Annotated in this window: 44 protein-coding genes and 1 pseudogene (1 of these 45 running past the window's edge); 24 read left to right on the top strand and 21 right to left on the bottom strand. The window is 66.9% G+C overall.

The annotated features are described in order from the left end of the window. The 4 genes in view from AC3A3X_RS14715 to AC3A3X_RS14700 are tightly spaced (at most 5 nt apart) and all read left to right on the top strand, a layout consistent with a single transcriptional unit that may run on beyond the window. Positions 1–472 carry the 3' portion of a DUF58 domain-containing protein gene (locus AC3A3X_RS14715; protein ID WP_487583771.1) on the top strand. 446 nt of this gene lie to the left of the window's left edge, so only the last 472 of its 918 coding nucleotides appear in the window; its start codon lies beyond the left edge, outside the window; the stop codon is at positions 470–472. Further along, complete coding sequence (locus AC3A3X_RS14710; protein WP_487583770.1) at positions 469–1698, top strand: BatA domain-containing protein; 1230 nt, start codon at positions 469–471, stop codon at positions 1696–1698. The genes AC3A3X_RS14715 and AC3A3X_RS14710 overlap by 4 nt, the downstream gene beginning before the upstream one ends. A 5-nt stretch (positions 1699–1703) precedes the next feature. Further along, on the top strand, positions 1704–3848 hold the full coding sequence (locus tag AC3A3X_RS14705; RefSeq protein WP_487583785.1) for a hypothetical protein: 2145 nt from the start codon (positions 1704–1706) through the stop codon (positions 3846–3848). Further along, a complete protein-coding gene (locus AC3A3X_RS14700; RefSeq protein ID WP_487583769.1) occupies positions 3845–5686 on the top strand; it encodes a hypothetical protein in 1842 nt (613 codons plus the stop codon). Before AC3A3X_RS14705 ends, AC3A3X_RS14700 begins: the two co-directional genes overlap by 4 nt. Positions 5687–5777: 91 nt before the next feature. On the opposite strand, the gene AC3A3X_RS14695 is transcribed toward AC3A3X_RS14700, so the two are convergent. Further along, on the bottom strand, positions 5778–6125 hold the full coding sequence (locus tag AC3A3X_RS14695; RefSeq protein ID WP_487583768.1) for a GFA family protein: 348 nt from the start codon (positions 6123–6125) through the stop codon (positions 5778–5780). A 194-nt stretch (positions 6126–6319) separates the two neighbouring features. Between AC3A3X_RS14695 and AC3A3X_RS14690 the strand changes: the two genes are divergently transcribed. Beyond that, the gene (locus AC3A3X_RS14690) at positions 6320–6613 is read left to right on the top strand and encodes a HigA family addiction module antitoxin (RefSeq protein ID WP_487583767.1); all 294 of its coding nucleotides are present in this window, start codon (positions 6320–6322) and stop codon (positions 6611–6613) included. A gap of 13 nt (positions 6614–6626) precedes the next feature. Here AC3A3X_RS14690 and AC3A3X_RS14685 read toward each other — a convergent pair whose 3' ends face one another. Genes AC3A3X_RS14685 through AC3A3X_RS14675 form a run of 3 tightly spaced genes read right to left on the bottom strand, consistent with a single transcriptional unit; the run spans position 6627 to position 9018 of the window. Further along, positions 6627–7115 carry a nuclear transport factor 2 family protein gene (locus AC3A3X_RS14685; protein WP_487583766.1) on the bottom strand — a complete coding sequence of 163 codons (489 nt, stop codon included), beginning with the start codon at positions 7113–7115 and terminating at the stop codon, positions 6627–6629. After that, on the bottom strand, positions 7112–7870 hold the full coding sequence (locus tag AC3A3X_RS14680; protein ID WP_487583765.1) for an alpha/beta fold hydrolase: 759 nt from the start codon (positions 7868–7870) through the stop codon (positions 7112–7114). The genes AC3A3X_RS14685 and AC3A3X_RS14680 overlap by 4 nt, the downstream gene beginning before the upstream one ends. Next, a complete protein-coding gene (locus tag AC3A3X_RS14675; RefSeq protein WP_487583764.1) occupies positions 7867–9018 on the bottom strand; it encodes a saccharopine dehydrogenase family protein in 1152 nt (383 codons plus the stop codon). The genes AC3A3X_RS14680 and AC3A3X_RS14675 overlap by 4 nt, the downstream gene beginning before the upstream one ends. 276 nt (positions 9019–9294) lie before the next feature. On the opposite strand from AC3A3X_RS14675, the gene AC3A3X_RS14670 reads away from it, so the two are divergent. From AC3A3X_RS14670 to AC3A3X_RS14660, 3 genes are read left to right on the top strand one after another with little or no spacing between them, the layout of a single operon-like run. Next, positions 9295–11400, top strand: a complete 2106-nt coding sequence (locus AC3A3X_RS14670) for a CHAT domain-containing protein (RefSeq protein ID WP_487583763.1) — start codon at positions 9295–9297, stop codon at positions 11398–11400. 1 nt (position 11401) lies between these two features. After that, complete coding sequence (locus AC3A3X_RS14665; protein WP_487583762.1) at positions 11402–13078, top strand: ShlB/FhaC/HecB family hemolysin secretion/activation protein; 1677 nt, start codon at positions 11402–11404, stop codon at positions 13076–13078. Positions 13079–13092: 14 nt separating this feature from the next. Further along, the gene (locus AC3A3X_RS14660; RefSeq protein WP_487583761.1) at positions 13093–16890 is read left to right on the top strand and encodes an MBG domain-containing protein; all 3798 of its coding nucleotides are present in this window, start codon (positions 13093–13095) and stop codon (positions 16888–16890) included. A gap of 63 nt (positions 16891–16953) precedes the next feature. On the opposite strand, the gene AC3A3X_RS14655 is transcribed toward AC3A3X_RS14660, so the two are convergent. Then, positions 16954–18072, bottom strand: coding sequence for a sensor histidine kinase (locus AC3A3X_RS14655; protein ID WP_487583760.1), 1119 nt, complete (start codon positions 18070–18072; stop codon positions 16954–16956). A gap of 327 nt (positions 18073–18399) precedes the next feature. On the opposite strand from AC3A3X_RS14655, the gene AC3A3X_RS14650 reads away from it, so the two are divergent. Then, positions 18400–18972, top strand: coding sequence for an OmpA family protein (locus AC3A3X_RS14650; RefSeq protein ID WP_487583759.1), 573 nt, complete (start codon positions 18400–18402; stop codon positions 18970–18972). A gap of 14 nt (positions 18973–18986) precedes the next feature. Further along, complete coding sequence (locus tag AC3A3X_RS14645; RefSeq protein ID WP_487583758.1) at positions 18987–19376, top strand: DUF4280 domain-containing protein; 390 nt, start codon at positions 18987–18989, stop codon at positions 19374–19376. Positions 19377–19593: 217 nt separating this feature from the next. On the opposite strand, the gene AC3A3X_RS14640 is transcribed toward AC3A3X_RS14645, so the two are convergent. The 4 genes from AC3A3X_RS14640 to AC3A3X_RS14625 are packed head-to-tail and all read right to left on the bottom strand — an operon-like array spanning position 19594 to position 24369. Beyond that, on the bottom strand, positions 19594–21159 hold the full coding sequence (locus AC3A3X_RS14640) for a hypothetical protein (protein ID WP_487583757.1): 1566 nt from the start codon (positions 21157–21159) through the stop codon (positions 19594–19596). A gap of 2 nt (positions 21160–21161) precedes the next feature. After that, positions 21162–21518, bottom strand: coding sequence for a hypothetical protein (locus AC3A3X_RS14635; RefSeq protein WP_487583756.1), 357 nt, complete (start codon positions 21516–21518; stop codon positions 21162–21164). 11 nt (positions 21519–21529) lie between these two features. Next, complete coding sequence (locus AC3A3X_RS14630; protein ID WP_487583755.1) at positions 21530–22174, bottom strand: DUF4123 domain-containing protein; 645 nt, start codon at positions 22172–22174, stop codon at positions 21530–21532. Then, positions 22171–24369: a type VI secretion system Vgr family protein gene (locus AC3A3X_RS14625; protein ID WP_487583754.1), complete on the bottom strand. Its 2199-nt coding sequence runs from the start codon at positions 24367–24369 to the stop codon at positions 22171–22173. The genes AC3A3X_RS14630 and AC3A3X_RS14625 overlap by 4 nt, the downstream gene beginning before the upstream one ends. 297 nt (positions 24370–24666) lie before the next feature. On the opposite strand from AC3A3X_RS14625, the gene AC3A3X_RS14620 reads away from it, so the two are divergent. Both AC3A3X_RS14620 and AC3A3X_RS14615 read left to right on the top strand, forming a co-directional pair. After that, positions 24667–25485: a type IV toxin-antitoxin system AbiEi family antitoxin domain-containing protein gene (locus AC3A3X_RS14620; protein ID WP_487583753.1), complete on the top strand. Its 819-nt coding sequence runs from the start codon at positions 24667–24669 to the stop codon at positions 25483–25485. Beyond that, entirely contained in the window at positions 25482–26351 is an 870-nt protein-coding gene (locus tag AC3A3X_RS14615; RefSeq protein WP_487583752.1) for a nucleotidyl transferase AbiEii/AbiGii toxin family protein, read from the top strand. Before AC3A3X_RS14620 ends, AC3A3X_RS14615 begins: the two co-directional genes overlap by 4 nt. Positions 26352–26403: 52 nt before the next feature. Here the strand turns inward: AC3A3X_RS14615 and tssH are convergent, their stop codons facing one another. From tssH to AC3A3X_RS14590, 5 genes are all read right to left on the bottom strand, one after another. Further along, positions 26404–29052, bottom strand: a complete 2649-nt coding sequence (gene tssH, locus AC3A3X_RS14610) for a type VI secretion system ATPase TssH (RefSeq protein WP_487583751.1) — start codon at positions 29050–29052, stop codon at positions 26404–26406. Then, positions 29043–30206: a type VI secretion system baseplate subunit TssG gene (tssG, locus tag AC3A3X_RS14605; protein WP_487583750.1), complete on the bottom strand. Its 1164-nt coding sequence runs from the start codon at positions 30204–30206 to the stop codon at positions 29043–29045. The genes tssH and tssG overlap by 10 nt, the downstream gene beginning before the upstream one ends. A gap of 2 nt (positions 30207–30208) precedes the next feature. Beyond that, positions 30209–32044, bottom strand: coding sequence for a type VI secretion system baseplate subunit TssF (gene tssF, locus AC3A3X_RS14600; RefSeq protein ID WP_487583749.1), 1836 nt, complete (start codon positions 32042–32044; stop codon positions 30209–30211). 432 nt (positions 32045–32476) lie between these two features. Further along, complete coding sequence (locus AC3A3X_RS14595) at positions 32477–34267, bottom strand: MltA domain-containing protein (protein WP_487583748.1); 1791 nt, start codon at positions 34265–34267, stop codon at positions 32477–32479. 125 nt (positions 34268–34392) lie between these two features. After that, the gene (locus AC3A3X_RS14590; RefSeq protein ID WP_487583747.1) at positions 34393–35046 is read right to left on the bottom strand and encodes a LuxR C-terminal-related transcriptional regulator; all 654 of its coding nucleotides are present in this window, start codon (positions 35044–35046) and stop codon (positions 34393–34395) included. Positions 35047–35405: 359 nt separating this feature from the next. On the opposite strand from AC3A3X_RS14590, the gene AC3A3X_RS14585 reads away from it, so the two are divergent. From AC3A3X_RS14585 to AC3A3X_RS14535, 11 genes are all read left to right on the top strand, one after another. Further along, entirely contained in the window at positions 35406–36320 is a 915-nt protein-coding gene (locus AC3A3X_RS14585; protein ID WP_487583746.1) for a TraB/GumN family protein, read from the top strand. A gap of 61 nt (positions 36321–36381) precedes the next feature. After that, the gene (tssK, locus tag AC3A3X_RS14580) at positions 36382–37803 is read left to right on the top strand and encodes a type VI secretion system baseplate subunit TssK (RefSeq protein WP_487583745.1); all 1422 of its coding nucleotides are present in this window, start codon (positions 36382–36384) and stop codon (positions 37801–37803) included. 6 nt (positions 37804–37809) lie between these two features. After that, positions 37810–39165: a DotU family type IV/VI secretion system protein gene (locus AC3A3X_RS14575; RefSeq protein ID WP_487583744.1), complete on the top strand. Its 1356-nt coding sequence runs from the start codon at positions 37810–37812 to the stop codon at positions 39163–39165. Then, entirely contained in the window at positions 39162–42788 is a 3627-nt protein-coding gene (locus tag AC3A3X_RS14570) for a type VI secretion protein IcmF/TssM N-terminal domain-containing protein (protein WP_487583743.1), read from the top strand. The genes AC3A3X_RS14575 and AC3A3X_RS14570 overlap by 4 nt, the downstream gene beginning before the upstream one ends. A gap of 9 nt (positions 42789–42797) precedes the next feature. After that, positions 42798–43880: a type VI secretion system protein TssA gene (gene tssA, locus AC3A3X_RS14565; protein ID WP_487583742.1), complete on the top strand. Its 1083-nt coding sequence runs from the start codon at positions 42798–42800 to the stop codon at positions 43878–43880. Positions 43881–44039: 159 nt separating this feature from the next. After that, positions 44040–44549, top strand: a complete 510-nt coding sequence (gene tssB, locus AC3A3X_RS14560) for a type VI secretion system contractile sheath small subunit (RefSeq protein ID WP_487583741.1) — start codon at positions 44040–44042, stop codon at positions 44547–44549. A gap of 46 nt (positions 44550–44595) precedes the next feature. Further along, positions 44596–46080 carry a type VI secretion system contractile sheath large subunit gene (gene tssC / locus AC3A3X_RS14555; RefSeq protein WP_487583740.1) on the top strand — a complete coding sequence of 495 codons (1485 nt, stop codon included), beginning with the start codon at positions 44596–44598 and terminating at the stop codon, positions 46078–46080. Positions 46081–46119: 39 nt separating this feature from the next. Next, positions 46120–46605 carry an Hcp family type VI secretion system effector gene (locus AC3A3X_RS14550; RefSeq protein WP_487583739.1) on the top strand — a complete coding sequence of 162 codons (486 nt, stop codon included), beginning with the start codon at positions 46120–46122 and terminating at the stop codon, positions 46603–46605. 159 nt (positions 46606–46764) lie between these two features. Next, a complete protein-coding gene (gene tssE, locus AC3A3X_RS14545; RefSeq protein ID WP_487583738.1) occupies positions 46765–47214 on the top strand; it encodes a type VI secretion system baseplate subunit TssE in 450 nt (149 codons plus the stop codon). 47 nt (positions 47215–47261) lie between these two features. Next, positions 47262–47861, top strand: coding sequence for a DUF922 domain-containing protein (locus AC3A3X_RS14540; protein WP_487583737.1), 600 nt, complete (start codon positions 47262–47264; stop codon positions 47859–47861). A gap of 79 nt (positions 47862–47940) precedes the next feature. After that, positions 47941–48378, top strand: coding sequence for a peptidoglycan-binding domain-containing protein (locus tag AC3A3X_RS14535; protein WP_487583736.1), 438 nt, complete (start codon positions 47941–47943; stop codon positions 48376–48378). A 14-nt stretch (positions 48379–48392) separates the two neighbouring features. Here the strand turns inward: AC3A3X_RS14535 and AC3A3X_RS14530 are convergent, their stop codons facing one another. The 6 genes from AC3A3X_RS14530 to AC3A3X_RS14505 form a co-directional block, all read right to left on the bottom strand. After that, the gene (locus AC3A3X_RS14530; protein ID WP_487583735.1) at positions 48393–49142 is read right to left on the bottom strand and encodes a YkgJ family cysteine cluster protein; all 750 of its coding nucleotides are present in this window, start codon (positions 49140–49142) and stop codon (positions 48393–48395) included. Between the two features lie 7 nt (positions 49143–49149). Beyond that, positions 49150–50742: a methyltransferase regulatory domain-containing protein gene (locus AC3A3X_RS14525; protein WP_487583734.1), complete on the bottom strand. Its 1593-nt coding sequence runs from the start codon at positions 50740–50742 to the stop codon at positions 49150–49152. A 13-nt stretch (positions 50743–50755) separates the two neighbouring features. Next, positions 50756–52660, bottom strand: a complete 1905-nt coding sequence (locus tag AC3A3X_RS14520) for an ATP-binding response regulator (protein WP_487583733.1) — start codon at positions 52658–52660, stop codon at positions 50756–50758. A 266-nt stretch (positions 52661–52926) separates the two neighbouring features. Then, positions 52927–53454: a hypothetical protein gene (locus AC3A3X_RS14515; protein WP_487583732.1), complete on the bottom strand. Its 528-nt coding sequence runs from the start codon at positions 53452–53454 to the stop codon at positions 52927–52929. 95 nt (positions 53455–53549) lie between these two features. Further along, positions 53550–54227 carry a DUF6348 family protein gene (locus tag AC3A3X_RS14510; protein ID WP_487583731.1) on the bottom strand — a complete coding sequence of 226 codons (678 nt, stop codon included), beginning with the start codon at positions 54225–54227 and terminating at the stop codon, positions 53550–53552. 969 nt (positions 54228–55196) lie between these two features. Beyond that, entirely contained in the window at positions 55197–55607 is a 411-nt protein-coding gene (locus AC3A3X_RS14505; protein WP_487583730.1) for a hypothetical protein, read from the bottom strand. A gap of 649 nt (positions 55608–56256) precedes the next feature. On the opposite strand from AC3A3X_RS14505, the pseudogene AC3A3X_RS14500 reads away from it, so the two are divergent. After that, positions 56257–57212: pseudogene (locus AC3A3X_RS14500) on the top strand (IS30 family transposase). A 35-nt stretch (positions 57213–57247) separates the two neighbouring features. Here AC3A3X_RS14500 and AC3A3X_RS14495 read toward each other — a convergent pair. Further along, positions 57248–57583 (bottom strand): hypothetical protein, encoded by a 336-nt coding sequence (locus AC3A3X_RS14495; RefSeq protein ID WP_487583729.1) that lies wholly within the window; start codon positions 57581–57583, stop codon positions 57248–57250. Between the last annotated feature and the right edge of the window lie 88 nt (positions 57584–57671).

Raw genomic sequence — 57671 nt, 5'->3', positions numbered from 1 at the left:
GGGAAGCGGCCTGCGCCAGCGCGACCGCTTCATGCTCGAACTGCAACGCGTCGACGCGGGCGGCACCTGGCCGTCGGCGGAACGCCTGCGTCCGTTGTGGGAGCGCATCGGCGCCGGTGACCTGGTCGTGCTGCTCAGCGATGCCTTCGACGAAGGTGCGCTGGAAGTGGTGACGCGATTGGCCGCCGCACGCCGCGAGGTTGCCGCCATCCAGATCCTGACCGCCGAGGAGCGCGACTTCCCGTTCCGCGGGGGCCATGTATTCCGCGAGCCCGAAACCGGCGAGGAGCTGCGCGGCGACGGTGTCGCGATGCGCGATGACTTCCTGCGACGCTTCGAGACCGCACGTCGCGAACTCGACGCGCGCCTGGATGCCAGTGGCATCCGCCATGCGCGCTACGTGCTCGACCAGGCGCTGGACCTGCCGCTGCGGCGCCTGTTCGGTTCCCGCGACGCCGCGGAGTACGCATGAGCCTGGCGTTCCTGCTGCCCGCCGGCCTGGCTGCGCTCGCGGCGCTGCTGTTGCCGCTGCTGATCCATCTGGCGCGACGCAGCGAGCAGCGGCCGATCCAGTTCGCCGCACTGCGCTGGTTGCGGCAGAAGCCCAAGCCACGTCACCGCATCCGTTTCGACGAATGGCTGCTGCTGGCGCTGCGGCTGTTGTTGCTGATGGCGCTGGCGCTGCTGCTGGCGCGGCCGGTGCTGGTCGGCGGTGCAAGCGATGCCCCATGGATTGCGGTGGCACCCGGCGTGGACCTGAAGCAGGCGCGCGAGGTGCAGGCGCCCGAGAACGCCCGATGGCATTGGCTGACGCCAGGGTTCCCGTCGCTGGACGAGCCCGCGTCAACGGCGTCTGCGCCGGTGACCAGTCTGCTGCGCGAGCTCGACGCCGAACTGCCCGCGGGCGCCTCGCTGACCGTGCTGGTGCCGGAACAGTTGACCGGTGTCGATGCGCAACTGCCGTCGTTGAGTCATCGAATTGATTGGCGTGTGGTGCCGGGAACGATGGCAGCCGGATCTGCGCCGATAGCGGCGGCATTCACACCAAGCATCCGCTACGCACCGCAGCGCGAAGCAGCGATGCGTTACCTGCGCGCCGCACAGGCGGCGTGGAAGGGAGACAGTGCGAGCACGACGGCGGCAACGTCGATCAAGCCTTGTCTTGTCATCCCGAGCGCAGCGAGGGATCTGCTTTCCTCGGCGCAGCAACAGGTCCCTCGCTGCGCTCGGGACGACAGAGGACTTGCCCGGCAGTTGATCTGGCTGGCGCCCGGGCCATTGCCCGCCGCAATCGACGCGTGGGTGCGCGAAGGCGGTGCCGCTCTGCTCGACCACGACACCACGCTTGCCAACCTGCCGGCCACGACGGTGTTGTGGCGCGATGCCGCTGGTGCCCCGCTGGTCGAAGGCACGGCGTATGGCAAAGGCCGCGTGATGCGCTTCACCCGCGAGCTCGCACCGCAGGCCATGCCGGCGCTGCTGGAGCCCGACTTTCCGCAGCAACTGCGTGCATTGTTCGACCCACCAAAGGCGGCACCGACGCGCGTGCTCGCCTCCATGCATGAACCGCTGACCGGCGGCCCGGTGTTCCCGCAGTCGCCGCGCGACCTGCAGCCGTGGCTGGTGCTGCTGATCGCGCTGTTGTTCCTGGGCGAACGCTGGCTTGCCACCGGCGCCCGCCGGGCGGTGGCGCCATGAGCGCGATGACGGTCCTGCAACGCACGTTGCAACAAGCGCGCGGGCGTCGCGGCCTCGACGCCGCATTGCGCTGCCTGCCGTGGTTGCTGGTCGCTCTCGTACTGGCCTGGCGCTTTGGCGGAACTGCCGCAGCCGTGGCGGTGCTGGTCATCGCGGCCGCGGCAACGGCGGCATTCGCCGTCCATCGCGCACGCACGCTCGACACGCGCTGGCTGGTCCGCGAACTCGATGCCCGTCGCGCCGACATGGACGACAGCACCGACCTGCTGTTCGCGCCGACCGCTGCCATGATCGGCCTGGAACGCCTGCAACTGGGTCGCCTGCAACAACGCATCGAGAACGCGCCGCCGCCGGACCTGCGCCCGCGCTGGTCGACGCGGGTACACGCGACCGGCACCGGCGCTGCCATCGTCGCGATCGCAGTGATCCTGCTTTGGCCTGCACGCCCGGGCGCGACCTTCGACGACGTGCTGTCCAGCGTCGGCGCCGCTCCCGCCGCACTGACGCAGACGCGCATCGTCCAGCAACGCCTGCAGATCACACCGCCCGGCTACACGCGACAGCCCGCGCGCGACGACGCTACCCTCGACGCCAAGGCGCCGCAGGGCACGCGCCTGCAATGGACGATCCGCTTCGCGCCGCAGCCGACATCGGCGGAACTGGTCTTCCACGACGGCCGGCACCTCAAGCTCAGCCGCGAAGGCGACGACTGGCGCGGCAATGACGTGCTCGCCCGCTCGGCGCTGTACCGCATCGTCGTGCACGATGCGCCACCGCTGCAGCCGGCGACTCTGCACCGTCTCGACGCGATTCCCGACCGCGCTCCGCAACTGCGCGTGCTCGAGCCCGACCGCAGCCTGAGCCTGATGACGCTGGGACAGCGCAGCTGGCCGCTGGCGTTCGAGGGCAGCGACGACTACGGCGTCGCCTCCACCGCGACGCTGCGCATCACCCTGGCGCAGGGCAGCGGCGAGAACATCACCTTCCGCGAGCAGTCGATGACCATCGGCGGCAGCGGCAGTGCGACCGTCAAGCGCTTTGCCCATCGGCTGGATCTGGCAGCGCTCGGCCTGGCCGCCGGCGACGACCTGATCGTGCAGCTGAGCGTCAACGACAACCGAATCCCGACCGCGCAATCGGCGCGCAGCGCCAGCCTGATCCTGCGCTGGCCATCCGACCTGGGCACCGAGACCACCGGCCTGGAAGGCATGGTCAAGAAGGTGCTGCCGGCGTACTTCCGCAGCCAGCGCCAGATCATCATCGACGCCGAGGCGCTGCTGAAGGAAAAGCGCAGGCTCGAAGCAGACCGCTACGTGAAGCGCAGCGACGAGATCGGCGTCGACCAGCGCATCCTGCGATTGCGCTATGGCCAGTTCCTCGGCGAAGAGGCCGAGGGCGAACCCAAGCCGCCGCCGACCAACGATGCCGACGACACGCACGACGCCGACGAAAGCGCCGCGGCGCCGGCCGACGAGCATGGCCACGCCGAAGCGGGCGGGGCAGGCAAGTTCGGCGAGGAAGGCGCGGTGCTCGAAGAGTACGGCCACACCCACGACCACGCCGAAGCGGCAACGCTGCTCGATCCGGAGACGCGCAAGCTTCTCAAGTCGGCGCTCGACGAGATGTGGCAGTCGGAAGGGCATCTGCGCCAAGGCCACCCGGAGCTCGCCCTGCCGTACGCCTACCGCGCGCTGCGTTTCATCAAGCAGGTGCAGCAGGCCACGCGCATCTACCTGGCCCGGGTCGGCCCGGAGTTGCCGCCGATCGACGAGAGCCGCCGCATGAGCGGTGATCGCGCCGGGCTGGCGCGTCGCGACGACGCGCTGGTGGCGGCCGACATCACCGACCCGACGCTGGCGGCGCTGTGGAGTTCGCTGGATGCATCGCAAGTTCCAGCCGCGCCGATCGACTTCACGGCGCTCGAGCGCTGGCTGCGCGAGCACGAAGCACGCCTGGCCGATCCGCTCGCCTTCGTCGCCGCGATCGAGGCGCTACGCGCAGATCCGGACTGTGCGACGTGCCGTGCCGACCTGCGTGCATTGCTGTGGCCGCTGCTGCCGCGCCCGGCCACGGCCGTGCCACGGCGCAATGCCGGTGACGCCGCGGGAAGACGCTATCTGGAAGCGTTGCGCCAGGAGGAACCGAAGTGACCGCGCCCGCCTTCAACCTGCCGCTGCTGGTGGCCGTGCTGCTCGCTATTGCGGTGGTGGTCGCGTCCGCGCGATTGCTGCACCGGCAGTGGCGCGCGCAGCCGGGGCAACGCTCGCGCGGGTGGCGCCTGGCCTTGCTGCTGCTGGCGCAACCCGTGTGCGCGATGTTGCTGTACTTCGCGCTGGTGCCGCCTTCGCTGCCGGGTGAAGCCGGGACGCTGGTCGTCGCCACCGCAGGGGCGACGACGGCGCAACCGGGTGAGGGCCGTGGCGGTGAGGCGTTTGTCGCTTTGCCCGAAGCGCCGCCGCTGGCTGATGTCGAACGCGTTCCCGATCTCGCCACGGCGCTGCGCCAGCACCCGGGCACGCAGCGCGTGCGCATCGTCGGCGCAGGTCTTGAGGCCCGCGATCGCGATTCCGTCCGCGGCCTGGCACTGGAGTTCACCGCCAATGCGTTGCCACGCGGGCTGGTCGAACTGCAGGCGCCACGCCAAGTGGTCGCTGGTTCTGAGTTCGCCGTCGCCGGGCGCGCACACGATCTGCGTAGCGGCTCGGCCGAACTGCTCGATCCGGGTCGCCGCCGCGTCGATCGCGTCGCACTGCCGGCCGATGGGCGCTTCACGCTGACCGCGAGCCCGCGCGTTGCAGGCACAGCGAGCTTCACGATCCGTTTGCGCGATGCGCGGCAAGCCATCGTCGAAGACGTCGAATTGCCCCTCCAGGCAACTGCCGCAACCCCACCGCGCTTGTTGTTGATGGCCGGTGCGCCGGGTCCCGAGGTGAAGTACCTGCGCCGCTGGGCGCGTGACGCCGGGCTGGCCCTGCAGACCCAGGTCTCGGTCGGCGGCGGCATGCAAGTGGGTGATGCGCCGATCGCGATCAACGCCGCCAACCTCGGCCGCTTCGACCTGGTGATCCTGGACGAACGCGCCTGGTCCGCACTGGGCGACAACCAGCGCGCCGCGCTCACCGAGGCGATCAACAACGGCCTCGGTGTCGTGTTGCGCGTGACCGCCGCACCGTCGCCAGGGGAACGTCGCCGCTTGCAGGCGCTCGGGTTCGCGGTTGCCGGCGGCAGCGATTCGGCAACGGTGAAGCTGGCGCCCATCGCACTCGACGAGGACACCACCCGCGCACGCATCGGGCCCGGCACGCCGGATGCACCTAGGCTGCACGACGCGGCATTGCCCGACCTTCCTGCGCTGACGCGACGCGACCTGCGCATCCAGCCCGGCGACGCGGTGCCGCTGCTGCGCGACGACACCGGCACCTGGATGGGTGCATGGCGTGTACAAGGGCGCGGACGGATTGCGCTGTGGACGCTGACCGACAGCTACCGTCTGGTGCTGGCCGGTCGCGACGACCTGCACGGCGAAATGTGGAGCACCGCGCTTGCGACGATCGGTCGCGCGCAGGCTCGAAACAACCTTGTGATCGAAGGCGCGCCGCGCCAGCACGAACGCATCGCACTGTGCGCCGTCGGCGCTGCTGCAAACGTGAGGACGCCGGCTGGCGACATCGTCGCGCTGCTGCGCGACCCGGCTACCGGCCAGCGAAACTGCGCGGCGTTCTGGCCGCGCCATGCCGGCTGGCACCAGCTGCGATCCGGCGAGCAGTCGCTGTCGTTCTTCGTACGCGCACCGGCGGCCGCGCGGGGCCTGCGTGCAGGTGACACGCGCGATGCCACCTCGCGCCTGGCTGCGGGTTCCGTCGCCAATGCTGCCGCAGCGGGCTCGGTCCCGGGTCACCCCGGCGAGCGCTGGCCGTGGTGGCTGGCGTGGCTGCTGGCGAGCGCCGCCACGTGGTGGCTGGAGCGCTCGCGCTTCGGGCAACGCTGATCAAGCCCTGTTCTGTCATCCCGAGCGAAGCGAGGGATCTGCTTTCCGCGGCGAAACAGCGGGTCCCTCGCTGCGCTCGGGACGACATTCCCTACTTCGACTTGCCGTCATACTGATGGACCGAGATGGCGGCGAGGTCGATGTCCTCCAGACAACGCAGGTTGATCGCGGCGATGGGGTTGCCCTTCGGGTCGGTGCCTTCGCCATAGGGATGGATGCCGCACACCGGGCAGAAGCGGTGCTTGATCGCGTGCTTGTTGAACAGGTAGGTGCTCGCCGCATCCTCGGGCGTCTTCAGCCGCATCTGGTCGCGCGGAACGAACCAGAGCAGCGACCCCTTGCGGCCGCACATGGAACAATTGCAGGACAGGCCGCTGTCGATGGTGCCTTCCACCTCGAACGCGACGCGGCCGCAATGGCAGCTTCCCTCGTACTTCATCCTGGTGTCTCCGAAAGCGTGGACGACGAATTGTCACCGCTGGGGGTTGGAGCCCTTGTTCACGCTGCCAGCGCTGGTACCAGAAGCACGTCGTCAACTGCTGCTAGCACCAGATATGATTGTTGCGTAGTGCGCATGACGTTCGAGTTCAAAGACGGGAACGCCAACGTCCTGGATTATGAGGACTATCACTAATGGCTATGCACAATCCTCCCCATCCTGGTGAGTTCATCACCGACATCTACCTTGAGCCCAACGGCATTAGCGGTCGTGAGCTGGCTGAAAAGCTCGATGTGGCGGCATCCACCCTCAGCCGTGTCCTCAAGGGAGCGAGCCGCATCACGCCGGAGATGGCGCTGCGCCTGTCCAAGGCGATTGGCCGCTCTCCCGAGAGCTGGCTTGCCATGCAAGACGCTTATGATCTTTGGGTCGCACGCCGGCACGTCAACTTGCAGCGGGTTGGCAAACTCAAGCTGGCCGCGGCCTGACAGCTGATGGCGATTACCTGTTGGGGCGGTGCCCGTAACTGAGCACCCGGGTGATCTGCCACTTGCCGTCGTTGTTGTTCCACACGATCAGGAAGTCAGCCAGGCCCTCGCACTTGCCTGTGTCGAACTGGCAGAAGCGATGCGAGCCCTGCTCGATGGCGCCGAAATCCTTGATCGGATAGACCTTGAGCGTGCCCGGCACCAGCTCGCGACGGAAATGCCCGCAAACGTACTTCTCCGTGTTGGCGAGCATCTCCTGCCGCGACCAGGTGACGCCGCCGGTGTCGTGGTAGAACTCGACATCGGGGGTGAAGTAACCGGCGTGCTTGAGCAGTTGCCCGGGCTCGCTGCAGGTGTTGAACGCAGAAAACACCGCGGTATCCAGTGCCGAGATGCTGGCGAACAACGGATCTGCGGCTGCGCTGTCTGGCCCGGAAGCGAACGACGCCCCCGCAGCGGCAATAGCAACCAGGGCGGCGATCAGCGGAATCGGCTTCTTCATGCGGGTCTCTGCGGAGGTGGGGGGTGGTGGATGGCAGTGACGCCATCGCCAAGGTACTCCGGTGACGTCGCAACCGAGAACCTGACGACAGCCTCGGCGCAGAGGCCCGGTGCGGCCTGGAGCAGCAGATGCGGTCCGGCAATGTCGACCACCGAAGCCTGGGGAATCGTCGCAACGATACCGTCGGCGGCGGCCCCGGAAATCAGACGATCTCCGGTAGCGCGCAGATACAGGACCGGAACCTTGATCGTCTCCAGGCAGCCTGAGCAGTCGACCCGCAGAGCCGCCTCAGCCCTGGCCCTCAGCACGCGGGGCGACACTGACGCCAAGGCAACCCGCAGCGAGGACCGCAGGTCGGGCGTGGCCCAATCTCCCAACAGCAACCATGACAGAACAGACTCCGGGATGCGCCGGACCGGTGCGAGCGCGGACAAGTGCGCGAGTGGCGCCGGCCAAGGGACCGGCCGACGCGAGAAGGATGTCGAGAGAACCAGACCGATCAACCCGTCCGGTGGGTTGGAGGCAATCGACAAGGCAATGGGACCAGAGAACGATTCTCCCAGCAGGACGAACGGGGCGTCGATCGGCAACTCGCGTCGAGCGAAAGCTTCAAGCTCCCGATAACCAAGAGGTTGGTCGCACGGATAGTGGATCACCCGTACCGACGAGAAGTGAGGGCGAGTTGCATCGGCGAAATCCGATAGCAGCGTTGCAGTGCCATCCAGGCCGGGAAGTACGACCAGGCAGGTGTTCATGCGGGAGCGGCCGCCGAGTTGGCCCCGGCGATTGCAGGCGGCACCGTTTCATCGACCGTATCGCTCACCATCCCCCAACGTGCGAACTCGCCCTGGAACTCCGCGAGCGACAACAGCCCGGTAGCGGTGAAAGCGCCGGCCGGCATGGCGGCGCCGGCGGCCAGCTTGCGGGCCAGCACGATCGCGGGCATGCACGGAATCTCTGGGCCATGATCGTTGTGGGCGGCGATGTGCCAGGCCCGGCGGGCAGGGCGGCCGCGCTCATCGAGGCCTTCGACGCGGACGACCATCCCGCCCAAGGCCGTGCCCAGGGCGTCGAAAGCAACAGCGGCGCGATTCAACAGGCCGGCCCATCGCTCGGGCCGCCGCAGCAGGCCACGGGCACGCAGCGCCGCCAGCACCGCAAATGCCCGCTGCGTGATCCCGACTTCGAGCGCGGCCCGGAACATAACGCGGTCGCGCACGGCGTAGTGCGAGGGAAAGAGTTCGAGGTCGGGGATGTCGCACAGGGCGCCGATGCGCGGGCGCATGCGCAGGAAGTCCACACGCTCCGGACTGGCCCAGCCCGGCGCCTGGACCCACTCCCCGCCACGCCAGATCCGGATCGGCTCGCCGCAGTAGCTGAGCACCGCCGCGAGCGTCGCCTTGCCGCGCGGTGCGGTCTGCGCAGGCGCGATGCAGATGTCGATCGAATCGATTGCAGCCCATCCCGCGCACAGATGCTCGACTACCGCCGACGACAGCGCCGGAACGGTACTCGCGCCCGTGATGCCGATGCGCCCGGCCGCCTGGAACTGCGCATGCAGTGCCGCGGGAAAGTCGCAGACAAATCGTCGGCCATCGGCCAGGTCGATGTAGTGCGCGCCGGCTTCTGCGGCCGCGTGCGCGGCCGCGTACGACTGCTGCTGGAACGGCCCGGCCGCGTGCACGACCAGCCCGACATCCATCTGCCCGAGGGTTCGCGCGAAGTTCGGTGAGGTGAAGTCGACGGCCACCGCGCTGGCGGTGCCATCAAGCGTGTCGACGAGTTGCTGCGCCTGGGCGCGGTTGCGACCGGCTACCAGCAGCTCGATGGCCGGGTCGCCGGCGAGGGCACGGCAGATGCGCGCACCGAAGTTTCCATAGCCACCCAGAACCAGTGTTCTCATCGAGCCCCGCCCCAGCGCCTGAACCAGTGGCGACAGTCTACCCGCCGCGATCCGCTCCAGCCTGGCGCGCGCGGATCGCCGGAGCGCTCGGCCGAACGGGCTATGTCCTCCTGCCAATGGTGGCGCGCCGAAATCCCTCACAGACTCCCTTTCTGCACGGTGTGGCGCAGCACAGGGCGCGCGCGCCGGGGCAACGCGCTCGCCGGCGACACAGTCGAACGTGCATCCGCGTTGTTCCAGCTGTGCTGCTGGATCAACCGCGCATAGGAGCACTCCGTGTCCCCCTCACGACGCCATGGCCTGCTCGCGATCGCTCTGCTCGGCGCCGCACTTTCCGCGCAGTCGCAACCCGTCGCCGACGTACCGCGCAGCGAGCGCGTACCGACGGAGAATGCGCTCGAGCGGATGCAGGACACCGACACTGCATTGAGCCTGACCAGTGAAGGCACGGTCCTGTACAACCAGGACGAACTCAAGCTCGACGGCTACCAGTACTGCAGCCAGGCCGTTGCGCTGGCGGAGAACGGCGAGTTCCGCCGCAGCATCCGCGCGGCCAGCAAGGCGTTGCACGTCGGCCTGGAAACCTCCAACGACGACCTGATCGCCAAGTCCCATCGCGACCTGGCCATTGCCTACAGCTACGCGGGCAGCCTGGACAAGGCCGAGCAGTTTGCGCGCGAAGCACTCAAGCACACCGCAAAGGACCCGACGATGGTGGTCGGCCCGTCGTACAAGGTGATCGGCGACGTGCAGGCGCGCCAGGGCAAGTACAGCGAAGCCATCGCCAGCTACCAGACCGCCCTGGAAGGCAGCTCCGAGCGCTATCGCCCGCTCGTGCAGAGCTCGATGGTCAATGCACTCATCCTTTCCGGCGACCTCGCGCAGGCGCGCACGCAGCTCGCGGCGATTCCGGTGCCGGAGGAAGCGCCATTGCGCGCGCAGCTCGACCGGACGCAGGCGCGCCTGCTGCTGGCGGAGAATCAACCTGCCGAAGCACGCGCGATCTACACCACGCTCGCCCAGGCCAGCACCGGCAGCGATTCCGCCTACCAGCGCTTCTGGGCCTATGACGGCGTTGCCCGCAGCGACCTGCAGCTGGGCGACAAGGCCGCCGCGGCGCAGGCCTTTGGCCAGGCCATCGACAGCCTCGACGACGTCCGCGCCAGGTTCCGCAGCGAGGAGTTCAAGATGGGCCTGTTCTCGGACGTGCAGGACGTCTTCGAGGATGCGATCGACCTGAACTCACAGCTCGGAAACGCCGAGAGTGCCTTCGACTACAGCGAGCGCAGCCGTGCGCGCGCCCTGCTGGATCAGGTTCGCGAGCGCAGCAAAGTGCCGGCCCTGGCGAGTGCGACGGTGGACCTGCCGCAGCTGCAGAAGCAGCTGCGCAGCGACGAGCGCGTGGTCGAGTTCCACTCGCTGCCCGACAGGCTGCTGGCCTGGGTGGTCGCACCGGACGCCATCCGCGAAGTCGCCTATCCGCTGAAGCGGCATGAACTCGACGCGCTGGTGGAAGCGTTCCGCGATGCCGTCATCAATGGCCGGCGCAGCGCGGTCGACGGTGCCGCGCAGCTGGGTGCATTGCTGATCGACCCGCTGCAGCTGCAGGACGGGCAGCGCCTGGTCATCGTGCCGCACGGACCGTTGCACTACCTGCCGTTCCAGGCCCTGCGCAGCAATGGCCGCTATCTGATCGAGCGCCACGCCCTGGCCGTGGTGCCGTCGATGAGCATTGCCTCGCAGCTGGCCAGCAGCGGAGCGAAGGTCGCGCCCAACCTGGTTGCGTTCGGCAATCCCGAGATCGGACCGGAGTACGCGCTGCCCGGTGCCGAGGCCGAGGTGAAGGCGCTGGCCGGGATGTTCCCGCAGTCGCGCGTGTACATGAACACCGAGGCCAGCAAGACGCAGTTCGTGCAGGTCGCATCACAGGCCAAGCTGCTGCACGTCGCCGCGCACGCCCAGGCCGACCGCGTGGATCCGCTGTACTCGAAGATCCTGCTCGCCAACGAGAACGGCCGGCAGAACTTCCTCGAAGCCCACGAGGTGATGAACCTCAAGCTCGACAACCTGGCGCTGATCACGCTGTCGGCGTGCGAGTCCGGGCTCGGCCAGGTCGGCAACGGCGACGAGATCCAGGGGTTCCCGCGTGCGTTCCTGTCGGCCGGTTCGTCGGTGATGATCATCTCGCTGTGGCCGGTCGCCGACGACGTCACCGCGACCCTGATGACCACGCTCTATGGCGAACTGGCCAAGGGCACCGACGTGATGCGCGCCATGCAGGTCGCGCAGCTGGCGGTACTGGAGAAGCAGGGCACTTCGCATCCCTTCTTCTGGGCACCGTTCAACGTCACAGGCAACTGGCGCCTGACGGTGGGAGGCTGAGATGCGCGCGCTCCGTCTTCCGCTGCGCCGGTCGCTGCTCGCGTTGGCGCTGGTGTCGTCGTCGCTGGCGGCGCAGACCCCGCCGCAACAACTGCCGAACCCGCCGCCGCTGTCGGCCGACGCCAAGGCCGATGACGCATTGCCGGCCCCGCCACCGCCGCAACAGACGCCGGTGGCGCCGGTGGCCGAGGAGCAGCAGTTCGTGCTGCAGCGGGTGCTGTTCAAGGGCGCCGCGCATGTCGGGCAATCCGAACTGGATGCGCTGGCCGCCGACAAGATCGGACAGTCGGTCGGCCTGGGCGACCTCCAGCAGATCGCGCAGCGTGTCACCGCCCTGTACCAGCAGCGCGGCTACTACCTCGCACAGGCCGTGGTGCCGGTGCAGGAAATCGTCAATGGCACGGTGGAGATCAGCGTCATCGAAGGCCTGCTTGGCACGGTCACGATCGATGTCGACCCCAAGGCACCCATCACCGAGGAACGCGTGCGCGCGGTGCTGGCGGACCTCAAGCCCGGCGAGCCGCTGCACCTGCGCAACTACGAGCGCGCGATGCTGCTGCTGTCGGACCTGCCGGGCCTGCGCGTGCAATCGGCCATCGAAGAAGGGACCGCTGCCGGTACCACCGACCTGGTCGTGCAGGTGGCGCCCGGCGATCGCTTCACCGGCAGCGTCGAACTCGACGACTACGGCACCAAGGAAGTCGGTCGCGAGCGCCTTGGCGGCACCGTGCGCTGGGCCAGTCCGGCCGGCATCGGCGACAACCTCGACCTGCGCGCGCTGGTGTCGAGTGAGGGCATGTGGTTCGGGCGCCTCTCCTACGAAGCGCCGCTGGGTGCGCGCGGGTTGCGCCTGGGGGCAGGCGCATCGCGCGTGTCATACGAACTGGCCGGTGCGTTCGAGCCACTCGACGCGGTCGGCACCGCCGATATCTACGACCTGGGTCTGATCTATCCGTTGATCCGACAGCGCGGCCACAACCTGTTCCTGCGCGCGTACGGCGACCGCAAGGATCTGACCGACGAGTTCCGCGCGGTCGACTTCAAGGCCGACAAGCGGGTGAACGGGTTTGGCCTGGGTTGGGCCTGGGAGCGTCGCGACCGTTTCGGTGGCGGCGGCTACTGGAGTTCCAGCGGCGCCCTGTACCTGGGTCACCTGAAACTGCTCGACGAAGCCTCGCGCACGGTTGACCAGAGCATCTTCGGCCGCCACACCGCCGGCAGCTTCACCAAGCTGACAATCCAGGTCTCGCGCCTGCAGGCGTTGATGGAGCGGTTGAGCCTGTTCGTCGGCGTCGGTGGCCAGTTCGCCGACGGCAATCTCGATGCCTCCGAGAAGCTCGCGCTGGGCGGCTACCGCGCGGTGCGCGCGTATCCGTCAGGCGAGGTGCTGGTCGATGAAGGCGCCATCGCCAACGTCGAGTTGCGCTTCGCGTGGACCGAGCAGTTCACCGCGTTCATGTTCTACGACATCGGCACCGGCGACCTGGTCCGCGACCCGGGACCGTTCGATATGGATACAGACCGGACGCTGAAAGGGCCTGGCCTCGGCCTCAACTACACCAGGCCCGGGAGCTTCTCGGCGAACCTCACCGTGGCGTGGCAGCAAAGCGGTGACGCGGTGACCGACGGCGGGGGGAATGACCCTCACGTGTACTTCAACCTGCAAAAGAGCTTCTGATCGAGGAGGCTGTCATGGCCCGTCATCGTGCGTCCCATCATCCGCTGGCGCTCGCGCTGGCGACGGCACTGGCGGCGCCGCTGGCGCAGGGGCAGGCGCTTCCTACCGGCGAAGTGTTACCTGGCGGCGGTGCAACGGTCACCCGTTCGGGCACAGCAATGACGATCGACCAGAGTGATCCGGGAGTGGTCATCAACTGGGCGAGCTTCTCGATTGCCGCGGGGAACAGCGTGACGTTCAACCAGCCAGCGACGACCAGCGTAGCTCTCAATCGGGTCATTGGCTCGGCCGCTGCCGGCCTGCCACCCTCGCAGATCAATGGCAGCCTCTTCGCCAATGGCCGCGTGTTCCTGGTGAACCCAAGCAGCATCGTGTTCGGCGCTGGATCCCAGGTGAGCGTGGGCGGGCTGGTGGCTTCCACGCTCGGCATCACCGACGCCGACTTCCTGGCCGGCGTCGGTAGCGGTCACTTCGTGTTCAACGTCGATCCGGATGAGGGCGCCGGCTCGATCAGCAACCTTGGATCGCTGCTGGCCACGGGCCAGGGAACGATCGCCTTGCTGGCAGGGGAGACATTCAACGCAGGCCAGATCCAGGCCGAAAACGGCACGATTGCCATGGCATCGTCGCAGCAGGTGACGCTGGACTTCTTCGGCGACGGGCTGACCCAGCTCACCATCACGCTCGGGACCGACGACGGCAGCATCGACAACGCCGGATTGATCCAGGCCAACGGTGGCCGGGTCGAGATGCGCACGAACTCCGACGATGGACTGCCAGGGCAGTTCGGCTTCATACGCAACACCGGCATCATTCGTGCGAACACGTTGAACAGCCGCAACGGTCGCATCACACTGGATGCGGGTGCCGGGCAAGTCCTGATCGGCGACAACAGCGACGGCACCATTGGCGGAGTCGTGGAGGCGACCGGACTGGCCGCCGGCGAGACCGGTGGCACGATCGACATCCACGGCGACACGGTGTTCATCGTCGGCGAAGAGCCGGACAATGTCAGCCGCATCGACGCCTCCGGGCATTCCGGTGGCGGCGCGATCTCCATCGACAGCACGTTCCTGACCCTGGTCGAATCGTCGAGCGCGACCGATACCCTTCCGGGGGTGGAGATCCGCAGTGATGCGACGACGAGCGGCGCGGCCGGCCTGGTGGCTTTCAGCAACGACGGTGTCGCACGCGACGGCGTCGCCGGCGCGATCATCCTTTCGGGCACGGCGCTGCTGTCGGCCTCCGGCGCCGGCACGGCCACTGGCGGCGCGGTGCGCGTCACCAGCACCGCCGGGCGGATTGCGCTGTCGGACAACATCAACGAGTCGTTTGCCGGCACGGTCGATGCCTTCGCCAGCGGTGCCGCAGGCGGCGGCAGCATCGAAATGGCCGCCGCAACCGACCTGTTCACTGCCCCTGGCACCCAGTTGATCGCCGACGCCATCGGCGCTGGCAGCGGTGGCCTCATCCGCACTGCGGCAGGAGGTTTCCTCGACGTACGCGGCATCGATGTACACGGCGGAAGCCCGGTCGGCGGTGGCGTCTGGGAGATCGAGTCGGGTGCGAGCCTGGCGATCGTGGCGGGCAACGCCGCGTTTGGTAGTACCGGCGGCTACAGCCTCGTTTCGGACACCAGCATCGCCGGGGCGTTGAGCACTGCGACCAACGTCGCCATCACGGTGCCGGCGCCGGCAACGGGAACGGCACAGGTCAATATCGCGCCGCAGGTGGCGATTGCCAGCGCCGCTTCGCTGCCGACCTCGCTGTCGATCACTGCGGCCGGCGGCCAGGTGATCGCGGGCGTGGAAGAGACGCTGGATGATTCAGGGGCACCCGTCACCACGATAGGGCCCTGGTCGATCATCAGCAGCGGTGGGCCGCTGGACGTGAACATCGACGCGTTGTCGAGCGTGGGCCTGTACCAGGGCACGGTGCAGACCGCCGGTGGCGCGATCGGGCTGCTCAGCCGCAACAGTTCCACCTTCGGCGTGGAAGTCGAGGACACCGCGCTGACAAGCGGCAGCGGCGACATCGTCGTGACCGGGCATGGCGTGACCGCAACCGGCGTATCGATCGGCGGCGGATCGACGCTCACCAGTGGTGGCGGCGACATCCGCATGAACGGCTATTCCGATGGCGCAAGCGCCGGTGTGGTCGTGGCAGGTGCCGGCGATGCCGGTGCCGGCAACATCGTGCTGCGGGCAGGCAATGACGGCAGCAGCGATGCGCTGGTGCTGGACGGCACCTTGCACAGCGAAAGTGTGGTGAACCTGCGGCCTGGCCAGATCGACGCGGTGGGCAACGCCTTCGATCGCGTCGGCGACGCCATCACGGTCGGCGGCGCCACCGGCTTCGCATTGTCTGCTGCCGAGGTGGCGAATATCGATGCAGCAGACCTGGTGCTCGGCCACGCCGGGCATGCCGGCGCAATCACCGTGACGCAGGCACTGCAACTGGCGGGGAACCTGACCCTGCACAACGCTGGCGGGTCCGGTGGCATCGCACTGAACGCCCCCGTGGACGTCGGCGCCGGCACGTTGGCGCTGGTCAGCGCCGGCAACATCGGCCAGACCTCCGCCGGCGCGATCAACGCCGCCAGCTTGCTGGCGCAATCGACCGGCGGCAGCGTGGCGCTGAGTACGGCCGCCAACAACGTGGCCGGTACCACCCTCGCCGGCGGAGCGGTCGGCGACTTCAGCTATACCGATGTGGATGCATTGACGATCGGCAACGTAAGCGCCCGTGGATTCGATGCCGCCGGCAATGCGGCGCAGGGCCTCGCCAGCAGCGGCATCAGCGCCGGCACGGTGTTTGTCCGCAATCTTGCCGGCAACCTCACCCTCAATGCCGACGTAAGTGCGGGAACCGATCTCGACCTGGTAACCGCCGGCACGCTGCAGAACCTCGCCAGTGCCGCGCTGTCGGCGGGCAACCGCTGGCGGGTCTGGGCCGATACCTGGATCGGCGAAACCCGCGGTGGGTTGGCCGGTTCCGGTGCGCTGCCGAACCTGTACAACTGCACCTTCGCCGGTGCTTGCGGCGTCTCCGTGCCGACGACGGACAACCACTTCATCTATCGCCAGCAGCCCGTCGCCACCGTCACGGTCGACAGCGCCACGCGCGAGTACGGCCTGGCCAACCCGACCTTCGCTTTCACGGTCGCTGGCCTGGTCAACGGCGATACCCAGCCGAACGCGGTCAACGGCAGCGTCGGCACCAGCGCGACGCAGCTGAGCAACGTCGGCGACTACCCTATCGACGGCCTGTTCCTGTCGCCGGCGGGATATTCGATCAGCCTGGTGCCTGGATCGCTGCTGATCACGCCGGCCACGCTGACCTACATCGCCAATCCATTCACACGCTTCCTCGGCCAGGCCAACGGTCCGCTCAGCGGCGCGGTGGCCGGCTTCCGCAATGCCGACACGCTGGCGACCGCCACCACCGGCGAGCTGGTGTTCCGGTCGGACGCCAACGAGTCTTCACCGGTCGGCCGCTATGCCATCGAAGGCACCGGTCTGAGCGCCATCAACTACGTGTTCGTGCAGGATCCGCGCAATGCCACCGCCCTGCTGGTGAATGCATTTGCCGGGACGCTGTTCGCGCCGGACCTGGTGCGCGAACCGCCGGACAACTACGTCTACGACCGCAACATCGGCCAGGCGCAGGTGTGTTCGGCGGTCGACGTGATGGCGGGGACACAGGACAAGATGGGCGACAACCTCGCGCGGGAGTGGTCACGCGTGCGCTCGCGGCCGAACCTGACCAGCTGCGTGCAGAGCAACAAGCGGTACGGCTGTTCGGATTTCTGAGTCCGCAGGTATGGCCGAGCTGACGATCGCCCTGGGATGGGCTGGTCGCGAGCAAGCTCGCTCCTACAGGGAGGCCTGACGTCGCGACTGGCTGTCGGCGGGCAGGTTGCTCCTGACCGCGTGCTGCGGGCGCCTGGGCGCGACGGCGACGGCACGGGGAAGGTCGATCGAGAACACGCTGCCGCGACCCAGTTCGGAACGCACTTCGATGTGGCTGCCCAGCAGCGAGGCCAGGCGCGCGCAGATCGGCAGGCCAAGGCCAAGGCGACGCTCGCGCCGGTCGTCACCGAGCTGGAAGAACTCGTCGAAGATCCGCTCCTGGTGAATGCGCGCGATGCCGCCACCGTTGTCGCGCACCTGCAGCCGGACCTGGTCGCCGCAACGGCGGGCGGCCACCATCACCCGGCCGCCGGGGGCGTGTTCAATGGCGTTGCTTACCAGATGGTGCAGGACGCGCCCGAGCAGGACCGGGTCGGCGTCCAGCACCAATCCGGCATCCAGCCAGCCAAGTTCGACCCGATGCATGCGCGCGCGATCCTGCAGCGCGGGCGCCTGGAGCGCGAAGAAGTCGCGAAGTTCCAGCGTCCGCGGCCGGACCTCGATGACGCGGGCGTCCAGGCGGGCGATCTCCAGCAGTTCCTCGAGCAGCCCGCCCATGCCGTCGGTGACGCCCTGCAGCCGCTCGATCGAAACCCGCTGCGCGGGCGTCGCATCGCGCTGCAATGCGCCGATGAACAGTCCCATGGCGTACAGCGGCTGGCGAAGGCGATCGCCGACCGCGGCCAGGAACTGCGCCTTGCCGTGGTGGGCGGCCTGGGCCTCGGACCAGCGTTGCAACGCTTCGGCGACGCTGCTGCGCACGCGGCGGTCGGCGTCCTTTCGTTCGCGGGCAACCGACTGGTCCAGTGCCTCGATGCCCGCGCGGATCTGCCGCAACTCGTGCGTGTGGTGGGTGTCCGCGCCGTGGTTGGCCTTGTCGGCCAGTTCGCGCGCGGGTTCGACGACACGGCGTGTCAACCAGCGCAGCGAGCATCCGGCGGCGGTCAGCGCGATCAGGATCGCGGCCAGGCCCAGTCGCCAGTCTCCACTCACGACGCCCAGCGCCACGGCGAGCAGAAGGGACACCAGCGTGCACGGAAGCACGCCCCAGCGCAGCAGGTCGCGTCGCAGACCGGGCGTCATCGTCGCGTCCTCCCGCCATGAGCGGGCGTGCCGGGAGGCGACGCCAGGGTGCGCAGCGTGGACATGGGGGTCCCCGCGAATCGTGCTGAATGCAGTGTCATCTGTACGCCCTTCCGGACGCCGCGGCGATACGCTGTCCGCGCTAGTGTCCCGGCGCGCGCGTGCCGGTCTGGGCCGCCGTTCGCCATAGGTCGGCTATGGCGAATGGCGTATCGCCAGCGCCGGCATCCGGGACCAGACTTCCGCAATGAGACCGTCCCGGTCCGTGCCTGTGCGCGGACCTTCACCAGCCTTCGCCCGCCTGGCGTGCGGGCCGTGGAGATCACCATGAAGCGGGCATTGGCATTGCATGGCATCGTGGTCCTGGGTGCCTGTCTGATCGCCGCCAGCACGTTCGTCGGCGGCGCGCTCGCGCAGACCAATTTCGGTTCGACGCAGCCGTCGGTCGACGAGATCGTCAAGGGCCTCAAGGCCGAGCCGGACGACGTCACCGAAGGCGTGCGCACGCGCGCACTGCGGCCGGGCGCGAGCGCGGCGACCAGCGCGGCGGCGCCGGCCAAGGCCTCGATCTCGCTGCAGGTGCAGTTCGCCTTCAACTCCTCGCGGATCGAGGGAGGCTCGCTGCAGACCATGGAGAACCTGGCCGCGGCACTGGGCTCGAACGAGCTCAAGGACCGTACCTTCACCATCGTCGGCCACACCGACAGCGTCGGCTCGGCCGCCTACAACCAGCGCCTGTCGCAGACGCGCGCGAACTCGGTGAAGGATTTCCTGGTGCAGCGTGGGGTTGCCGGCTCGCGCCTGCAGACCGTAGGCAAGGGCTACTCGGAGCTGCTCAACCGCAACGATCCGACCGCGGCCGAGAACCGCCGCGTCGAGATCGTCGCCACCAGCAAGTAGCGCGGGCTGCGGCCGTGGCCATCCATGTCGTCAACGGTGCGACGCTGATGTGCTCGTTCGGCGTTGCGCCATCCACGCTGGTGGTCACGCCGGAGAACCGCACGCTCTCGAGCAGCCAGCCGGCGGCGACGATCATGGATCACGTGCCGATGAAGAACATCATGCCGTTCGGCATGTGCATGTCGCTCGCCAACCCGATGGTGGCGGCTGCGACGTCGGCGGCGATGGGCGTGCTGACGCCGCAGCCGTGCATTCCCGCCACGACGACGCCGTGGGTTCCCGGTGTGCCCAACGTGCTTGAGAACAATATCCCGACGCTCGACAACAACTGCAAATGCATGTGCATGTGGGCAGGTGTGGTGAGCGTGGTGTTTCCGGGGCAGGTGACGGAGATGATTCCGTAAGCGTCCTGTTCGCGAAGTACACCTGGGGAGCAACGTCCATGGGTTCCCGCCTTCGCGGGAATGACGGCGTTCAGAGCGACGACGCTGGGTCCCCGCTTTCGCGGGGATGACGGTTTTCTTTAGCCCCTCTCCCGCTTGCGGGAGAGGGGTTGGGGTGAGGGCCGCCGAAGACCATGTAACGAAATGCCGAAGCGTCGTCCACAGGAGCAGGTTGCCCTCAGCCGAAACCACCGAGGGAATCGGCCGCATTCCCCAATGACCCGGCAGCATCCGAAATCGCTTCGGCCGCGCCGGCAACCGCTTCCGACGCCGCCGCAGCGCCCTGGGTTGCCGCCTGCGTGGCCGCATCGATCCCTTCGTTGACCGTCTCGCCCACGGTGCCGACAACCCCCTGCACGCCTTCGGCAGTCTGATTGGCCAGTTCCGTCGCCGCCTGCTGTGCCTGCGAGGCCGCGTCATTCAGCGCCTGCTGCGCCTGCTGCGCGGCGGCGCTGGCTTGCTGCATGCCTTGCTGCGCAGCCTGATTCGCCGCCTGCTGCGCCTGCGCGGCGGCCTGTTGCGCCTGTTCCATCGCCTCGTGGGCGGCGTCGCCTGCCTGCTGCTGCGCCTGGTCCAGCGCCGCGCCGCCCTGGTCCATCGCGCCCTGTGCGGCCTGTCGCGCCTGCTGCTGCATCTGGTTGGCCGCCTCGCGCGCCTGGTTCATCGCCTGCTGCGCGGTGCCCACCGAATCGCGGGCCTGTTGCATCGCACCCTGCGCGGCGGCCAGCCCCTGTTGCGCGGCATCGCTCGCCGTCTGTCGCGCCTGGCCGATGGCGTCGATCGCGTCGTTCATCGATGCCATGGCCTGGTCGGCGAGGGCATCGCCGGTGTCGAGCGCGGCGTTGGCCTGTTCGATCAGCGGCCCGGCGACGTTGTCGACGGCATTGAGCGCATTGCCCAGCGCGTTGTTGGCCTGCGCCGCCTGGCTGGCCAACAGGTTGCGCAGCGCATTGACATAGGGGCAGTCCGACGCCGGCAGGTCGAGCGGAATATCCGGGAATTCGCGTGGCAATGCGTCGAGTGCCGGACCGAGTGCCCCGAGTACGTCGCCGAGCGGTCCGCGTACCTGCGCAAGTGCATCCTGCAGCGCCTGCGTCGACGTGCCGCTGACGGCGTCGAGTGCCGACCCGATCGCACTGTTGGCACCGCTGAGCGCGTTCTGTGCTCCCGGACCGACCAGGGTCGCGGCGTTGTCGACCATCGCGCCGGCCCGGTCCAGCGCCTGCTGCGCGGCCTGTGCCGCCTGCGACTGCGCGTCGTCGAGGTACTTGCCGGCCAGGTCGAGTGCGACTTGTGCCATCGACTGCAGTTGCTGCTGCGCCTGGTTGACCGCGCCCTGCGCCTGGCCGAGGGCCTGCTCCGCTGCGGCGCCTCCTTGCTGGCGCGCGCTGTCCAACGCCTGGTTGGCCTGGGTCAGCGCACCCTGGGACGTGGCTTGCGCGGCGTTGCGCGCATCGTTCATCGCCTGGTTGGCCTGCGCGATCGCGCCCTGCGCGGCAGCGCCTGCCTGCTGCGCGGCCGCCGCGGTTGCCTGCTGCGCCTGCTGCAGCGCGCCGTTGGCGGCGGTGCCGGCGGCCTGTGTCGCTGTGTCGACCGCGTTGTGCGCTTCGTTGATCGCACCCTGCGCGGCCTGCTGCGCCTGCTGCACGGCCTGGTTGGCGGCCTGCGTCGCCTGCTGCGTTGCCTGCTGCGCGGCGGCAGTGGCGGCGCCGGTGGGAAGGCCCTGGGTCGGTGCGCCGAACATGCTCATCGTCCTTGCGTGCGTTGCAGCGTGCCCCAGGCCTGGGTGAGCCAGATCTGCAGCAACAGTGCGCGGTCGCGCGGTGGTCGATCCCGGGCCTGCAGGATGTCGCGCACGGCCGGATCGGCTTCGACCTTCTCCTGTCCGAACACGTAACACGCCAGCGCATACGTCGCCACCGATCCCTGCGTGCGCAGGCCGTGGGCGCGACAGCGGTCGATGACGGTGTCGATGACCGAATCCATCTCGGCCGCGGGCGCCTGCGCCGCGGCGGGGAAGTACCGGGCCAGGTAACCTCGCAGCGCATTGCGCATGTGCGCCTGGCCAATGCCTGCCATCTGCTTGCGGTTGAAGCGGAGCATGGTCGCGGCCCTCACATCAGCATCAGGCGCTGGCCGGTGCCATCGCCGTCGCGCGGGAAATACAGTGCGGCGCCCGGGGAGTGACCCTCCACCCAGATCGCCTCGATCGGCCCGAAGAACTCGCGCCGGGCGGCGGGATCGAGTGCCGGGATCACCACACGGAAGGCGCGCGGATCGTAGAAGCGGAAGAACATCGCGCTGCCGTCGGGCCCGACCACGCGCAGGAAGCGGCGCAGGTGCTGGCGCAACGCATACAGGTCGGTGCCGTGCGCCGCGCGCAACACGATGCCCCAATGATCGTTCCAGCCTTCGCGCAGGATGGTCTCGACCAGGCGGTCGCCGGGCCGCAACCGCACCAGGTGCGGTGCCGCCGCTTCGAGCACCGGATCGAGCGCGCCGGAGAACAGGCACGAGTACTCGCAATCGGAGTCGCGCAGGCGCTGCGGCAACTGCTGGATCATCGCCCCGTCGAGCACGGCGAATATCGTGTCGGCCACCGGTTCGCCGTCGCGCGTGAATACGGTACGGCGCAGCACGTCGAACTGGGGGTGTCCGTTCGGCGGGTGTCCGGAGCGCGTTCCCGCGCTCGCCCCTCGGGTTGCCGGCACGTCGCGGTCGCGGTCGACGTCGCGCGGGGAGTGCATCACGGTGGTCATGACATCGACCCCTTGCCCGTGCTGCCGCCGTCGCCCTTGGCCGAAGAGCCTCCCTGCGAGGCCGAATCGGCCTTGGTGGTGGCGCCGCCGTGCGACGCACTGCCTCCCTGCAGCGCCGCCAGCGCGGCACGTGCCGCTTCGCAGATGGCGCAGAACGGTTGCGCCTGCGCGGCGGCGTTGCGCAATGCCTGCGCCTGCGCCTGCTGCGCCGGGTCGCTGACGTTGCCGGCCTGGGAGGTGATGGCCTGGCCGGCGCGATTGGGCTTGTCGGGCTTGTCCGCCTTCTCGGCCGTGTCGCCGCTGCCGCCGCTGTTGATCCTCACCAGGGGGCCGTCGATGGTCACGCCGGCCGGTCCCAGCGTGATCGAACTCGGCCCGGCCTTGAGGCTGATCCTGACGCCGCCTTCGAGCACGAGGGTCACACCGCTCTTGAGGTGCATCGCCGTGCCCGCCTCGATCCGCACCAGCGTCCCCGCCGATGCGTTGAGCGCGGTGCCGGCGGCGAAGGTGGCGCTCTGGCCGATGTCGAGGTGGGTCTCCCTGGCGATCTCGACCACGTTGCGCTCGTCGACGATCAGGTGCTGCTCCTTGGCGATGTGTTCGGTGCGGCTGCCGCCCACGGTGAGCGACTGGTTGGCGCCCACTGAAGTCGTCGAGTCGTTGCCGACGCGCAGTTGCAGGTCCTTCTGCGCATGCAGGAACACTTCCTCGCTGCCGGCCTTGTCCTCGAAGCGGATCTCGTTGGAGCCACCGCCGCCCTTGGACGAGTTGCTCTTGTACAGGACGCTCTTGGTCGCTTCCGCGGGAAGCGTATAGGGAGGCATGTTCAGCGCGTTGTACAGGCTGCCGATGATGATCGGCCGGTCCGGGTCGCCGAACTCGAACGCGACCAGGACCTCCTCGCCGACACGGGGCAGGATCAGCGTTCCCCAGCGCGATCCGGCGTGCGGATGTGCCACGCGTACCCAATAGGAACTCTTGTCGTCGTGGCCGCCGAGCCGGTCCCACGGGAACTGCACCTTCACCCGACCGTATTCGTCGGTATGGATCTCCTCGCCGGACGGCCCGGTGACAATGGCGATCTGCACGCCGGCCACGGTCGGTTTGTGCGTGCGCTGCGGCTCGCGGTAAGGGACGTTCAGCGGGATGCAGGAAAAGCTGTTCTGGTAACTGCCAGGCGTGTCGCCAAGGTTGTTGCGGCCGTGGTGCGAGACGGAGGTGATCACGTACTCGCCGTTGAGCGCCTCCTGCGGGTTCTGCTCCAGCGTGAAGCGGTACCCAGCGGTCAGCATGCGCACGTTGCTGTGCCCATCGTGGATCTCGTGCTCGGCCTCCTCGGCTTCCATCATCAGCCGCGCCAGCTGCTCGCCTTCGCCGTGGACACCGTAGCCGCCCGGGTAGATGTAGCGCTCGAAGTTGCTGTTGTCGCCGATCTGCACCAGCGAGTCGACGCTGACGTCGAGCTTGTTGGCCGGCGTCTCGAAGTTGTAGTCGCGAAGTGCGACCTTGCCGCTGCGCATCTGCTGGCGGTGCCCGAACTCCGAGACCGTGTCCTCCTCTTCGGTCATGCGCTCCTGGGCGAAGCGGATGACGTTGTTGTCGAGCTCGGGATGCCCTTCCTTGTTGTCGGTGAAGACCAGCTTCTCGGCCTGTGCCTCGTACTTGACGTAGTAATAGATGCCGGCACGCTCGAGCAGGCGCGAGATGAAGGCGAGGCTGGTCTCGTTGTACTGGGTGCAGTAGGGCAGCTGCGGATAATTGCCGTTGAGCTGCATCTCGTACTCGCGCACCTGGAACTCGCGCAGGATGGTCTCGACGATCTCCGGGATGCTCAGGTTCTGGAAGGCGCGCGTGTCCTCGTGCAGCGACATGAACCACAGCCAGGGAACTACAGTGCAGCGGTAGGACGTGAGGCGGGCGCCTTCCGCGCCGGGGTCGGCAAAGCTGCCGACGCGCTCGAAGCTCGACACCATGCCGGTCCAGTGGCGCTCGTCGTCGGCGGTCTCGATGCGCAGGGTCACGCGCTTTCCGATCAGCCTATCGGCGCCGATGTTGTCCATCTCCGACAGCAGCGTCATCTGGAACCTGAACAGCTGCGACATCGCTTCGCTGCCCTCGAACTCCTGGATCAGCAGCGCGTCCTCGCCGAGCGGCGTGCTCAGCAGGAACATGCGTTGGCTGGTGCTGTAAGGCATGGGGCGTCCGCCACGGAGCTGGCATCCAGGCGGCTATCGTCTCCGCCCGGCGCGCGCGGCGGAACTCGCAATACGGCCTAGACCATGCGGACTAGACCTTCCGTAAGCGCGGCGAACTGCAATGGCAAGCACGGATTCCAACAATGCGCGCACGCGGCGAATCTCGGCGCTCAAGCCGGCCGACACGTCGATCGGCTGATGCGGTACTACCCTCGGGCAAAGGACTTGGCCAAGCGACTTGCCCCAATCATATGCAACAACATTGCTTTTATGTCGGTTTTTACATATAAGCGGGGGGTGGGCGCCCTTGACCGATACCTGGATGAACAACTCTCCCGCGGCCGGGCCTATTTCAGCCGGGAGGAAGGTTTGCAGACGCTCGGCCTGAGCCCTGAGGCCTTTTCGGCAGCCGCGACCCGGCTGAACAAAAAACGTCGGCTCGCAAGCCCTCGGCGGGGCTTTTTCCTGATCCTTCGGCCGGAGGATCAGGCGGCCGGTGCGCCCGATCCAGTCCGCTGGATCGACCCGCTGATGAAATACCTGGGGGTCGACTATCGAATCTCGCTGTTGCGAGCAGCAGCCTTTCACGGTTCCTCGCATCAGGCAGCGATGGTCTTTCAAGTTATCGCTCCCCAACAGCTCCGGGATTTCGACATCGGCCGCCACCGTCTCCAGTTCGTCTATCAGGCCCCGGCCGCGTTCACTCCAATCAACCAAACAGACTGGCTGGGTCAGATCAAGAGCGAAGCCGGCTTCGCCACGGTGGCCGGCGTGGAACTGACCATGCTCGACGCCGCGCGCTATTTCCACAAGGCCGCAGGCATCAACGGCGTGGCGCAGATCGTGAAAGACCTCGGCGCAAAAGCCGACCCGCGCAAACTGGCCAAGGCTGCGGCGCACTACGAAAACGCCTCGGTGCGTCGTCTCGGGTATCTGCTCGATCAGACCAACCACGCACGTCAGGCCAGCGCGCTGGAACCCTTTGCTCGTCATGCCAAATCGATGAAGCCGCTCGACCCTTCCGTCAAACCGCTCCTGGAATCACTGGCGGCGATCCACGAGAAAGACGCCAAGTGGAAGCTCGTCATCAATGAATCCGTGGAGATCGACTCTTGATCCCCAACGCCTATATCCAAGCCTGGAGCACAACAGCGCCTTGGCCCGATCCACGCCAAGTCGAACAAGACCTCATCATTTGCCGTGCCTTGTGCGACCTGTTCAACACGCCCGCTTTGAAGGGCAAGATTGCGTTTCGCGGCGGTACCGCCATCAATAAACTGCTGTTTGCGCAGCCTCTGCGCTACTCCGAAGACATCGACCTGGTGCAGGCCCAGGCGGAGCCCATAGGCACAACGATTGATACGATTCGCGATACCTTGTCATGGCTGGGAAAGTGCAACCGCGAGCAAGCGGGGCATTCGATGCATCTGGTTTTCAAGTTCACGCCAGAAGCCGACACGCAGGCAACGTTGAAACTCAAAGTCGAAATCAACACGCGCGAACACGACAGCTTTCTTGGCTTCAAGTCGTATCCATTCGCTCTGGAAAACGACTGGTATTCTGGCAGGACTGAAATTGTGTCCTTCGAGCCTGAAGAACTGTTCGGCACCAAGCTACGCGCCTTGCTCCAACGCCGCAAGAATCGTGACTTGTTCGACCTGCACCACGGGCTCGACCAGCTTGCGCTGGACGCGGACAAGCTCATCGCCTGTTTCGATCACTATCTGACGCTAGAAGGAAAACCCATCAGCCGGGCGGTGGCAGAACAGCGCATGCTGGAAAAGCTGACACGCAGCCTCACCGAAGACATTGCACCCCTACTGCCCGCAGGCATTCAGTTCGGCGATGACGATGCGGTACACGCTTTTGAGCGTGTGTGGACGGAGCTAATTGTTTGCATCAAAGGGGATGCTTGGAAGCTGACGGACAAGGCAATCGAGGAACTGCGACAGAAGAAGTATCCGAGGCTGTTGCACGAGTAACCGAAATACTTGTACGCAAATGAAGCCATTGACCGCTGCGAAGTCGGGAGCGCTAGTCGACCTGGTAGGAGAAGCGACCGTCCGCGCCGATACCGGCCTGGATCGCGCTCACCTTCTGCCCTTCGGCCATGCGACCGAGCACGCTGGCTGCGATCTCCGGGAGCAGCGTGCCGGTCAGGATGTTGTCGATGGCCCTGGCGCCGGAATCGACCTCGGTGCAACGCGCAGCCACTGCATCGACCAGCTCGGGGGCGTAGTCGAACCGCGCCCCATGGTTGGCGTGGATGCGCCTGCCGATCTTGTCCAGCTTCAGCCGCACGATGCGCCGGAGTTCCTCGTCGCGCAGCGGGAAGTAGGGGATCACCGTGCAGCGGCCAAGGAAGGCCGGCTTGAAGGTGTGCTGCAGCTGCGGCCGCAGCAGTTCGGACAGCGAATCGGCCGTCGGTGTCGCGCCGTCGCGGCAGGCCTCCATGATCACGTCCGTGCCGGCGTTGGAGGTCAGCAGGATGAGCGTGTTCTTGAAGTCGATCTCGCGCCCCTCGCCGTCCTCCATCTTGCCCTTGTCGAAGACTTGGAAGAACAGCTCCAGCACGTCGGGGTGGGCCTTCTCGATCTCGTCCAGCAGCACCACCGAGTACGGCCTGCGCCGGACCGCCTCGGTCAGCACGCCGCCCTCGCCGTAGCCGACGTAACCCGGCGGCGAGCCTTTCAGGCTCGATACCGTATGCGCTTCCTGGTACTCGCTCATGTTGATCGTGATCATGTTGCGCTCGCCGCCGTAGAGGACGTCGGCAAGTGCGATCGCGGTTTCGGTCTTGCCGACGCCGGAGGTGCCGACCAGCAGGAACACGCCCTTGGGCTTGCCGGGGTCCTCCAGGTTCGCCCGCGAAGTACGCACGCGCTGCGAGATCGCATCCAGTGCATGGGCCTGGCCGATCACGCGCTCCTCCAGCAGCTCGCGCAGGCGCAGCACGGTCTGGATCTCGTCGCTGACCATCTTGCCGACCGGGATGCCGGTCCAGGCGGCGATGATCTGGGCCACGGCATTGCCGTCGACGACGGCGTTGATCATCGGTGTCTGGCCTTGCAGCTCTGCCAGCCGGGCGCGCAAGGAGTTGGCTTCGTCGCGCATCCCCGCGCGTGCGGTGTCGTCGTCGGGCAGGGCCTGCAGGGCATCGAGCTTTGCCGTGAGTTCGGCGACCAGTGCCTGTTCCTGCGACCAGCGCGCCTCCAGCTGTTCCAGTTCGGCGGCGAGCACGGCGTCCTCGCTGTCGATCGCGGCCAGGCGCTCGCCATGGTCGGCACCGGCGGAATTCTCCCGCTGCAGCAGCTCGCGCTCGGTGGCGAGCACCGCGCGGTGCTGGCGCGCGTCCTCGATCGCGGCGGGAATGGAGTTCTGGGAGATCGCGATCTTGGCGCAGGCGGTGTCGAGCACGCTCACCGCCTTGTCCGGGAGCTGGCGACCGGCGATGTAGCGCGACGACAGCTTGACCGCCTCGACCAGGGCCTCGTCGAGGATCCGAACCTTGTGGTGCGCCGCCATCGCCGCGGCCATGCCGCGCAGCATCGCCAGCGCCGATGCATCCTCGGGCTCGTCGATCTTCACCACCTGGAAACGGCGGGTCAGGGCAGGGTCCTTCTCGAAGTACTTCTTGTACTCAGACCAGGTGGTCGCGGCGACCGTGCGCAGCTCGCCGCGCGCGAGCGCCGGCTTGAGCAGGTTGGCGGCGTCGTTCTGCCCGGCGGCACCGCCGGCGCCGATCAGCGTGTGCGCTTCGTCGATGAACATGATGATCGGCCGGGGGCTGGCCTTGACCTCGTCGAGCACCCCCTTCAGGCGCGCCTCGAATTCGCCCTTCACGCTCGCACCGGCCTGCAGCATGCCCAGGTCGAGCGCGAGCAGTTCGACACCCTGCAGGATCGGCGGCACGGTGCCGGCGGCAATGCGCGCCGCCAGGCCTTCGACCACCGCGGTCTTGCCCACGCCGGCCTCGCCGGTGAGGATCGGGCTGTTCTGGCGGCGGCGGGTCAGGATGTCGATCATCTGCCGGATCTCGCCGTCGCGCGCGAGCACAGGATCGAGCTTGCCCTCGCGGGCGCGCAGGGTGAGGTTGCTGCAGAAGCGGTCGAGGTTGGGTGTGGCACTGGGGCGGCCGTCACCGCCGGCCGCGATGTCGTCGCCCTGTGTCACCTCGGCGCCGTCGCCGAGCGATCGCGCTTCGCGCGCCTCGGCCGACGCGGCGACGATGGCGTGGAAGTTCTCGCGCAGGGTCTCGACGTTGACGGCCATCGCCTCCTGCACCGGCTTGGCCAGCCTGCGCTTGAGGTCGTCGTCCTGCACCAGTGCCAGCAGCACATGGCCGCTGCGGATCTTGCCTTCGCCCAGCTCCAGCGAGGCCACCACCCAGGCGCGTTCGAGCAGGAGCGGCAACTGCGGCGACAGTGCAGGGGTGCGCGTGTTGCCGGTCTTCAGGCCGTCGAGGACCTTGCCAAGTTCGCGCTCCAGCCGCTCCGGGGTCAGGTCGAACTGACGCAGGATGCGGCGGATGTCGCTGTTGTCGGCCTCGGTCAGCTTGAGCAGGAAGTGCTCGATCTCGACATCGTGGTGCGAGCGCGACAGGCACAGTCCGGCGGCGGCCTCCAGCGCAGTGCGGCAGGAGGTATTGAGGCGGCCAACGAGGGCGCGGGGGTTCACTGCCATGACTCGGCTCCCATCGCTGAGAAGTGGAATTCGACGTCATCGGCTGCGATCGCATTGCGGCGACCGCCAAGCCAGGTGTTCCAGCCCAGCCGAGCCACGCTTGCGTCGGTGCCCGTTGCGTCCGTGCCCGTTGCAGCGCCCAAGCGCAGCGGCGGCACTTGTTCGGCGCGCAGCACCAGCTTGATCCGCAGGTCGAGCGCAAGGCCGGTCAGCAGGCGCACCAGCTCGACCACGCCGGCCAGCAGTCTGCCGCTGGGCAGCAGCGCCTCGAAGCGCTCGCGGTCGAGCGGCCCGATGCGCAGCTGCAGCGTGCATTGCCGGTCCCAGAAGCGTTCGCCGAGCACGCAACCGGCGCCGAGCTGATGGGCGCGCCGGCCCAGTCGCGTGCGGTCGCGCGCGGGGACCGTCTGCCAGGTGCCAAGGCAAGCCTGCACCGTTGCGGCAGCGCCGACCACTTCGCCGACCACCTGCGACACGGTTCCCATGCCATGCGGGCGCTGCGAGACCAGCCCGCTGTAGTAACCCAGCGCGGCAGCCAACAGACGCGTTTCTGCGTGCCCGCCCTGCGGTGTCGCCCGCGGGTACAGCCGCTCGAACAGCGCCTGCGTGCCCATGCCGACCAGATCGTAGAGGTGGCGGAAGACACCCTGGCCGAGACCGAACTCCAGTGCGATCTCCGGCCGGTGCTTGCGCCATGCATGCCAGAACAACAGGAGCAGGCGATGATTGAACAGTTCGAAGAAATCGCGCGGCCCGGCATCGCGGGCGCGGGCGCGTGCGATCAGCCAGCGTGTGTAGTGCCGCGGCAGCACGCCCATGGGGCCGGTGAGACCGAAGAAGTTGACGGTCATGCGGTGTGCGGCGTCGACGCCGGCCGGATCGCGCTGCAGGTCGTGGATCTCGCCGCTGGGGAAGGCCAACGACTCGCTGACGCTGAAGCGCACGGCCTCGCGACCGCCGGCACGCAGGTCGGCCAGGCCTTCGGCGTGGAACAGCAGGCGCACGGCCTGGAAGAATCCGTAGCGCTGTGGCTCGGCCAGCAGCGCCGCCACCGGCGCACTCGGCCGCAGCGAGCGCGGACCCTGCAGCCCATCCACCGCAGTCGACGGTGTCGTCGCAGGCAGGGGCGGTTCATTGGGGGTGTTCGCGTTCATCGCTACACCAGGTGCTGGGCGCCGGTGCGCGGCGGGAATTGCGCAAGCACCTGCTCGCGCTGCCGGCTGCGCACGCACAGCCGCGTATAGGAGTTGGCGGTGCAGTACATGCCGAAGAACAGGTCGAGCACGCGCGCCAACAGGTACACGCCGGAACCGACGTAGTGGTCCTCGTCGAAGGTCAGTTCCACTTCCGTGCCGCGGACGAAGGCCTGCCGCGGTGCGCGACCGAACCGGCTCGATGACGGATGGCTGCTGACCCCGATGATGCCGGCGATCTGCCGGCGCAGGTGGGCGCTGTCGCTGAAGTTGTAGAGGCTGAGGATCTCCAGCAGCGCCTCACGCCCGCCTTCGACCAGCGACAGGTGGTTGAGCGACAGGTGCGAGATCAGCCGCCACTGGTTTGCCTGCCGCATCGGTGCGCGCTGGGTCGGGCTCGGCTTCTTCAGCAGCCGCGCCTGCGCGATCACACCGCCGCCTTCGACCTGGAGCACGCCGTCGTCGCCGCCGAACGGCAGCGCCGACGGCAGGTCGCGGTTGGTGCAGGTCAGGCTCAGCGAGAGCGTGTCGACACTGGGGAGGTGCGGATTCATGCCGCGGTCGACCAGGGTGATGCTCATTTCGCTGCCGTCGTCGTTTGGCCGTATCGACGGCTTGCGCTGGGCATACCAGAAGCAGCCGTCGTCGTCGGCATCCAGTCCGTGGCGGATCGAGAAGAACGGCAGGAACTCCTTCACCGACAGATCCTGCTGCGTGCGACTGGCCTTGCGTACTGCATCGACGGAGTACACCTCCATGCCCAGCGGACGCCGGATGTCGGGGATCACCGGGTACTCGTGCAGTTCGTGGGTCAGGCGGATCGGTTCGGCCTGCTGGCGGAACAGGTTGACGATCGGCGTGCAGTGCAGGCGGAAGCTGTCCTTGCCGACCGTCTGCTCCAGCCGCGCCGCGCGCTCGGGGCGGCCGAATGCGCGCAGATGGAAGCGAAGGTCGACCGGCCCGGAGAAACGCGAAAAGTCGAGCCCGGTCACGTCGACGAACAGGAACTTCTCCGGAAGCGCGAAGTATTCCTGGATGAGGCGATAGCCGAGGAAGGAACGGGGCTCGTAGTCGAGCAGGCCTTCGGCTTCGTCGAAGCCCACCGCCTTCACGCAATCGCCGCCGAGTTGCAGCGGTGGCAGCATGGATTCGTTGCCGGTACCGCTCACCGTCACCGCCGCGACGCTGTTGAGCAGCAGCTCGTGCATCGCATGCACCAGCGGGCTCTCGCCGTCGAGGTAGAAGCGCAGCCGGCGCACCGGCAGCTGTTTCAGCGGCGCCTGCCCAAGCGGCGCCAAGCGGATGCGCACGGTGGCGACGATATCGGCGCCCTCGACGGCGAAGGACGAACGCTCGATCGGTTCGAAGCGTGCCTCGGTCACCTGCAACGGCCACACCTCGACCGGATAGGTGGTGCGGTAGTGCACGGGCACGCCGTGCACCGGTCGGGTCAGCAGCTCGGTTCCGCGCGCGATCCGTTGCATCGTGCTCAGTTCGGCACCCGCGGCCGGGGCCAGCTGGGCGATCGACATCGACGGCACCGGCCGCAGGAAGTGCGGATACAGCACCGACAACAGCGCTTCGGTGATCTGCGGGAAGTCGTCGTCGAGCTTCTTGTGGATCCGACCGGTGAGGAACGCGAACGACTCGATCAGGCGCTCGACATGCGGATCCTCGCAGACGTCGCCTTCCAGCAGCAGGCGCGAGGCGATCTTCGGGTAGCGCCCGGCGAACTCCCGCGACAGCTTGCGCAGCGCGGTGAGCTCGGTCTCGTAGTACGGCAGGATGTCGTCGAGCATGAACGCCGACCCCGGCATTGGGCGCGCGCGGTGCGTGCAGCGCATCGCATCCAGTCTAGGCAGCCGCCCGGGAAGGGGGCATCAGCTGCAAGGTCTATGGCTTAGGGACGAGCTCCAGACCCCATTCGCTACGCGAATCGCCCCGTAACTTAGGATTCTCTCCCCTTTGCGTGGTGCTTGTCGTCCCGAACGCAGTGGGGGACCTGTTGTTGCTGTTGCGTGTCGGGCTTGCGTCTGCGGACGACGCTTCGGCATTTCGTTACATGGTCTTCGGCGGCCCTCACCCCAACCCCTCTCCCGCAAGCGGGAGAGGGGCTAAAGAAAACCGTCATCCCCGCGAAGGCGGGGACCCAGCGTCGTAGCTCTGAACGCCGTCATTCCCGCGAAGGCGGGAACCCAGTGACTCTGCTCCGGTGGGTGGGGGCTGGCCCTTCAGTCTTCCACGCACAGGTCCGGATCGGGAACCACACAGTCGGGCAGCGTGGCCTGCTTGCCGCGCAGCTTCATGCCGCTGGCCGCGACGGCATTGATCGGCTGCTGGACCGGCAGCAGCAGCCACATCTGCATCGCCTCGTTGGTGGCCAGCGCGAGGCGGCCGGCATCGTCGCCGAAGCCCCAGTAGAAGTCGGCGCGGACGCTGCCGCGGATTGCGCCGCCGGTGTCCTGGGCGAACATCAGCTTCTGCATCGGACCGGTGCCGGCAGGTTCCTTCGAGGAGATGAAGACTGGCGCGCCCAGCGGCGTCGTGCGCGGATCCACCGCCAGCGAGCGCTCGGCACTGAGCGGCACGCCAAGCGCGCCGATCGGGCCCTGCGGTCCGTCGCTGATGCCGCGGAAGAACACATAGCTGGGATCCGGGATGTCGGTGCTGCCGCCGGCGTGCGCGCTGGTGGTTCCGGTCGCGGGCGGCGAAGAGCCGATCGCGGTCGACGCGGCGACGGACGGTGAGGCGTCCACCGGCCGCGGCGGCGGCGCCGGACCGGTGCCCTTGAGCGCGGAGATCATCGCCGCGACATCGTCGCCGCTGGACGCGGCTGGCGTGGAAGGGGCTGGCGTGGAAGTGGCCGGCCTGGGCGTGGTCGCGGGCGGTGCAGCTGCCGCGGGCCGCGATTGCGGCGCGGGAGCGCGACCCTGCAACTGGGCGATGATGCGCGCCACCTCCGCGTTCACCGGAGCGGTGACCTGGGTCGCGCCCTGTGGCCTGTTCGGACGCGCCATCGCTGCGCCGGAGCTGCTGCCGGCGATCAGGCCGCGGGCCTTGATCTCGGTCAGCGCCAGGTCGGGATCGCCGCGATTGACGCGTGGCCGGAACGGATGGCCGTTCTGCTCGGCGTAGGCCACGCGCACCATGCCGCCCTCGCGCAGGCGGATCTTCCCCGAACCCTGCACCTGCATCGAGTACAGCTGATAGGCGTCCTCGACCCAGGCCAGTACCGGCGCATCGATCGCGCGCTGCTCGATCTCCTGGCGCGACCAGTAGGTAAGCAATCGGCGACCCTCGACACGCACGCGGTAGCGCTTGTCGCGAATGCCGGCCGCCGCATCCGACAGCGCCAGCTCGTACTCGCGCGCACCGGCTTCGCCTGGCGCAGCGGGCCGGAGGCGATTGCCTTCCTGGCGCAACCAGGCAGTGCCGGATGCGCCGACCCTCGCGTCGAGCAGGCGTAGGTCGTTGGGTTGCGCATACACCGGGTAACGGAAGCGGGAGTCGCGCTGGCGGCTGCCCTCGAGCAGCGGCTCGAAGTAGCCGGTGAGCTTGCCGGTCACCTGCCGCTCGGGCGACATCACCTGGTACACGTGGAAGCTGCGTTCGAAGAAGCTGCGCAGCGCGGCAGGATCGTGGTCGACGGCTTCGAACTGCGAACACAACGAGGCCCACACCGGCTTGCGCTGCAGTGCGACGCAACTTTGCCGCATGCCTTCGGCCGCTTCGCCGAGGCTGTCGTTGTTCCAGCCTGGAAGATCGTTGAACGATCGCGCCTCGAACACGGCATGGCGTGTAGCGAAGCTCTGGCCGACTTCAGCTGCTTGCGGTTGCGGTTGCGGCTGCGGCGCCGGCGCCATCTCCGGCTGTACCGGAGCGGTCGGCGAGGCCGTCGGCGCCGCCTGCGATTGCTGGCCCAGCTGCTCGATGATCGCCTGCGTCGAAGGCGGCGGCTCCTGCCCGTGCGCCGCGATCGCGACGACCAGCCAGGCGGCGAAACCCGGGAATGCAAGCTTCATGGTGCAGCTCCGGCCAGCCTTCTGCGGCAGGGTCGTTGGCAAGCTTCACCCTTGGCGCCGCGCCCCGCCATACCACGGAGGGCATAACCACGCCTTGCCGACGCTGATGCGGTGCGCTGCCCGCGTTACAGGTCGGACAGCTTGCGCGAGGCCACCACCGCCTCGACCCGGTTGCGCACATCGAGCGCGCGGAAGATCGCGGCCAGGTGGATCTTCACCGTGCCCTCGCTGATGTTGAGGTCGCGCGCGATGCTCTTGTTGGGCTTGCCCTGCGAGAGCAGGCGCAGCACTTCGACCTGGCGTTCGGTGAGCAGCTGGCGCAGCGCATCGACCGAGCCGCCCGGTCGCGACTCGGCGTTGGCCCCGGCTGCGCCCGGCGGTGCGGCCGACAGCAGCATCGGCGGGATGTACACGCCCCCCGACAACACCAGGCGCACCGCCGACAGCATGATGTCGGGGGAATAGGCCTTGGGAATGTATCCGCGCACGCCAAGGTCCAGCAGCACGCGCATCTGCGTGGCATCCTCCGCGCCCGACAGCACCACCACCGGCAGGCCCGGATAGCGTTGCAGCACGGACGCGATGTGGTCGGGACCCGAAGCGCCCGGCATCGACAGATCGAGGATGGCGATGTCGGGCAGCGGCGATCGCTCGAGCTGGCTGTCCAGCTCGTCCACGGTCATGGCCACGGCGTAGTCGACCTCGCTACCGAGCTCGTCCAGCTTGGTCTTGACGCCTTCGATGATCAGGCGGTGGTCATCGGCGATCAGTACTTTCATGCAGGCTTGCCTTGTCATCCCGAGCGCAGCGAGGGATCTGTCTTACGCGGCGAAACAACAGGTCCCTCGCTGCGCTCGGGACGACATTGGACTTGTTCAGCGTTGCCTGAACGCATGCGTCCTCCGCGACAGTAGTCGCTGCGGACGACCGTCCGCAAGCCATGCGCGTCCGACAAACGGCATAGCTCCTCCGGGGTATGGCCCGTCACTGGGGTGGCCTGAACAATCGACGCAGGACTGGGCTGGCACTATCGGACGCCGACAACATGAAGCGCGGGCGGTCATCTGCAGGCGAACGTCGAACGAGTGCAGCGACGGCCGCTCCGCGGTCGCGTCGGACGACCGCACGCTGGCTGCCCATGGCAATCGTGCTGTGCCTGGCCTTCGCGCAAGCGCCCGCGGCGACGGCGCAGGCCGCCGCTTTCGACTGGCGGGCGCGCGGTGTGCTGTTCAGGGTCGAGGCGCTGGCAGCGCCGGCAGTTCCCACTGCTGGCGGCGCCAAGGCCGCGACGCGTCCATGGAGCTACCTGTTCGCGACCCTCCACTACGGCGATGCCGCCGGGCTGGCGCTCGACCTGGCGCGCCTGCGTGAGCGCGTCACCGAAACGCGCGTGCTGGTCAACGAAGTCAGCGGTGCCGAGCAATGGCGACCGGAGTACGAGCGCTATCGCACGCTGCCGACCGGCACCAGCCTGCGCCGCCTGATCGGCGATCCGGCATTCGCCCGGCTGCAGTCGCAGTTGCCGCAGTATCCCGCCGCCAGCCTCGACGGCCTCAAGCCGTGGGTGGCGATGAGCATGCTCGAACTGCCCGACTCGGACCAGGACAGCATCGACATCCAGCTGGAGGATTGGGCGCGCGCGTCGGGCATGCGCCTGGTGCACCTGGAGAACCTGCCCGAGCAACTGGCCGCGCTCGACTGCGTACCCGCCGAGGATTACGCCATCGTGCTGGCCCAGCGCCTGCGTGGCGGCTGGTCGTTCGAGCAGGAAGCGCGCCGCACGGCGGACTACTACCGGCGCCGCGACCTGCCGGCGTGGCTGGGCGAGATCGAACGCTTGCCCGGACTCGACGGCGAGGCGATCGCCATCGAGCACAGCGCGCGCGGTTGCCTGATCGAAGCGCGTAACCAGCGCTGGCTGCCGGTGCTGGAGGAACTGCTGCGCGAGGACAACTGCTTCGTCGCCGTCGGTGCGATCCATCTGACCGGCGAACACGGCCTGCTGGCGCAACTGAGCCAGCGCGGCTTCACGGTGACGGTGGAGCCATGGTGATGGTCACCTACGGGCGCGTCCCCGGGGCGTGGCAAGGCCGCACTCGCGATGGAGCATGGCGATGAACGGAATGCGCCGCGTGTTCTGGGGCCAGGGCGGGTTCCTGTCGCCGCAACACCTGCAGGGCCAGGATGCCTGGCAGCAGCAGTACAGCCTGCGCCTGCACGCGCAGACAACGCCTTTCTACTGGGGCTTCGAGGCACTGCAGCTGCGCGAGGACGCGCTCGCCAATGGCGTCGTCGACATCGACCGCTTCACGCTGATCACCCGCGACGGCGAACGCATCAGCGGCGGTTCGGCCGACACCCACGCCCGCGAGAACGGCCGTGCGCCGGCGCGCAGCCTGGTGGAGATGCAAGTCGAAAGCAAGGAACCGATCTCGCTGTACCTGGCCAGCCAGCGCGATCGCACGCTCGACATCCATGCGCGCGGCGAGAACGGCCGCTTGCCGCCACGCCACCAGCTCGTGTCGGAGGAGATCGAAGACCCGTTCGACCCCGAGGCGCCCGCCAGCAGCATCGACTTCCTTGCGCACCAGCTGCGCATCGTCACCAGCCTGGACGACAACGCCGAGAACCTGCTGCAGGGGTGCGAGGCCTACAAGTTCGCCGAGATCATCACGACCGCGCCCGGCAAGTTCAAGCTGGCGCTGGACTACGTACCTCCGGTCGTGGCGATCTCGGCGTCGAACAACCTGTTGCGCTGGACCCGGGCGTTGCGCGACCTGATGATCTCGCGCGGCCAGGACTTCGCCGCGGCCAAGCGCCAGCGCGGCATCCGCGCCGCCTCCACCAGCGCGCAGGAAGTGATGCGGCTGGTGATGATGCAGACCTTCGCCCGCTACATCTGCGCGCTGCAGGAACACGCCAGGCTGGGCGTGGTTTCGCCGTATCCGATGTACCAGCAGCTGCGCCAGCTGGTCGCCGAGTTCTCGACCTTCTCCGAGGACACCGGCTACTTCGGCGCGGTGCGCGGCAGCTCCACGGCGACCGAGCTTCCCGATTACGACCATGACGACCTGCGGCGCTGCTTCCGCAGGGCGTTCGAGTGTGCCGAGACACTGGTCAAGGCACTCACCGTCGGCGCCGAGGTGGGCATCACCCTGGCCTTCGACGGCCGCTTCTACAAGGCCGACCTGGCCGCACACCTGTTCGAGTCCGACAAGACCCGCTTCTACCTGGCCTTCGAGTCCGACATCGGCGGCCAGGCCCTGTTCGAGCGTCTGTCGCGGACCGGCAAGATCGCCTCGATCGAGGAGATGCCCAAGCTGCTGCAGGCGGCCCTGTTCGGCCTGAAGATCGACCTGCTGCCGGTGCCGCCGGAGGAACTGCCGCAGAAGACCCCGAACACGACCTACTTCCTGGTCGATACCCACCATCCGTTCTGGCAGATGATCCGCAACAACCGCAACATCGCGGTGTTCAGCGACCTGCCGGCCGACGGCACGGTGATCAAGCTCTACCCGGTTGGCGCCGAAGAGTGACCGACGATGGCGCGCCTGATCGACTACTTCAAGCCGGTGTTCTCCTTCGGCGCCGAGCTGGACGAGAAGATCGCCAAGGGCGAGGCGAGCCAGCCGGTCGCCGAGGTCCAGGCGCACGCGCATCGACTGGTCGAGCAGGCACGCGCGTCCGCCCTGGCCGGCGGCCAGCGACCGGAACATGTCGAATCGGCGGCATTTGCGCTGGTGGCCTGGATAGACGAGGTCATCAGCCGCAATCCTAGCTACCTGGGTGCGGTCAGCCCGCTGCAGGTCGCGCTGTTCAACACCAACAACGCCGGTAACGAGTTCTTCTATCACCTCGCCAACCTCAAGGCCGGCGAGGACGAAGTACGCGAGGTCTACTACCACGCACTGCTGCTGGGCTTCGTCGGCCAGTACTACTACGAGACCGGCGACAGCGGCGAGCTGGGCAAGCTGAAGGAGTTGCACGCCAGGCAACTGCCGATCGAGCCGGCGCCCACTCACGTGCTGCGCGAGGAGAAGATCACGCCGCAGCCGTACCTGAGCCGCGATCCGCCGGGACCGCGCTACCCGCGGCAGTGGGACAAGCTGCTGCTCAAGATCGGCCTGGTGGTCGCGCTGCTGATCCCGCTGCTCTACCTGGCATGGTTCCTGCTGACACCCGCACCGAAGCGCGGGCCCAATGTCGCGCAATTGGTAGCTGAGCGCCTGCGCGGCTATCCGTGCTCGGAACTGGCCTCGACCCTCGGCGACGACGGCAAGGTCACGGTGTCCGGCTTCGTTTCCAGGCCGGAGGAAATCGAGCAGGTGCGTCGCGACATCAGCGCGATCGATGGCGTCAAGGACAGCCGCTTCGACGTCAAGGTGCGGATCTGGCCGCACTGCGAAGTCATCGCACTGCTCAACCCGTACCGCGAGCGCAACCTCGACGAGCGCATGGGCTTGCAGGTCAAGCCGACCACGGGCCACTCCGATCGCTTCTTCAACGGCGAGCGCATCATCGTGGAACTGCAGCAGGCCAACTACGACGGCTACCTGTACGTCGACTACTACTCGGTCGAGGGCCAGGTGGCGCACCTGTTCCCGAACGCGATGGAGCCCGACAGCGGCCGCCTGCTCAAGGCCGGCGAGCGCTTCAACGTCGGCGAGGCCGAACGGACGTGGTCGATCGGCGCACCGTTCGGACAGGAGCTGATCACGGTGATCGCGTCGCCGACGCCGTTGTTCGATGTCCAGCGCCCGGAAATCGAGGATGACGCGCGCGGCTACGTCGAACTGCTCAAGGAGAAGCTGGCCGGCGGCCAGGCCGATCCGAAGCTGGCGGCGCACTACCTGGTACTGCAGACCGAGCCGGGGACAGGGACGGGGAGCGCGCCATGAACCCGCTCGACTGGATCAGCGGCTTCTACTCGCGCATTCCGGGCCTGTCCTGGGTGTCGCGCCTGTCCCGGCCGGTACTGCGCAATGTGCTGGCAATCGCCATTGCCCTCGTGCTGGTGTTGCTGGTGCTGTGGGTGCTGGTCGGCGTGCTGCCGCTGCTGCCCGCGCGCTTCTGGCAGTTGGCCGGCCTGTGCCTGGTCGCGCTGGCGGTGCTGTGGTGGTTCGCGGTAGGCGCGCGCCGCTACTCGCGCCGCGGCTTCAGCCGGCAGCGCATCGGCGACCTCGGCCCCGGCAACCCTGATGACGAGCGCGAGCCGCTGGCGAAGATGCGTGCCGCGATCACCGAGGCCAAGGGCACGATCCAGCGCTCGCCGGACATCGACAAGGGCCGCGAGCCGCTGTATCGCGTGCCCTGGCTGTTGTTCATCGGCGACGGCGATGCCGGCGTCGCCGGCGTGCTGGCGGCCGCCGGAAAAGTCTCGCCGTTCCCGCCGCCTCGCCAGGACGGCGAGGATCCATCGCAGCTGTGGCGCTGGTGGTTCTTCAAGTCGATGATCGCCATCGAAGTCCATCCGCGTGTCGTGTGCGACACCAGTGCCAGGCTCGAGCGCGGCCTGTGGTACCAGGCGCTGACCCTGCTCGGACAGGAACGCGACAAGCTTGCGCTCAACGGCATCGTGGTGTGCGTGTCGGCACAGACCCTGCTGGCAGGATTTGGTCCCGGAAGTCCGGACGCGGTGAAGGCCACCGGGATCCGGCTGCGTCGCCTCGTCGACGAGACGATGGAGCATCTGCAGATCAAGCTGCCGGTGTACTTCGTGGTGACCGGGCTGGAGCGGCTGCACGGCTACGAGGACTTCCGGCATGCAGTGCCGGTTGAAGCGTTCACACAGGCGCTGGGGTTCCGGCTGCCGGAGACCGAGGTGGTCAGCGCCACCACTTCCAACAAGCTCGACGAGATCCTGGTTCCCATCGTCGACCGCCTGCACGCCCTGCGCGAGACGGCCTTGCGCTCGCAGGCCACGCCGTCGGCACGGCGGGGTGTGTTCGAGTTTGTCGAGGCCTTCCCGCGCATGGCCGATGGACTGCGCGCATTCGTCACGCAACTGCTCGAGGACAATCCGTTCCAGCGCACGCCGCGCTGGCGCGGTCTGTACTTCGCCGGCGGCGCGAGCAGCACTGCGCCCGAGGGCGCGTTCGTGGCCGACCTGTTCACCCGCTTCTTCCCGAGCGACCAGCCGTTGGCGGTGCCCAGCGTCAAGGGCGATGCCGGGCGCATGGCCGGCGCCGGGCTCGGTGTCGCGGCGATGCTGGCGCTGTCGGCGTATCTCAGCTACGGCCTGTTCGCCGCGCGCAAGGACGATGCGCAGCTGCTCGCGCAGACGCGTGCGGCCTGCGTGGAACGGCTCGGTGCCGGTGCCGGCGGTCGCATCGCCTGGGTGGCTGCCTGTGGACGCACCATCGAACGGCTGGAGAGTGCCGAATCCAAGACGCTGCTCGGGTTCGGCATCCGCCGCGCCGACAACGACATCGAGCAGCTCAAGGGCAAGGTGGTGCAGGACTTCTCGCGGCTGATCCTGGCGCCGTATGACCAGATGATCAGCGCCGACCTGGCCCGCGGCGAAGTCGGGCTGGAGCATTCGCTGGCCTTGGCGCAGCGGTTGCGCCTGCTCGATGAGTGCCGCGGCGGCGGCAAGCACTGCCGCGAGCGCGAGTTGCGCAACAACGTCGTGTTCGATCCGCAATCGCGCCTGTTCGCGCCGTTCAAGTCCGGCATCGCCGATGCCAGGGTCGATCGCGCCCGCGGCAGCGACCTGTTCGCGACCTACCTGGGTTACCTGCGCTGGCAGGACGGCGACGTGCTCGACCAGGAACAGCAGCGCCTGCGCGACGAGTTCGGCCAGGTCATGACGCGCTACCAGCCGCGCCCGAAAGACGTGCAGGCATGGGCGGCCAGCCGTCGCGAACCGCTAACGCTGGCGACTTTCTGGTTGCCGACCGGTCAGCCCGCGGCAGCTCCGGCGGAGGCGATGGCGATGGTGCCCGGTGCCTACACTGCCGATGCCTGGGAGGGCGTGGTCGCGCCATGGCTGGACACGACCGCCGAGCTGGCGCCGGCGCGCAAGACCGCACTCCAGCAGTTTCGCGACGGCTACTTCCAGGAGTACTTCCGCGCCTGGGGTCGCTTCCAGGCTCGCTATCTCGAGGGCGTGCAATTGTGGCGCGGCCGCCAGGGCGAGCTGATCACGCGGGCGGCCGGGAAGGAGAATCCTTACGGGTTTTTTTTTGAGAGTGCGCAACGCAATCTGTTCGGCCTGCCGCTGCAGTGGAGTGCCGGCGCGCGCTGGGCGGCGAGCTGGGCGCAGATCAGATCGGACTGGTTGCACGGATGGCGACCGGCCGGTCGCTTCATCGGCGACAGCATCGCCAGCTGGTTCCATCGCAACGCGCGGGTGAAGCCGCCTCCCTGGCTGCCGGCCCTGCAACAGACCATCAACGGCCCTTTGCGCGAGCAGGAACCCCTGTTCGCGAAGGCTTATCTGCGCCTGGCCGATCCCGACCAGAGCCAGGAGGTCTACCAGATCGCGGCCGCCTACTTCCAGGCGAAGGGTCGCCCGAGCGACGGCCCGGCGGCCGACTACGCCAAGCTCATGGACGCGCTGGACAAGCCGCCGGAGAAATACGCCACCCAGTTCAGCGGCGAGGACCAGGCGGCATGGTCGATTGCACAGGGGCGTGCACGCCTGTTGCTGCTGCTCACCCTGTACCGTGCCGGCGAGTACGTGCAGACACGCTGGAACGAGAGCATCGTCAAGCCACTGGCGGCCGTTCCGGCCAGCGACCAGGTGGCGACGCTCTACGGCGAACAGGGCAAGCTCAATGCCTTCGTCAACGATTGGCTCAAGCCGTTCGTCACCGAGAAGGAACGCACGCCCGTGCGCGTGGCCGGGATCGCGATGCCGCTGGCGCCGGCGTTCCAGCGCGTGGTCGGCGCCGAGCGGCAGTACCTGCCGGTGCTCGGTTCGGACAAGCCGTTCCTGGCCGGAAGCTTCGTGTTCGCAGGTCCCAGCGAGGCTGGCGAACTGTATGAAGGGCCGGACGGGACGACGCTGGAAGTGGATTGCAAGGAGCGACTGTTCCGCGCTTCTTCCAACGCGCGATCGCTCGCGGAAGCGAAGGCGACCGTGTTCTGGTCGCCGGTGTCGTGCGTGGAGGCGCGGATCAGGATCGACCTGGAAGAGCCGATGCCCGATGCGATGCCCGCAGCGACGGCGCCAGCGGCGGTGGCGGCTGCCGCTGCGCCGGCCGTCCCGTCGCCCGCGCCGGCAGCGCCGCTGCCGGTCGTCGCCGGCGAGAGCCTGGGCCTGACCCGGATCTACGCCGGCCCCGACGGCTTCGAACAACTGCTCAGCGATTTCCAGGACGGCAGCCAGACCTACGCCCTCCAGGACTTCCGCGAGTCATACACGCCGGCGCAATGGAGCCAGCTGGTCTCGCGCCTTCGCAGCGCCGGCTTCGAGCGCGTGCGCGTCAACCTCCAGGTCGAACCCTCCGAGGAGATGGGGCGATACCTGAGCGCGCGCGAGCGACCGGCTGCGTTGCCGACGCGCATCGTCGAATGAGGAACCGTCATGAGTACCGAACTGAATGAGTGGCTGGACAACTGGACCCGCGCGATCCGTGAAGACGCCCCGGCCGGCGACGACGTCAGCTTCAGCGACGTCTTCGACACGATCCGCGAGGCGCGACGGGCCGACGACCCCAATCTGTCGCAGGGCGACTGGGAACACGAATTGAAAGTGGCGAACTGGCGCGAGGTGATCAAACTCGCCGGCGACGTGCTGGAAAACCGCAGCAAGGACCTGCAGGCGGCGGTCTGGTTGGGCGAAGCCTTGATCGCCCAGCACCGCCTCGACGGTGCGCGCGCGGCCTGCGAATTGCTGTCGCAACTGCTCGACAGCTATTGGGATGATCTCTACCCGCGCGTCGAAGGCGATGATCTGGAAGAGCGCGCAGCCAAACTCGCCTGGTTCAGCGAGTATGCCGGCCAGGCGGTCGCGGGATTGCGCCTGACCCCGGGCGAGGAGGCCTACACGCTGCTCGACTGGCAGGTGTCCCGCGAGGTCGACAACCTGGCGAGGCAGAACGCCGATGCCCATATGGAGGCCGTCGCCGAAGGCAAGCCGACCGGCGAGATGTTCGACCGCGCGGTCGAGAGCAATGCCGACGCCAGCCTGCTGCAGGACCACGCCGACGCGGCGCAGGCGCTGGCCGCATTCGACCAGCTCAAATCGGTCGTCGATGCCCGCCTGGGGCGGGACGCCCCGAGCCTTGCCAGGTTGCAGGACGCCATCAAGCGCGTGCAGCAGATCATCACCAAGGCTGCGCGCAGCAAGGGCCTGCTGGGCACCGAAACGGCCGGCACAACCGAGCCGGAGGGGCAGGAGGAGGGCGCGCCTGGGGTTGCCGGCGACTCAGGCGCGCGCTCGCTGAACCTGAATGGCTTCGACGCCGCCAACAAGGCCGCCGCGGTGCGCGCGCTGGGTGAGATCGCGGCCTGGTTCAAGCGCGCCGAGCCGCACAGCCCGGTCTCGTACCTGCTCGAGCGTGCCGTCGCATGGGCCGACACCCCACTGGAGGAATGGCTGAACGAGGTCGTCGGCGATCCGACCACGCTGTCGGCGATCCGTTCGCGGATTGGCCTGTCGGGATGAGCACCCGCCCGGACGGGCCAAACGGCATAGACCTTCTACTGGCCTTCCGTCGGATTTTCCGCCCCCTTGGTGCTGCCTAGACTCGATCGCAACGGCCGGCGACGCGCCCACTTCACGCTTCCCCCAGTCAACACGTCCCCAGAGCATGAGCACCCCGTCATGGCGAAGAAAGAAAGCACGCAGCACAAGCTTGATCGCGTGCGCGCGCCGCGCGTGCAGCTGACCTACGACGTCGAGGTCGGCGATGCCATCGAGAAGAAGGAGCTGCCGTTCGTCGCCGGCGTGGTCGGGGACTTCAGCGGCCAGCCCGCCGAGCCCCTGGCCAAGCTCAAGGAGCGCAAGTTCGTCAATGTCGACAAGGACAACTTCGACGACGTGCTCAAGGGCATGAAGCCGCGTGTGCAGTTGCAGGCAGAGAACCGGCTGAAGGACGACGGCTCCAAGATCGGGGTCGAGCTCACCTTCAAGAGCCTCGAGGACTTCAGCCCGGAGCGGGTGGTCAACCAGATCGAGCCGCTGCGCAAGCTGCTGGAGGCGCGCCAGCGCCTGGCCGACCTGCGCAACAAGATGGCCGGCAATGACAAGTTCGAGGAACTGCTCAACGACGTGCTGCAGAACACCGACCAGATCGCCCGCCTGAGCAAGGAATTGCCGACCGGCAACGAGTAGGCGCGAGCGCGACCCGTCCGTACATTCCGCAACCGAGACCGCAGGCATGGCCGAGTCCAAGACCGAATCCGCATCGCAGGCGCAAGCCGCTGCCGCCGAAGGCAGTCTGCTCGACCAGATCATCAGCAAGAGCCGGATCGCCAAGACCGACACCGAGCGCGATCGCGCCCGCGACCTGATCGGTGAGCTGGTCAGCCAGGTCATGGACGGGCAACTGGTCGTCTCCAAGGACGCCATCGCCTCGCTCGATGCCCGCGTGGCCGACATCGACCGGCTGATCTCCGACCAGCTGTCGGCGGTCATGCACACGCCGGAGTTCCAGAAGCTGGAAGGTTCCTGGCGCGGCCTCAAGTACCTGGTGGACAACAGCGAGACCAGCACATCGCTGAAGATCAAGGTCCTCAATGTCAGCAAGAAGGAACTGACCAAGGACTTCAAGAACGCATCCGACTTCGACCAGTCGACCCTGTTCAAGAAGATCTACGAGGAAGAGTACGGCACCTTCGGTGGCGCACCGTTCGCCACCATCATCGGCGACTACGAGTTCACCCGGCATCCGGAGGACATGTACCTGCTGGAGGAGATCTCGCACGTGGCATCGTCCGCGCACGCGCCGTTCCTGTCGGCGGCATCGCCGGAGCTTCTCGGCTTCGACGACTTCACCGAACTGTCCGGCCCGCGCGACATCGCCAAGATCTTCGACACCGTCGAATACGCCAAGTGGAAGTCGTTCCGCGCCTCGGAAGACTCGCGCTACGTCGGCCTGGCCATGCCGCGGGTGCTGGGACGCCTGCCGTATGGACCGGAGACCGCGCCGGTAGAGGCGTTCAACTACACCGAAGACGTCAGCGGCAAGGAGCACGACCGCTACCTGTGGATGAACGCCGCCTACGCGCTGGGCAGCAAGGTCACCGACGCCTTCGCCAAGTTCGGCTGGTGTGCGGCGATCCGCGGCGTCGAGGGCGGTGGCCTGGTCGAGGGCCTGCCGACGCATACCTTCGCCACCGACGACGGCGAGGTCGCGCTGAAGTGCCCGACCGAGATCGCCATCACCGACCGCCGCGAGAAGGAACTGGCCGACGCCGGCCTGGTTCCGCTGGTGCACTGTAAGGGCACCGACTACGCCGCGTTCTTCTCGACCCAGTCGGCGCAGAAGCAGAAGGAATACAACACCGATGCGGCCAACGCCAACGCGCGACTGTCGGCGCAGCTGCAGTACATCTTCGCGGTGTCGCGCGTGGCCCATTACCTGAAGTCGATGATGCGCGACAAGCTCGGCAGCTTCGCCTCGCGCGCCAGCGTCGAGCACTACCTCAATGGCTGGATCGGCCAGTACGTCCTCCAGGACGACACCGCCTCGCAGGAAGCGAAGGCGCAGCATCCGCTGCGCGACGCGAACATCGAAGTGGTCGATGTTCCGGGAAAGCCGGGCGCCTACAAGGCCGTGGCCTTCCTTCGCCCGCACTACCAACTCGATGAACTGAGCGTGTCATTGCGCCTGGTCGCCGAGCTTCCAAAGTCGGCGCGCTGAACCACGCCAGCAAGCACAACGTTCCAGGGAGACATGGTCATGGCATCGGATTACCTGCTAGAGGTTGATGGAATCAAGGGCGAATCGCAGGACAGCAAGCACAAGGACCACATCGACATCCTGTCGTTCTCGTGGGGCTGCATCAATGCCGGCGCCTCGTCGCACGGCGGCGGCGGCGGCGCCGGCAAGGCCGAGTTCGGCGATGCGAACTTCACCAAGAAGGCGGACGTGGCAAGTCCGAAGCTGATGCAGGCCTGCGCCACCGGCCAGCACATCAAGAAGGCCATCCTGCACGTGCGCAAGGCCGGCGGCGACCAGCAGGAGTACTACAAGGTCACCATGTCCGACTGCCTCGTCAGCTCCTACCAGAGCGGTGGCTCGGCGGGCGGCGACTCGATCCCGATGGAGCAGGTGGCCTTCAACTACTCCAAGATCGAGTTCGAGCAGAAGGTGCAGAAGGCCGACGGCACGATGCAGGTCGGCGCGAAGGCCGGCTACGACATCAAGGCCAACAAGGCGATATAGGGCAGCCCTTGTCCTGTCATCCCGAGCGCAGCGAGGGACCTGTTTTCCGCGGCGAAACAACAGGTCCCTCGCTACGCTCGGGACGACATTCGACCTGTTCAACGTTGCCCTGCGCCAAGGCTCGCATGCGTCGCAGGCGCGAACGGAGTGCGGAAAACAATGCTGCGCAGCCTGATCGAACGACTGAGCAACGAACGCGACGACGACCCCCGCCGGGCAGGCGAGTATGGATCGGCCAGCGATCTGCGCGATGCGGTGTCGCAGGACCTGGAAGAGATGCTCAACACCCGTTCGGAAGGTGCCCGCCTGCTGCCGGAAGCGTTCCCGGAATGCCGGAATTCCGCGCTGACCTTCGGCATCCCGGACTTCTCCGCGTACAGCCTGATGAACCCGGCGGAACGCGACCGCATCCGTCGCGGCCTGGAACACGCCATCAGCCAGCACGAGCGTCGCCTGACGCGGGTCCGTGTAAGCCTGGAGCCGCAGCGCGAGTTCGAGCGCGCCTTGCGCTTCCGCGTTGATGCTCTGCTCAGCCTCGGCCCGGAACGCGAGAAGGTGCGTTTCGACGCGGTGCTGCAGCTGGCGACGCAGGTGTATGCGGTGAGTTGACGCGCGACACGGTGTAGTCCAGTCCTGAGGTCACAAGGGTCACCCCCATGCCACTCGCACCCGCCAATGCACTGACCTTCCAGCTCGGCTGGAGCGACTTCGGCGAGCCGCGCAAGATGTCCGCACCGGGCGCTGGCGAGTTCAAGAAGGCGGCGCTGACCGCCGTTGGCTGGACGGTCGACGTAGCCAATCTCAACGTCAAGGCGGTCGAGGGCAGCAAGCCGGTCGTCTACAAACTGGTCCAGGGGCCGACCGCGACGGTGCAGTTGAACAAGAGCCTGATGTGGGTGGCCAGTTTCGTCTTCGACGACTGGAGCAAGGCCAAGCGCGACGCTTTGCTCGATCACGAGCAGCTGCACTACATGATCGGCGCACTGGCAGCACGCGACTACGCCAACGACTTCGACGCCATCACCGCCAAGTCCTACGCGTCCGCAAAGGCCGGGATCGACGACATCAAGGCTGCGCTGGCACGCAACAGCGAAGCCAAGGCGCAGGCGTTGCAGGACGCCTACGACGACCAGACCAAGCACGACCCCACCGGCTTCAAGGCCGAGCAGGCCAAGTGGACCGCGGCGGTCGCGACCGCGAAGACCACCGGCAAGCGCTTGCGCGACTGCCTCAAGACTGCCGGACTGATCAAGTAAAAAGCCCCTCTCCCGCGCGCGGGAGAGGGGTTGGGGTGAGGGCAAGACGTGCGAGGCAAACTAGCGAGGTAGCACCGCCATGGCACTCCAATCCACCATCCTCGCCGGATCGCCCAGGCTCGAACAGGCGGCCGCCGGCGGGACCTCGGTCAAGAAGCGTCCGCCCGACGACGATCCCGACGCCGTGCGACGCATCCAGCGTGCGCTGCTGGAGTTGGGTTTCCCACTTCCCAAGTCGTTTCCCAACGGTCCTGCCGGAGACCCTGACGGCCTGTTCGGGCCGGAGACGTTCAACGCCGTCTACGGGTTCCAGAAACGCGTTTTCCCAAACGAGTACGGCCAGTGGGATGGCCGCGTCGGCAAGAACACGCTGGCGAAGATGGACGAGCAGTTGCCGAAGTCGGTGCCGAGCGAGGAAACGACCGTGCAACAACCCATGCGGGTGTCGACGGTGTCGCGATGCGAGACCGGTGCCGACAAGCCGGCAATCACGCTGCCCGGGATCCGCCGGGTGTAGGGGGGCATCGCGCGCTACAGCCCCTGTAGCCAACGATGTGCCTGTTCTTCACCATCGAACGACCGCGCCAGTTCGTCGTGGTGTTGCTGCGCATACTCCAGCGCGAGCACCAGCGGCACCGTGTACTGCGGCCTCCCCAGCACGCCTTCGGCCGTGGCCAGCATCGACCTGGTGGCATTGAGAGGGGCAGTCACGACCTCCACTGCGTTGTCGAACGGGTTGACGCACAGCGACGCAGGCGAGGTCACCAGGTACTGGCGGCATACAAACGGACGTTGGTGATGGATGCTGCAGGCATCGTCCTGCAGAAACGGACAGACCAGGCCGAGAGCGAAGTAGCGCTGCGCCAGCTCCCGCGCCTTGGCCGCATCCAGGCTTGGATCGCGCGTGAGAAAAGGCTGATCGAGGCCCGCCTGGCGCAGCCGTTCGGCCCGATCGGAAAAGCGCGCGCGCACTTCGCGCTGGCGGACCTGCGGCATGGCCTCGATCAGGCGTGCCAGCGCGTAGGCTTCCGGCGGCGTGACGGGTACCGGCTGCGCGCGGCAGCACGCCGAGCAGCCCTTGCGGCACGAGACCGTGCGGCCATCTTTCTCGTAGTGCTCGACTGTCTTCGCGATTGCGGCATCGTCGATGGCGTACATCAAGGGCAGAAGTTCATCCAGGCGCGCAGGCTGCGGTGGCAACGGCGCATCGATCCGCAGTGTCTCGTCGAGCAGCCTGAGTTCGATCCTGACGCGTCCTGGCATCGCTTCCTCGCCGCGCATGCGCGCGTCAGGCGACCAGCAGCGCCAGCTTCGCAGCCTGCGCCAGGCCGGTGTCGATCTGCGGCGCCAGCTGCTCGCGCCACCAGTCGGACGAACGCGCCGGTTCTCCGGTTGCAGCCGGTCGTCCAGCCATGCGTTCGGCGAGAGCATCGAGCAGGGCAGCGCGATCCCGACTGCCGTCCAGCAGGCGTACCAGCTCGCGGGTGAGCGGATTCTCCAGACGGACCACGGACGGTCGCAGGCTCGTGACCAGCTCGGCACCGCGGTCCAGCTGCGCCAGCACCAATGCGCTCGCGCGCGGCCGCGCTCCGGGGCTCGGAGCGAACCACGGCGGATCGCACGTCAGCGTCAGCAGACCGAGTTGGAAAGCCAGAAGCAGGGCGTGACGGAGCGCCTCGCGGTCGGCATCGAGCGTCGACTCGTCGTGGCCGACCTCGCTGCGTGCGGCATCGAGCAACTCCGCGAAGGATTGCGGTGCGGGAAACGACCGGGCGATCTGCAGGAAGGCCGCCTTGACTACCGGCTGGTCGCTGCTGACACCGGCCCCCAGCGTCTCGCGGAACTGCATCGCCACGCCGTTGCCCAGGTCGGGCACCTGCGGCTCCCAGGTGAAATCGCCTACCGCATCACAGCGCTCCACGGCGTGCGCATCGGGTTCGCGTTGCAACGGTGCATCCGCGTGGTACAGCAGCGTCTGCCGGAAGCGCCGTCCCTTGAGGAAGTCCAGGTACTGCTCCTTGAGCACTACGTCCTTCGCCGCCAACTCGCGCAGATGCGCAGCGGCTGGAGCCGGTGCGACCACTTCGCTCATTTCGTAGTAGTCCGCTTCGCCCAGAAAGCTCAGGCCGAAGCGCCGCATGTCGGCAACGAAGTCCGTGACCGTCAGCGGCACGTTGAGTTCGGCCAGGTCGTCGTGGAACAGCACCGCCGGGTCGGTCTCGTGCAGCAGTTGCCGTGCCTCGTCGCGCACGACCTGCGGGTAGGCCTTGCTGCCGAGCACGTCCTGCTCGAGTGAGCGCAGGAAGACCAACGCCTGTGCGACCCGCTCCTGTGGCGCACGGACGTCGCGCAGGTGGAACCGCAGCATCTCCCAGATCATCCGCCGCAGATGGCAGCCGGGCAGGGCGTTGTAGCTGATGTAGGCAACGCCGTCGCGGGCGAGGTGATCGCGGCATAGCGCCAGCAGCGCATCGCGAACCGGTGCCGGCACCCAGGAGTAGAAACCGTGCGCGATGACATAGTCGAACGGCCCCGTGCCCGGTTGCCATTGGCAAAGATCTTCCTGCAACAGCGACAGGTTGTTCAGCCCAAGCTGCGCGCGCAGTTCCTCGCCGCGAGCGATCGCGACGGCCGAGAGGTCGACGCCGATGAACTGGCTGTCGGGATAGGCCATTGCCATCGGGAACAGGTTGCCGCCATCGCCGCAGCCGACTTCCAGCAACCGGCAGCGCTTCGGCGATGCCGCGCCGATGCCGTGCAGGCGGGCGATCGCCGACAGTCGCGCCGGATGGGTCTGCGGGCGCGGATTGCTCGGATAGTCGACGATGTCGTAGGCGGTGGCCACGGGCAGCGCGGGCGCCGGCGCATTCATCCTGTTCATGCCGCTGCCCGGTTCATGCGGCCGCCAGGTTGAGAGCGGTGCGATCCATGGTCAGCGTGGCCACCATCGCCTCGCGCAGCTGGTCCGGCGTCACCGGCTTGTACAGCACCGGAATCCGCGCCGCGCTGATCTCACGCAGGCGCTCGCTCTTGGTCTCGCCGGTGATCAGCAGGCGCGCAAATGGCGGCGTCAGTCCAGCGTTGTAGTGCCGGGCCAGGGCAGTGAGCGCATCCAGCCCGCTGCGACCGGCGCCGAGTTGCAGGTCGCTGATCACGATGTCAGGCGGCAGCCTCCACGCGCGCACGGCTTGCAGGGCCTGTTCGGCATCCTCGGCGGTGCGGATGTCGCAGCCCCAGTTGCCCATCAGCAGGCGAATGCCTTCCAGGATCACCGGCTCGTCATCGATCACCAGCACGCGCAGGCCGGAGACATCCAGTGGACGGTCAAGCGCAGCCTCCAGCGTGAGTCGGCGCGCGGCCGGCGCCGGCGGCACCAGCACGCTGAACACCGATCCGTGATCCGGCCGCGAGCGCAACGAGACGGGCAGGGCGAGCAGCTCGCAAAGCCGCTGCACGGTGGCCAGGCCTAGCCCGAGGCCGCGCTGCGCGCCGTCGCCCGCCTGCGCGCACTGTGCCTGGTAGAACGCCTCGAACACGTGCGCCTGGTGCTCCTGCGAGATGCCGGGGCCCGTGTCCCATACATCTATGCGAACACCGTCGTGATGTCGCCGCGCGCCCACCAGGACACCGCCGCTTTGCGTGTAGCGCACCGCATTGCTGACCAGGTTGTTGAGCACCCTCAGCAGCATGACGCGGTCGCTACGCACCCACAGGTCGGTCTTGCGCACCTGCAGGCGCAGCCCGCGTTCCTCGGCGGCCATGCGGAAGGTCCGGCTGACCTCATCGAACAGGAGGTCGAGCTCGAACGCTTCGATGTTCGGTTGCATGGCGCCGGCATCAAGCCGGGACAGGTCGAGCAACTCGTTGAACAGATGGTCGAGCGAGCCGACGCAGTCCTGGATGCGCGCGATGCGACCCAGCCGGGTTGGATCCTTCTCGCCCAGCTCCATCGCCGAGCAGAACAGCGTCAGTGCGTACAGCGGTTGGCGCAGGTCGTGGCTCGCCGCAGCCAGGAACAAGGCGCGCGCATGGCCGGCAGTTTCGAGCGCGGCGTTCTTCTGCTCCAGCGCCAGCGTGGCCTGCTCGATCTGGGCGTGCATGTTCCGTTGCGAGTCGTGCAGTGCGGCTGCGGCGGTATTGAAGCCGCGCTGCAGCTGGCCGATCTCGCCATCGGCCGTCACCTCGACCTCGATCGGCTTGTTGGCCTGTCCGAGGAGATTGACGGCGCGCGCGAGTGCGCCGATCGGCGCACCGATCCAGCGGGCCGCACGCCAGCCGATCAGCCAAGTGGCGAGCAGGCTCAGCAGCAGCAACGCCAGGACCTTGCCGGCATGGGTGCGATGCAGGGGCAGGACGTCGTCGAGGCCGACCTCGATGCTGACCGTGCCCACGGCTGCGCCGGAAGTGGCATGCACGGGCTGTTGCATGGTCTGCGACTTTCCCGCCGCATGGCCCTGTCGGGCGGTCGAGGCGAGCACGGTGCCATCGGCGGCGGCAATGCGCACACCCTCGATGCCGCGCTGGCGAGCGGCCACCCCGGCCAGTCGCGCGAGCGCGTCGCGGTCGCCATCGAGGATCGGTTCGGCGGCGACATGCGCGATCTGCACTGCCGAAGTCTTCGCCGCGTCGATGCTGAGATCGTGCAGCTCCTGGTGCTGCCAGTAGGTGGACAGGCCCACCACCAGCAGCGCGCTGGCCGCCGTCGGTACCAGCGCCAGCAGCGTAAGTTGCCGTACCAGCGAACCACCGCTCGGGCGTGCCCTCACGTCATCGCTGCGCGTATCGGGCGCGGCGGGCACGGGAAGTCGGTCTGGACGATCCTTGTGAACCATGAACACGGCCGGAAACCAGCGGGGGCGGCTGGCCCCGATTGCTGCGGGGCATCTGATACCAACGTCGCCCGGTGCGGGAGAAGGCCACCCCGGATTGCAGGCGCCTGGAGTGCGCTGAGACTCGCAAAAAAGCCAGAAAACTCAGCAGGTTGCATTCCTGCCGAAAGCGCGTCGTTGTAGCTGGCCGGGCCATCGGGCGCCCCGGGCGGCAGCGAAAGACGCGCGCCGCACTCTCAACTCGCGGGTCGGATCTTTGATCTGTCCCCAGGTCGCAATTCTGCGCATGCGCCTGGCTCGACCGTCCACATGGAGTTGGATACCCGCCATGCTCCGTCAATCTTCACGAAATCGAATACATCGACTCCGCAGTGGCTGGTCTTGCCATCTATCCAGAACTCATACGGCGCCCACACAACTGCAATTCCGCCGCGGATCAGTACGGTTGGCGACCAGTAGCGCTCGCGGTACGTACGCCCGTCGTCCCGGGATGGATCGATCCAGTACGAGTTCGGGTGCGCTACGACCTCCATGGCGCCACTTTCGGTGGCGCGAGCTCGGTACGTCATCCCTTCAGGCGTCTGCATCGCCGCCATCGCCTGGAGATCGTTCGCTGAGATAGCGAGCATATAGCGGTCCATCGCCGCGAGCACTGCCTTCTCGTCATCAGGCTGATGCCCGGTCGCGAGCGATGCAGGTCGAGCGTCGAAAGCAGAAATCGCGAGTAGGACCGCGAGGGCAGTCAAACCTATGGTTCGAGTCATCTCAGTCTCCCGATTGGATGGCGAACATGCGCTTCGCTACCGCCTGACGCTCGAATCAAGCCGATCCGCGAAGCCGCTTCGGCTTGAATGAACTGTTAGCCCCTGCCGCGATAATCTGGCAGTGCAAGAATGAAGTGCCTGATTGATTGATAGTCATGGGTGCATAGCCAGTCCTGCGCGCCTAGCAATGCCTGACCTTGCTCCCACGGCTCATTGTCCAAAAGAACTTCGGTGACTTGAACTCGGCCGTGATACGTGCCGAGAAAGACACGAACCCAGTGTGCTCCCGGAGGGGTGGTCTCAGCGAACAGCGACGTGAGTTTGGATAGAAAGGTCGGGTAAGTGTTGCTCAGTGTGGAGTTGCCGGAGTGATTGGTAAGCAAGGGGCCGCTAAAAACCGTCCACGCTGAATTGCCACCTTGCCAGTGCTCAATCCCGGCCTGCTCCTCCTGACAGGAATGGCTAGTCAGGCCCTCGATAAGGACATGGAAGGTTCCGAGCAGCATCTTTCCGAAGGCATCGGATATCGCTTGTTCTCTGGACGCGCCAATCCCGGCGAAACACTCCACGATGGGTTGGCCAACGAGCAGGTCAGACCAGGCCTGTATTTGCAGGACGACAGTGGAGTTGCCGGGGGAAGCATCATGGTCAAAGACGTTGGCCTCCAACTTGAGGCGGCCATCATCCACACAGAGGACACCATCGTCATCAACAACGCCGAGTGAGTGGGCTTCAATGGCGGCTTTTAGTCGAGTAGTGATTTGATTGATCAAGGGAATAGTGCCAAAGCCAAGCCGACCGCGAAGCGGTTCGGCTTGAAATGAATTGTCAGGTGCCAGCCGACTTGCCGGCACCACGTTTTGGCACGGGACCGCTGAACCTGACCACGACCCACGCAATGGCACAGGCAGAAAGGGCTAACCCCCAAAGCGGGATGTAAAAGATCCAGGCCAAGCCAGACTCCCGTACGGATACTGCAAACAGCACCCATAGCTGGAACGTGACGAGTAGCGCGTTGAGAACGGAAAGAACCCATAGAAGTGCGGAGCCGCGCGCACGGGGCCAAATGGCTAGCAGGCCTACCAGCAGATGTGGAGCAGCCATGAACAAGTAGTTTGGCAGCAGGTACTCAATGCCTGTGGTTCGTCCGCTGTAAAGCCCAACCAACAGGTACACCGCTGCCGGAACGCAGAGCTGCAAGAGAACCAAGACCGGAAATGATCTCGCCATTGGCACCTAACGCCAGAGTTATGCCGCACCGCGGAGTGGTGTCGGCTTGAATGAATTGTTAGCCCCCCGCCGGTGCTGTGCTGACAATACGCGACAGCATGAGAACGACAGACAGAACAGAAAAACCCACGCAGACGCGAGCTAGGCCGCCCCATACCTGATTGTCAGTGTTATGCGCGCAACGCCAAATGCAGATCCAGCAAAAGATGACGTAAAGCGAGTACACCACCCAAGGCATAGCCAAGATGGCAGAGGGGGCAGGCCGCGGGGAGATTGCGGCGCTCATGAGCGTAATTACAAGCAGCGCCACAACCTGTCCGAGAATGCCAAGCAACCAGTAGGCGTGCCACAACTTGGCAGAGCCTCCCCAACAGCGCGCAAAGAAATTCGGATCGCTGCTCCTCCCGATGGTACGGCGAGGTGACGCGATGGGTGCGACTTCGCTGGTTGGCGGAGTGTATGGGTTGGAGTCGCTCACGGCCGGTCCTTTGGTCAAGGGGCTAACGCCAGAGTTAAGCCGAGCCGCGAAGCGACTTCGGCTTGAATGAATTTCTAGGCGGCAATGGTGCGCCGCCATGGAACCACCTCAGCCGCTTTTGGAGGAGGTGTTCCAAGAGGGGCTGCCATTCCTCGGCCATGCACTGCTGAGACCAAGGAGACCCACCATGCAGATAGGTGAAAGAGAAGGCGCCAGACTTGGAATTGAACCGGATTTGCAGCTCGTCGTCACCGGCAGCAAAGTCTGCAACGCGACCTAGGCATAGCTTGTCGTGCGATGTGTAGGCGAACAGGCCGATGGCAAAAGGCGAACTGGCTAGGAACTTGACCAGCGCAAGCATTGGCTCGATGTGCCAGCCGTGCTCATGCACGAGGCCGTCGTAGAAGGAGACTACGTTGGACCAAGGGCGCGTACGAACATGCATGGGTTTTCCGCCTAACGCCAGAGTTAAGCCGCACCGCGGAGCGGCGTTGGCAATGAATTGTTAGGGTGCAGGCTGCGGTAGTCCATGACTGCAAGGTAGAGGACCGAACCCGCCACGAGGGCGCAAGACGTCGCTATCGGATAGTGATGCGGGCTAAGCCACGAGAGCCCCCAAAGCGCGAAGTACCCGATGGCCACGAGATACGCCAGAGCCAGTGTGCCCGTGACCAAGAGGCGCCAAAGGCGGCACCCCGACGCCTGGCAGACGGCCCGATTGAGCGACGATAGCCCGGCAACTAGGACTAGAAGAGCGGCACAAATCATGGAAAGCTCCGCGGTCTCTGCTAGCGGAATGCCAATTGAGTCAGCATGGCCGGGGTAAACACCGTCGCGCAAGTTTGCAGCGAGAACGGCCCTGATTGTGCCGTTGACCAGCAGTAGTGATGCTGCCAACACCATCAGCTTGCTGATCAGTTTCATCTGCACCCTAACGCCAGAGTTAAGCCGCACCGCGGAGCGGCTTCGGCTTGAATGAATAGTTAGACGTCGGAAATTGCCAAAGTAAGTGCGACAAATCCGGCTCCTTGGAATAGAGAGGTGAGCTGGCAGACTGGACGGGACTCTGATCCGGCAAGAAAGGAGCCCCAGCCGTGACGTACCACCAGCTCACCGAGCCTGAACGATACACGATCTCCAAGTTGCGAATGAGTGGCCACTCGGTGGCTGAAATTGCCCGCATTCTGGGGCGCCACCGCAGCACTATCTACCGCGAGTACAAGCGCAACAGCGTGCAGGTCCGGAAGTACCTGGTCTACTGCCCGAGCAAGGCCCAGGAGCAACGCAACGGCCGTCTTCGGCGCAACCGCCGTGGCCGTCAGCACCACGATTGGCAGTACGCCCGCGTCGCGGGCTTGTTGCGGCAGCAGTGGAGTCCCGAGCAGATCGCCGACACCCTGAGCAAGCTGGGCGAGTTCCGGATCAGTTTTCAGACGATCTACCGACACGTCCGGCGTGACTGGAAGGCCGGTGGCCAGCTGCACCGGAACTGCGGCGCCGCTACAAGCGGCGCAAGCGCCACTATGGCCTGGAGCGCCGTGGACGCCTGCAGGGCAAGCGCATGATCGACGAGCGGCCGGCCGAAGTTGAAACCCGGAGGGTGCCTGGACATTGGGAGATCGACACCGTGATGGGCGCTTCATGGGAGAAGCCTTGCATCGTCACCCTCCCCGAGCGCGCCACCGGCTACCTGCGGATCGGGAAGCTACCCAACCGCACCACCAAGGCCGTCAACCGACGCGTCATTGAATTGATCCAAACCACCGGCGCACCGTTCCGAACCATCACCGCCGACAACGGCACCGAGTTCCACGGCTACCCCAAGATCGAAGAAGCCACCCGGACGACGGTGTACTTCGCACGTCCCCATCACCCTTGGGAGCGCGGTACCAACGAGAACACCAACGGACTGATCCGGCAGTACCTGCCGAAGGGCAAGAGCATGGCGAGCTTGACGCAGCGGCAGTGCGATGCGATCGCCCACAAACTCAACACACGACCGAGGAAGCGCCTTGGCTACGACACTCCACAACAACGTCTGTTCGGCTGATCAGCGTTGTCGCACTTGGTGGTTGAATTCACCCCTCATTGTGCAAACACCCTTCTTGCAATTGCGGAGCTGAACCCAACTGACAGAACGCCAGCAAAGTAGAAGCCGCCTGTCCAGAACCAGAAGCCGACTGGGTCACGCGATCGATAGTACGTCTGGGTATGGTTTGAGCGCCGTGGTTCCATGCGGATATGACCATCGTCAATTGCCTTGTACGAGAATCCAAGCATGCCAAGACCGACAATGGCCACGAGCGTCATGCTGGCTAGTAGACCGGAACGATCGGCTTTTGGATCCAACTTCCGCGACTTGCGGAGGATCCACAAGGCGACGAAAGCGACGAACACGATGGTTACTAGAGCAAAAGCCATGCTGATGAGGCCTAACGCCAGAGTTAAGCCGAGCCGCGAAGCGGCTTCGGCTTGAATGAACTGTTAGGCGGCACTGGCGCGAACCTTG

It is taken from the genome of Lysobacter sp. Soil_N_23 (assembly GCF_057656135.1).
The sequence above is the reverse complement of the archived record's forward strand: the minus strand, read 5'-3'. Positions and strand labels throughout refer to the sequence as shown.

Excerpts from the sequence above, each read along its gene's own strand:
- AC3A3X_RS14575 (WP_487583744.1), top strand. The coding sequence starts at position 37,810 with ATGGCGCGCCTGATCGACTACTTCAAGCCGGTGTTCTCCTTCGGCGCC.
- AC3A3X_RS14710 (WP_487583770.1), top strand. The coding sequence starts at position 469 with ATGAGCCTGGCGTTCCTGCTGCCCGCCGGCCTGGCTGCGCTCGCGGCG.
- tssH (WP_487583751.1), bottom strand. The coding sequence starts at position 29,052 with ATGGCAGTGAACCCCCGCGCCCTCGTTGGCCGCCTCAATACCTCCTGC.
- tssF (WP_487583749.1), bottom strand. The coding sequence starts at position 32,044 with ATGCTCGACGACATCCTGCCGTACTACGAGACCGAGCTCACCGCGCTG.
- AC3A3X_RS14635 (WP_487583756.1), bottom strand. The coding sequence starts at position 21,518 with ATGCTCCGCTTCAACCGCAAGCAGATGGCAGGCATTGGCCAGGCGCAC.
- tssC (WP_487583740.1), top strand. The coding sequence starts at position 44,596 with ATGGCCGAGTCCAAGACCGAATCCGCATCGCAGGCGCAAGCCGCTGCC.
- AC3A3X_RS14495 (WP_487583729.1), bottom strand. The coding sequence starts at position 57,583 with ATGGCTTTTGCTCTAGTAACCATCGTGTTCGTCGCTTTCGTCGCCTTG.
- AC3A3X_RS14675 (WP_487583764.1), bottom strand. The coding sequence starts at position 9,018 with ATGAGAACACTGGTTCTGGGTGGCTATGGAAACTTCGGTGCGCGCATC.
- tssE (WP_487583738.1), top strand. The coding sequence starts at position 46,765 with ATGCTGCGCAGCCTGATCGAACGACTGAGCAACGAACGCGACGACGAC.
- AC3A3X_RS14595 (WP_487583748.1), bottom strand. The coding sequence starts at position 34,267 with ATGAAGCTTGCATTCCCGGGTTTCGCCGCCTGGCTGGTCGTCGCGATC.
- tssA (WP_487583742.1), top strand. The coding sequence starts at position 42,798 with ATGAGTACCGAACTGAATGAGTGGCTGGACAACTGGACCCGCGCGATC.
- AC3A3X_RS14505 (WP_487583730.1), bottom strand. The coding sequence starts at position 55,607 with ATGCATGTTCGTACGCGCCCTTGGTCCAACGTAGTCTCCTTCTACGAC.
- AC3A3X_RS14640 (WP_487583757.1), bottom strand. The coding sequence starts at position 21,159 with ATGTTCGGCGCACCGACCCAGGGCCTTCCCACCGGCGCCGCCACTGCC.
- tssG (WP_487583750.1), bottom strand. The coding sequence starts at position 30,206 with ATGAACGCGAACACCCCCAATGAACCGCCCCTGCCTGCGACGACACCG.
- AC3A3X_RS14515 (WP_487583732.1), bottom strand. The coding sequence starts at position 53,454 with ATGACTCGAACCATAGGTTTGACTGCCCTCGCGGTCCTACTCGCGATT.
- AC3A3X_RS14680 (WP_487583765.1), bottom strand. The coding sequence starts at position 7,870 with ATGAACACCTGCCTGGTCGTACTTCCCGGCCTGGATGGCACTGCAACG.
- tssB (WP_487583741.1), top strand. The coding sequence starts at position 44,040 with ATGGCGAAGAAAGAAAGCACGCAGCACAAGCTTGATCGCGTGCGCGCG.
- AC3A3X_RS14540 (WP_487583737.1), top strand. The coding sequence starts at position 47,262 with ATGCCACTCGCACCCGCCAATGCACTGACCTTCCAGCTCGGCTGGAGC.
- AC3A3X_RS14570 (WP_487583743.1), top strand. The coding sequence starts at position 39,162 with ATGAACCCGCTCGACTGGATCAGCGGCTTCTACTCGCGCATTCCGGGC.
- AC3A3X_RS14690 (WP_487583767.1), top strand. The coding sequence starts at position 6,320 with ATGGCTATGCACAATCCTCCCCATCCTGGTGAGTTCATCACCGACATC.
- AC3A3X_RS14685 (WP_487583766.1), bottom strand. The coding sequence starts at position 7,115 with ATGAAGAAGCCGATTCCGCTGATCGCCGCCCTGGTTGCTATTGCCGCT.
- tssK (WP_487583745.1), top strand. The coding sequence starts at position 36,382 with ATGAACGGAATGCGCCGCGTGTTCTGGGGCCAGGGCGGGTTCCTGTCG.
- AC3A3X_RS14535 (WP_487583736.1), top strand. The coding sequence starts at position 47,941 with ATGGCACTCCAATCCACCATCCTCGCCGGATCGCCCAGGCTCGAACAG.
- AC3A3X_RS14650 (WP_487583759.1), top strand. The coding sequence starts at position 18,400 with ATGAAGCGGGCATTGGCATTGCATGGCATCGTGGTCCTGGGTGCCTGT.
- AC3A3X_RS14530 (WP_487583735.1), bottom strand. The coding sequence starts at position 49,142 with ATGCGCGGCGAGGAAGCGATGCCAGGACGCGTCAGGATCGAACTCAGG.
- AC3A3X_RS14655 (WP_487583760.1), bottom strand. The coding sequence starts at position 18,072 with ATGACGCCCGGTCTGCGACGCGACCTGCTGCGCTGGGGCGTGCTTCCG.
- AC3A3X_RS14630 (WP_487583755.1), bottom strand. The coding sequence starts at position 22,174 with ATGACCACCGTGATGCACTCCCCGCGCGACGTCGACCGCGACCGCGAC.
- AC3A3X_RS14590 (WP_487583747.1), bottom strand. The coding sequence starts at position 35,046 with ATGAAAGTACTGATCGCCGATGACCACCGCCTGATCATCGAAGGCGTC.
- AC3A3X_RS14660 (WP_487583761.1), top strand. The coding sequence starts at position 13,093 with ATGGCCCGTCATCGTGCGTCCCATCATCCGCTGGCGCTCGCGCTGGCG.
- AC3A3X_RS14665 (WP_487583762.1), top strand. The coding sequence starts at position 11,402 with ATGCGCGCGCTCCGTCTTCCGCTGCGCCGGTCGCTGCTCGCGTTGGCG.
- AC3A3X_RS14705 (WP_487583785.1), top strand. The coding sequence starts at position 1,704 with ATGACGGTCCTGCAACGCACGTTGCAACAAGCGCGCGGGCGTCGCGGC.
- AC3A3X_RS14550 (WP_487583739.1), top strand. The coding sequence starts at position 46,120 with ATGGCATCGGATTACCTGCTAGAGGTTGATGGAATCAAGGGCGAATCG.
- AC3A3X_RS14525 (WP_487583734.1), bottom strand. The coding sequence starts at position 50,742 with ATGAACAGGATGAATGCGCCGGCGCCCGCGCTGCCCGTGGCCACCGCC.
- AC3A3X_RS14585 (WP_487583746.1), top strand. The coding sequence starts at position 35,406 with ATGGCAATCGTGCTGTGCCTGGCCTTCGCGCAAGCGCCCGCGGCGACG.
- AC3A3X_RS14695 (WP_487583768.1), bottom strand. The coding sequence starts at position 6,125 with ATGAAGTACGAGGGAAGCTGCCATTGCGGCCGCGTCGCGTTCGAGGTG.
- AC3A3X_RS14625 (WP_487583754.1), bottom strand. The coding sequence starts at position 24,369 with ATGCCTTACAGCACCAGCCAACGCATGTTCCTGCTGAGCACGCCGCTC.